51 protein-coding genes, 1 pseudogene and 2 riboswitches (2 of these 54 running past the window's edge) are annotated in these 56,973 nt (G+C 71.3%); of the genes and pseudogenes, 37 read left to right on the forward strand and 15 right to left on the reverse strand.

Features of this window, described 5'->3' with window-relative positions:
• The 4 genes and pseudogenes from GL325_RS06895 to GL325_RS06910 all read left to right on the forward strand — a co-directional run.
• Nucleotides 1-753, forward strand: a pseudogene (locus GL325_RS06895) (PTS ascorbate transporter subunit IIC) (its annotated part extends 541 nt beyond the left edge of the window); the annotation flags it as partial.
• Between the two features lie 338 nt (nt 754-1,091).
• Entirely contained in the window at nt 1,092-3,680 is a 2,589-nt protein-coding gene (clpB, locus tag GL325_RS06900) for an ATP-dependent chaperone ClpB (protein ID WP_187769075.1), read from the forward strand.
• Nucleotides 3,681-3,809: 129 nt separating this feature from the next.
• Nucleotides 3,810-4,820 carry a hypothetical protein gene (locus GL325_RS06905; RefSeq protein ID WP_187769076.1) on the forward strand — a complete coding sequence of 337 codons (1,011 nt, stop codon included), beginning with the start codon at nt 3,810-3,812 and terminating at the stop codon, nt 4,818-4,820.
• A gap of 63 nt (nt 4,821-4,883) precedes the next feature.
• Nucleotides 4,884-6,305 carry an NAD(P)/FAD-dependent oxidoreductase gene (locus tag GL325_RS06910; protein WP_154596454.1) on the forward strand — a complete coding sequence of 474 codons (1,422 nt, stop codon included), beginning with the start codon at nt 4,884-4,886 and terminating at the stop codon, nt 6,303-6,305.
• A 14-nt stretch (nt 6,306-6,319) separates the two neighbouring features.
• Here the strand turns inward: GL325_RS06910 and GL325_RS06915 are convergent, their stop codons facing one another.
• On the reverse strand, nt 6,320-7,069 hold the full coding sequence (locus GL325_RS06915; RefSeq protein WP_187769077.1) for a helical backbone metal receptor: 750 nt from the start codon (nt 7,067-7,069) through the stop codon (nt 6,320-6,322).
• Between the two features lie 25 nt (nt 7,070-7,094).
• Here GL325_RS06915 and menB point away from each other — a divergent pair, with 25 nt between their 5' ends.
• Nucleotides 7,095-7,916 carry a 1,4-dihydroxy-2-naphthoyl-CoA synthase gene (menB, locus tag GL325_RS06920; RefSeq protein ID WP_154596456.1) on the forward strand — a complete coding sequence of 274 codons (822 nt, stop codon included), beginning with the start codon at nt 7,095-7,097 and terminating at the stop codon, nt 7,914-7,916.
• A gap of 101 nt (nt 7,917-8,017) precedes the next feature.
• Nucleotides 8,018-11,242 (forward strand): M14 family metallopeptidase, encoded by a 3,225-nt coding sequence (locus GL325_RS06925; RefSeq protein ID WP_187769078.1) that lies wholly within the window; start codon nt 8,018-8,020, stop codon nt 11,240-11,242.
• Nucleotides 11,243-11,259: 17 nt separating this feature from the next.
• On the opposite strand, the gene GL325_RS06930 is transcribed toward GL325_RS06925, so the two are convergent.
• Genes GL325_RS06930 through GL325_RS06945 form a run of 4 tightly spaced genes read right to left on the reverse strand, consistent with a single transcriptional unit; the run spans nt 11,260 to nt 15,138 of the window.
• Entirely contained in the window at nt 11,260-12,057 is a 798-nt protein-coding gene (locus tag GL325_RS06930; protein ID WP_187411578.1) for an ABC transporter ATP-binding protein, read from the reverse strand.
• Nucleotides 12,054-13,094 (reverse strand): iron chelate uptake ABC transporter family permease subunit, encoded by a 1,041-nt coding sequence (locus tag GL325_RS06935; protein ID WP_187769079.1) that lies wholly within the window; start codon nt 13,092-13,094, stop codon nt 12,054-12,056. The genes GL325_RS06930 and GL325_RS06935 overlap by 4 nt, the downstream gene beginning before the upstream one ends.
• Nucleotides 13,091-14,122, reverse strand: a complete 1,032-nt coding sequence (locus tag GL325_RS06940; protein WP_187769080.1) for an iron ABC transporter permease — start codon at nt 14,120-14,122, stop codon at nt 13,091-13,093. The genes GL325_RS06935 and GL325_RS06940 overlap by 4 nt, the downstream gene beginning before the upstream one ends.
• On the reverse strand, nt 14,119-15,138 hold the full coding sequence (locus GL325_RS06945) for an iron-siderophore ABC transporter substrate-binding protein (protein WP_222865794.1): 1,020 nt from the start codon (nt 15,136-15,138) through the stop codon (nt 14,119-14,121). The genes GL325_RS06940 and GL325_RS06945 overlap by 4 nt, the downstream gene beginning before the upstream one ends.
• A 120-nt stretch (nt 15,139-15,258) precedes the next feature.
• Here GL325_RS06945 and GL325_RS06950 point away from each other — a divergent pair, with 120 nt between their 5' ends.
• On the forward strand, nt 15,259-15,747 hold the full coding sequence (locus GL325_RS06950; RefSeq protein ID WP_154596459.1) for a MarR family winged helix-turn-helix transcriptional regulator: 489 nt from the start codon (nt 15,259-15,261) through the stop codon (nt 15,745-15,747).
• A 65-nt stretch (nt 15,748-15,812) separates the two neighbouring features.
• On the opposite strand, the gene GL325_RS06955 is transcribed toward GL325_RS06950, so the two are convergent.
• Together GL325_RS06955 and GL325_RS06960 are read right to left on the reverse strand one after the other, a co-directional pair.
• Nucleotides 15,813-16,622, reverse strand: coding sequence for a hypothetical protein (locus GL325_RS06955; protein ID WP_187769081.1), 810 nt, complete (start codon nt 16,620-16,622; stop codon nt 15,813-15,815).
• 104 nt (nt 16,623-16,726) lie between these two features.
• On the reverse strand, nt 16,727-18,619 hold the full coding sequence (locus GL325_RS06960; protein WP_187769082.1) for an acyl-CoA dehydrogenase: 1,893 nt from the start codon (nt 18,617-18,619) through the stop codon (nt 16,727-16,729).
• Between the two features lie 59 nt (nt 18,620-18,678).
• On the opposite strand from GL325_RS06960, the gene GL325_RS06965 reads away from it, so the two are divergent.
• From GL325_RS06965 to GL325_RS07000, 8 genes are all read left to right on the forward strand, one after another.
• Nucleotides 18,679-19,452, forward strand: a complete 774-nt coding sequence (locus GL325_RS06965; protein ID WP_187769083.1) for an endo alpha-1,4 polygalactosaminidase — start codon at nt 18,679-18,681, stop codon at nt 19,450-19,452.
• Nucleotides 19,448-19,586, forward strand: a riboswitch (cobalamin riboswitch). (Overlaps the previous gene by 5 nt.)
• A gap of 69 nt (nt 19,587-19,655) precedes the next feature.
• The gene (locus GL325_RS06970; protein WP_187769084.1) at nt 19,656-21,212 is read left to right on the forward strand and encodes a hypothetical protein; all 1,557 of its coding nucleotides are present in this window, start codon (nt 19,656-19,658) and stop codon (nt 21,210-21,212) included.
• Complete coding sequence (locus tag GL325_RS06975) at nt 21,209-22,066, forward strand: hypothetical protein (protein WP_187769085.1); 858 nt, start codon at nt 21,209-21,211, stop codon at nt 22,064-22,066. The genes GL325_RS06970 and GL325_RS06975 overlap by 4 nt, the downstream gene beginning before the upstream one ends.
• Before the next feature lie 47 nt (nt 22,067-22,113).
• Nucleotides 22,114-22,195, forward strand: a riboswitch (cobalamin riboswitch).
• Between the two features lie 92 nt (nt 22,196-22,287).
• A complete protein-coding gene (locus tag GL325_RS06980; protein ID WP_187769086.1) occupies nt 22,288-23,433 on the forward strand; it encodes an energy-coupling factor transporter transmembrane component T in 1,146 nt (381 codons plus the stop codon).
• A complete protein-coding gene (locus GL325_RS06985; RefSeq protein ID WP_154596466.1) occupies nt 23,430-25,031 on the forward strand; it encodes an ABC transporter ATP-binding protein in 1,602 nt (533 codons plus the stop codon). The genes GL325_RS06980 and GL325_RS06985 overlap by 4 nt, the downstream gene beginning before the upstream one ends.
• A complete protein-coding gene (locus tag GL325_RS06990) occupies nt 25,028-25,843 on the forward strand; it encodes an ECF transporter S component (RefSeq protein ID WP_255467068.1) in 816 nt (271 codons plus the stop codon). The genes GL325_RS06985 and GL325_RS06990 overlap by 4 nt, the downstream gene beginning before the upstream one ends.
• Complete coding sequence (locus GL325_RS06995; protein WP_154596467.1) at nt 25,840-26,466, forward strand: hypothetical protein; 627 nt, start codon at nt 25,840-25,842, stop codon at nt 26,464-26,466. Before GL325_RS06990 ends, GL325_RS06995 begins: the two co-directional genes overlap by 4 nt.
• Before the next feature lie 52 nt (nt 26,467-26,518).
• Nucleotides 26,519-27,049 carry a bifunctional adenosylcobinamide kinase/adenosylcobinamide-phosphate guanylyltransferase gene (locus GL325_RS07000; RefSeq protein ID WP_154596468.1) on the forward strand — a complete coding sequence of 177 codons (531 nt, stop codon included), beginning with the start codon at nt 26,519-26,521 and terminating at the stop codon, nt 27,047-27,049.
• 7 nt (nt 27,050-27,056) lie between these two features.
• Here the strand turns inward: GL325_RS07000 and GL325_RS07005 are convergent, their stop codons facing one another.
• From GL325_RS07005 to GL325_RS07020, 4 genes are read right to left on the reverse strand one after another with little or no spacing between them, the layout of a single operon-like run.
• Nucleotides 27,057-27,659 carry a DNA-3-methyladenine glycosylase I gene (locus GL325_RS07005; protein WP_154596469.1) on the reverse strand — a complete coding sequence of 201 codons (603 nt, stop codon included), beginning with the start codon at nt 27,657-27,659 and terminating at the stop codon, nt 27,057-27,059.
• Nucleotides 27,656-28,435, reverse strand: coding sequence for an adenosylcobinamide-GDP ribazoletransferase (locus GL325_RS07010; RefSeq protein ID WP_187769087.1), 780 nt, complete (start codon nt 28,433-28,435; stop codon nt 27,656-27,658). The genes GL325_RS07005 and GL325_RS07010 overlap by 4 nt, the downstream gene beginning before the upstream one ends.
• Nucleotides 28,432-29,451, reverse strand: coding sequence for a nicotinate-nucleotide--dimethylbenzimidazole phosphoribosyltransferase (cobT, locus tag GL325_RS07015; RefSeq protein WP_187769088.1), 1,020 nt, complete (start codon nt 29,449-29,451; stop codon nt 28,432-28,434). Before cobT ends, GL325_RS07010 begins: the two co-directional genes overlap by 4 nt.
• Before the next feature lie 55 nt (nt 29,452-29,506).
• Nucleotides 29,507-30,334 carry a hypothetical protein gene (locus GL325_RS07020; RefSeq protein WP_187769089.1) on the reverse strand — a complete coding sequence of 276 codons (828 nt, stop codon included), beginning with the start codon at nt 30,332-30,334 and terminating at the stop codon, nt 29,507-29,509.
• Nucleotides 30,335-30,425: 91 nt separating this feature from the next.
• On the opposite strand from GL325_RS07020, the gene GL325_RS07025 reads away from it, so the two are divergent.
• Nucleotides 30,426-31,043, forward strand: a complete 618-nt coding sequence (locus tag GL325_RS07025; RefSeq protein ID WP_255467066.1) for a TetR/AcrR family transcriptional regulator — start codon at nt 30,426-30,428, stop codon at nt 31,041-31,043.
• 92 nt (nt 31,044-31,135) lie between these two features.
• Here GL325_RS07025 and GL325_RS07030 read toward each other — a convergent pair whose 3' ends face one another.
• The gene (locus tag GL325_RS07030) at nt 31,136-31,630 is read right to left on the reverse strand and encodes an inorganic diphosphatase (protein ID WP_187769090.1); all 495 of its coding nucleotides are present in this window, start codon (nt 31,628-31,630) and stop codon (nt 31,136-31,138) included.
• Nucleotides 31,631-31,725: 95 nt separating this feature from the next.
• Here GL325_RS07030 and dacB point away from each other — a divergent pair, with 95 nt between their 5' ends.
• The 13 genes from dacB (at nt 31,726) to GL325_RS07095 (ending at nt 43,833) form a co-directional block, all read left to right on the forward strand.
• On the forward strand, nt 31,726-33,060 hold the full coding sequence (dacB, locus tag GL325_RS07035; protein WP_187769091.1) for a D-alanyl-D-alanine carboxypeptidase/D-alanyl-D-alanine-endopeptidase: 1,335 nt from the start codon (nt 31,726-31,728) through the stop codon (nt 33,058-33,060).
• A gap of 121 nt (nt 33,061-33,181) precedes the next feature.
• Nucleotides 33,182-35,638: an RNA helicase gene (locus tag GL325_RS07040; RefSeq protein ID WP_187769531.1), complete on the forward strand. Its 2,457-nt coding sequence runs from the start codon at nt 33,182-33,184 to the stop codon at nt 35,636-35,638.
• A gap of 25 nt (nt 35,639-35,663) precedes the next feature.
• Complete coding sequence (locus GL325_RS07045) at nt 35,664-36,704, forward strand: zinc-dependent metalloprotease (protein WP_187769092.1); 1,041 nt, start codon at nt 35,664-35,666, stop codon at nt 36,702-36,704.
• Entirely contained in the window at nt 36,704-37,651 is a 948-nt protein-coding gene (gene tilS, locus GL325_RS07050) for a tRNA lysidine(34) synthetase TilS (protein WP_187769093.1), read from the forward strand. The genes GL325_RS07045 and tilS overlap by 1 nt, the downstream gene beginning before the upstream one ends.
• Before the next feature lie 130 nt (nt 37,652-37,781).
• Entirely contained in the window at nt 37,782-38,336 is a 555-nt protein-coding gene (hpt, locus tag GL325_RS07055) for a hypoxanthine phosphoribosyltransferase (RefSeq protein ID WP_187411575.1), read from the forward strand.
• Between the two features lie 51 nt (nt 38,337-38,387).
• Entirely contained in the window at nt 38,388-40,412 is a 2,025-nt protein-coding gene (gene ftsH / locus GL325_RS07060; RefSeq protein WP_154596478.1) for an ATP-dependent zinc metalloprotease FtsH, read from the forward strand.
• Between the two features lie 9 nt (nt 40,413-40,421).
• Nucleotides 40,422-40,985, forward strand: coding sequence for a GTP cyclohydrolase I FolE (folE, locus tag GL325_RS07065; protein WP_187411574.1), 564 nt, complete (start codon nt 40,422-40,424; stop codon nt 40,983-40,985).
• A gap of 19 nt (nt 40,986-41,004) precedes the next feature.
• Complete coding sequence (gene folP / locus GL325_RS07070; protein WP_308209235.1) at nt 41,005-41,853, forward strand: dihydropteroate synthase; 849 nt, start codon at nt 41,005-41,007, stop codon at nt 41,851-41,853.
• Entirely contained in the window at nt 41,846-42,253 is a 408-nt protein-coding gene (locus GL325_RS07075; protein WP_187411573.1) for a nuclear transport factor 2 family protein, read from the forward strand. The genes folP and GL325_RS07075 overlap by 8 nt, the downstream gene beginning before the upstream one ends.
• The gene (gene folB / locus GL325_RS07080) at nt 42,250-42,627 is read left to right on the forward strand and encodes a dihydroneopterin aldolase (protein ID WP_187769094.1); all 378 of its coding nucleotides are present in this window, start codon (nt 42,250-42,252) and stop codon (nt 42,625-42,627) included. The genes GL325_RS07075 and folB overlap by 4 nt, the downstream gene beginning before the upstream one ends.
• Nucleotides 42,624-43,187, forward strand: coding sequence for a 2-amino-4-hydroxy-6-hydroxymethyldihydropteridine diphosphokinase (gene folK / locus GL325_RS07085; protein ID WP_187411572.1), 564 nt, complete (start codon nt 42,624-42,626; stop codon nt 43,185-43,187). The genes folB and folK overlap by 4 nt, the downstream gene beginning before the upstream one ends.
• A 7-nt stretch (nt 43,188-43,194) precedes the next feature.
• Nucleotides 43,195-43,689, forward strand: a complete 495-nt coding sequence (locus tag GL325_RS07090) for a DUF3180 domain-containing protein (protein WP_154596480.1) — start codon at nt 43,195-43,197, stop codon at nt 43,687-43,689.
• 15 nt (nt 43,690-43,704) lie between these two features.
• Nucleotides 43,705-43,833, forward strand: coding sequence for a hypothetical protein (locus tag GL325_RS07095; protein WP_255499434.1), 129 nt, complete (start codon nt 43,705-43,707; stop codon nt 43,831-43,833).
• A gap of 3 nt (nt 43,834-43,836) precedes the next feature.
• Here GL325_RS07095 and GL325_RS15950 read toward each other — a convergent pair whose 3' ends face one another.
• Nucleotides 43,837-45,540, reverse strand: coding sequence for a glycosyltransferase (locus GL325_RS15950; protein ID WP_187769095.1), 1,704 nt, complete (start codon nt 45,538-45,540; stop codon nt 43,837-43,839).
• A gap of 56 nt (nt 45,541-45,596) precedes the next feature.
• Here GL325_RS15950 and GL325_RS07105 point away from each other — a divergent pair, with 56 nt between their 5' ends.
• The 4 genes from GL325_RS07105 (at nt 45,597) to GL325_RS07120 (ending at nt 52,063) form a co-directional block, all read left to right on the forward strand.
• Nucleotides 45,597-47,828 (forward strand): CDP-glycerol glycerophosphotransferase family protein, encoded by a 2,232-nt coding sequence (locus GL325_RS07105; protein WP_187769096.1) that lies wholly within the window; start codon nt 45,597-45,599, stop codon nt 47,826-47,828.
• A complete protein-coding gene (locus GL325_RS07110; RefSeq protein ID WP_187769097.1) occupies nt 47,825-49,606 on the forward strand; it encodes a glycosyltransferase family 2 protein in 1,782 nt (593 codons plus the stop codon). The genes GL325_RS07105 and GL325_RS07110 overlap by 4 nt, the downstream gene beginning before the upstream one ends.
• Nucleotides 49,606-49,893, forward strand: a complete 288-nt coding sequence (locus GL325_RS07115) for an HNH endonuclease signature motif containing protein (RefSeq protein ID WP_187769532.1) — start codon at nt 49,606-49,608, stop codon at nt 49,891-49,893. The genes GL325_RS07110 and GL325_RS07115 overlap by 1 nt, the downstream gene beginning before the upstream one ends.
• Nucleotides 49,894-49,969: 76 nt before the next feature.
• Nucleotides 49,970-52,063, forward strand: a complete 2,094-nt coding sequence (locus tag GL325_RS07120; RefSeq protein WP_187769098.1) for a CDP-glycerol glycerophosphotransferase family protein — start codon at nt 49,970-49,972, stop codon at nt 52,061-52,063.
• On the opposite strand, the gene rfbA is transcribed toward GL325_RS07120, so the two are convergent.
• Entirely contained in the window at nt 52,052-52,915 is an 864-nt protein-coding gene (gene rfbA / locus GL325_RS07125) for a glucose-1-phosphate thymidylyltransferase RfbA (protein ID WP_187769099.1), read from the reverse strand. The two genes, GL325_RS07120 and rfbA, sit on opposite strands and share 12 nt — an antisense overlap.
• A 61-nt stretch (nt 52,916-52,976) precedes the next feature.
• Between rfbA and rfbB the strand changes: the two genes are divergently transcribed.
• Genes rfbB through GL325_RS07145 form a run of 4 tightly spaced genes read left to right on the forward strand, consistent with a single transcriptional unit; the run spans nt 52,977 to nt 56,279 of the window.
• Nucleotides 52,977-53,972, forward strand: coding sequence for a dTDP-glucose 4,6-dehydratase (gene rfbB, locus GL325_RS07130; RefSeq protein ID WP_154596487.1), 996 nt, complete (start codon nt 52,977-52,979; stop codon nt 53,970-53,972).
• Between the two features lie 10 nt (nt 53,973-53,982).
• A complete protein-coding gene (locus GL325_RS07135; protein WP_187769100.1) occupies nt 53,983-55,284 on the forward strand; it encodes a bifunctional dTDP-4-dehydrorhamnose 3,5-epimerase family protein/NAD(P)-dependent oxidoreductase in 1,302 nt (433 codons plus the stop codon).
• Between the two features lie 10 nt (nt 55,285-55,294).
• Entirely contained in the window at nt 55,295-55,657 is a 363-nt protein-coding gene (locus GL325_RS07140) for a sterol carrier family protein (RefSeq protein ID WP_223111069.1), read from the forward strand.
• Nucleotides 55,658-55,667: 10 nt separating this feature from the next.
• On the forward strand, nt 55,668-56,279 hold the full coding sequence (locus GL325_RS07145; protein ID WP_187769101.1) for a peptidylprolyl isomerase: 612 nt from the start codon (nt 55,668-55,670) through the stop codon (nt 56,277-56,279).
• 10 nt (nt 56,280-56,289) lie between these two features.
• On the opposite strand, the gene GL325_RS07150 is transcribed toward GL325_RS07145, so the two are convergent.
• A protein-coding gene (locus GL325_RS07150) for a long-chain-fatty-acid--CoA ligase (protein ID WP_187769102.1) crosses the window boundary here: on the reverse strand, nt 56,290-56,973 show its final stretch. Its footprint extends 867 nt past the window's final position; only the last 684 of its 1,551 coding nucleotides appear in the window; its start codon lies beyond the right edge, outside the window — the gene reads right to left on this strand; the stop codon is at nt 56,290-56,292.

Genomic DNA, 56,973 nt, shown 5'->3' on the forward strand with positions numbered 1-56,973 from the left:
CCGGTGACGACTCGCTCGCGATCGGTCACTTCGGCACGTTGGGCTACATCGCCGCCGGTGCGGCCGGCCAGGCGGTCGGCAAGAAGAGCCGCTCCACCGAGGAGATCGACTTCCCGCAGGGCCTCAAGTTCCTGCGCGACTCGATGGTCGCCACCGCCCTGTCGATGGTCCTGATCTACGAGGTCTTCGTGGTCTGGGGCCTCATCGCCAGCCCGGACACCACCAAGGAGATCCTCGGCTCGCCCGATGCCGGTGCCGCCGTCATGGCCGGTCTGGCCCAGGCGCTGCAGTTCGGCGTGGGCGTCGCGATCATCCTCTACGGTGTCCGCACCGTGCTCGGTGAGCTCGTCCCCGCCTTCCAGGGCATCGCCGAGAAGGTCGTCCCCGGTGCCAAGCCGGCGCTGGACATCCCGATCGTGTTCCCGTTCGGCGCCAACGCCGTGCTGATCGGCTTCCTGTCCTCCTTCGCCGGTGGACTGGTCACGCTCGGCCTGCTGGCCCTGTGGCTGGAGCCGGCCTTCGGCCTCGCGCTGATCCTGCCCGGCATGGTGCCCCACTTCTTCACCGGTGGTGGCGCGGGCGTCTACGGCAACGCGACCGGCGGTCGCCGCGGCGCCGCCGTCGGCGGCTTCATCAACGGCGTGCTCATCACGCTGCTGCCGGCGCTGCTGCTCAAGGTCTTCGGGGAGTTCGGCTTCTCGAACTCGACCTTCGGCGACGCCGACTTCGGCTGGTTCGGCACGCTGCTGGGCACGAGCCTGTTGGCCGGCGCGGGCGTGGGCATCGTGCTCTGCGTCCTCATCGGCGTGGTGCTCGTGGTCGCGGCCTCGATCTTCCAGGTCAAGGTCGTCGACGCGGGCTGGAAGCCCGGCGCCCACCGCGACGAGCTCCTTGCGCAGGAGGACGCGGCTGCTGCTGCTGCTGCCGCCGCCGACAAGGAGCCTCCGGCCACGGAGTGATCCGCTGCTCCACGAAGGCCCGTCCCGTGAGGGGCGGGCCTTCGTGCTGTCCGGCGGCTCCGGTCCGCGAGCGGAGGAAAAAATCTCGGACTTGAGTGGAATGGACTCAACTTTGGACGCGTTGACATTGACATGGACCTGAACCACTTCACCACGCGCAGTCAGCAGGCTCTCGCTGCCGCCATGCAGCAGGCCGCTGCGGCCGGCAATCCCGCAGTGGAGCCGGCTCACCTCCTTTCCGCACTCATCACCCAGCAGGGCGGCACGGCCGCTCCGCTGCTGTCCGCCGCCGGCGCCGACCCCGCGGCCGTCGAGCAGGAGCTCGAGGCCGTCATCGGTCGACTGCCCAGCGCCAGCGGCTCCACGGTCGGCAATCCGCAGCTCGCCCGTGCCTCGCACGAGGTGCTGCAGCGCGCGATCGACCTTGCCTCCGAGCTCGGCGACGAGTTCGTCTCCAGCGAGCACCTGGTCGTGGGCATCGCCACCGTCACCGGCCCGGCGCAGCAGGTGCTGGCGTCCCACGGCGCCACCCCCGACACGCTGAAGGCCGCCTTCGAGGCCGTCCGCGGTGGCGCCCGCGCCACCAGCCAGGACGCCGAGGACCAGTACCAGTCCCTCGAGAAGTACGGCATCGACCTGACCGCGCTCGCCCGCGAGGGCAAGCTCGACCCGGTCATCGGCCGCGACTCCGAGATCCGGCGCGTCGTGCAGGTGCTGAGCCGCCGCACCAAGAACAACCCCGTCCTGATCGGCGAGCCCGGCGTCGGCAAGACCGCCGTCGTCGAGGGCCTGGCCCAGCGCATCATCGACGGGGACGTCCCCGAGTCCCTGCGCGGCCGTCGGCTGGTCAGTCTCGACCTCGGCGCGATGGTCGCGGGCGCGAAGTACCGCGGCGAGTTCGAGGAGCGACTCAAGGCGGTGCTCTCCGAGATCAAGGAGAGCAACGGCCAGATCGTCACGTTCATCGACGAGCTGCACACGGTCGTCGGCGCCGGCGCCACGGGCGACTCCGCCATGGACGCGGGCAACATGCTCAAGCCGATGCTGGCCCGTGGTGAGCTGCGCATGATCGGCGCGACGACGCTGGACGAGTACCGCGAGTCGATCGAGAAGGACGCCGCCCTGGAACGCCGCTTCCAGCAGGTGTTCGTGGGCGAGCCCAGCGTCGAGGACACGATCGCGATCCTGCGCGGCCTCAAGGAGAAGTACGAGGCGCACCACAAGGTCGAGATCGCCGACTCGGCCCTCGTCGCCGCCGCGACGCTGTCGCACCGCTACATCCCGGGTCGTCAGCTGCCCGACAAGGCCATCGACCTGATCGACGAGGCCTCCAGCCGGCTGCGCATGGAGATCGACTCCAGCCCGGTCGAGATCGACGAGCTCCGTCGCTCCGTGGACCGGCTCAAGATGGAGGAGCTGCACCTGCAGAACGAGAAGGACGAGGCCAGCCAGGAGCGGCTCGCCACCCTGCGCCAGGAGCTGGCTGACCAGCAGGAGAGTCTGCGTTCGCTGGAGCAGCGGTGGGAGGCCGAGAAGGAGAGCCTCAACGCCGTCGGCCGCATCAAGCAGGGCATCGACGAGGCCCGCATCGCCGCCGAGCGCGCCCAGCGCGAGGGTGACATGGACACGGCGAGCCGCCTGCTCTACGGCGAGATCCCCGCGATGGAGCGCCAGCTCGAGGACGCGCAGGCCGCCGAGGAGTCGGCATCCTCCGACCGCATGGTGCACGAGGAGGTCGGCCCCGACGACATCGCCGAGGTCGTGGCCTCCTGGACCGGCATCCCCACGGGCCGTCTGCTCGAGGGCGAGACCGAGAAGCTCCTGCACATGGAGGACGAGCTCGGCAAGCGCCTGATCGGCCAGAAGCCGGCCGTGCGCGCCGTCTCCGACGCCGTGCGGCGGGCCCGCGCCGGCGTGTCCGACCCGGACCGTCCGACCGGCTCGTTCCTGTTCCTCGGCCCCACGGGTGTCGGCAAGACCGAGCTGGCCAAGTCGCTGGCGGACTTCCTGTTCGACGACGAGCGCGCCATCGTGCGCATCGACATGAGCGAGTACTCCGAGAAGCACTCGGTCGCCCGCCTGGTCGGTGCCCCTCCGGGCTACGTCGGCTACGACGAGGGCGGTCAGCTCACCGAGGCCGTGCGCCGTCGCCCGTACTCGGTCGTGCTGCTCGACGAGGTCGAGAAGGCCCATCCCGAGGTCTTCGACATCCTCCTGCAGGTGCTCGACGACGGTCGTCTGACCGACGGCCAGGGCCGCACGGTGGACTTCCGCAACGTCATCTTGATCCTGACGTCGAACCTCGGCTCGCAGTTCCTGGTCGATCCGGCCCTGGACGACCAGGAGAAGCACGACAAGGTCATGGAGATCGTCCGGATGGCGTTCAAGCCGGAGTTCCTCAACCGGCTCGACGAGGTCGTCATGTTCGACGCGCTCGGCGTCGATGACCTGACCCGGATCGTCGACCTGCAGTTGGACGCCCTGGCCAAGCGGCTCGCTCCGCGCCGGATCACGCTCGACGTGACCTCGGCCGCGAAGGAGTGGCTGGCGCTGACCGGCTGGGATCCGGCATATGGCGCCCGTCCGCTGCGCCGGTTGGTGCAGCAGGCGATCGGCGACCGGTTGGCGCGTGAGCTGTTGGCGGGCGAGGTCCGCGACGGCGACACCGTGCTGGTCGACCGCGAGCCCGACGCCGACGAGCTGGTCGTGCGCCGCGCCTGACCGTTTACCACGGTCCCGTGGTAATTCCGCGCCTCCCCGGGGAAACTTCCCTGGGGAGGCGTCGGTTTACCACGGTCCCGTGGTAAACCGCGTCCGGCGGTTCAGGAGTGATCTGGTTGGATCGGAGTCATGTCCACGCCCAGGCCCCGGTCCGTCACCCTCGCCTGCGTGTACGGCGGTCTGGGCGGCATCCTGGCCGCCTTCTCGCTGTACGGAACGCTCCAGAACTGGGGCTCCATCGAGATCCAGGAGTCGCTGCGCTCGAGCCTCGAGCCGATCGGCGCCGACGCCGATGAGATCCTGCCGATCCTGCGCTGGATCTGCATGGGACTGCTCGTGGCCGCCATCGCGGCCACCGTCTTCTCCTTCTACGCCTCCCGCGGACACCAGACCTCCCGGATCGGGCTGACCGTCCTGGCCGGGTTCGCCGCGGTCGGCTTCCTGCTGACCGGCGTGGGCGGTGTGCTGCCCGCGATCCTGGGCATCCTGGTGGTCTATCTGCTGTGGACGGCCCAGGCGCGCGAGTGGTTCGCGGTCGTCAACGGCCGCACCCCGTTGTCCCTGGGCACCACGCCCTCGGTCCCCACGGCGGGAGCCGCTCAAGGGTCGGCGCCGGCGCCGACCTCCGCGCCCGGCGGCCCCCAGCCGCCCCCGTACGACCCCACCCAGCATCCTCAGCACATCCAGCAGATCACCGTTCCCGTGGCGGGAGCCCGGCCGCGTTCGGTCACCGTGGCGCTGCTCGTCTCGGGCATCGGCTCGCTGATCGGTGCCGCGGCCTCCGGGCTGGTGCTGCTGGCCCTGGTCGCGATGCGCGACGAGGTCGTCAAGCAGTACGAGCAGAACGACCTGCTGCGCGACCAGCTCAAGTCCGCCGGGGTCACCGCCACCGAGATGGTCACCCTCGGCAGCTGGTTGTTCGGCGGGTGGCTCGTGGTGTCCCTGTTGGGCCTGGTCGCGACGGCGTGGGCGGCCAGCGGGCATCGGCTCGGCTGGTGGGCGCTGGTGGTCGCCAGCGTCGTCACGGCGGGCTCCGCCGCGCTCGGACTGCCGGTCGGAATCGTCTGGATGCTGGGTGCGATCGTCGTGATCTTCCAGCTCTCCAAGCCCGAGGCGAAGGCCTGGTTCCACCGCGCGTGACGGGGGTCATACCCCTGATCCCCTCCCGTGAAAGCACGGAAATCGCTCAGTAGACTTGAGCGTATGGCTCAGGTCCGCGCTTCCTATCGTCCGCACGTCGTCGTCGTCGGAGGCGGATTCGGCGGGCTCGCCCTGGTGCGCAAGCTGGCGCGCACGGACGTCGACATCACCCTGATCGACCGTCACACGTACAACACCTTCCAGCCGCTGCTCTACCAGGTCGCGACGGCCAGCCTGAACCCCGGCGACATCACCTGGTTCCTGCGCGCCGTGCGCGCCAAGCAGGACAACGTGCGCTTCCTCAAGGGCACCGTCTCCCAGGTCGACCACGACGCCAAGTCGGTCATGCTCGAGGGCAACATCACGGTCAAGTACGACTACCTCGTCCTGGCCAACGGCGTGACGGCCAACTACTTCGGCATCCCCGGTGCCGAGGAGTTCGCGATGCCGCTGTACCGCCGCTCGCAGGCCCTCGCGCTGCGTGACCTGCTCTTCGCCAACCTCGAGAACGCCGCGGTCAACGGTCAGGACCGCGACCTGCGCGTCGTCGTCGTCGGTGGCGGCGCGACCGGCGTCGAGACGGCCGGCGCCCTGGCCGAGATGCGCAACCTCGACATGCCCACGACGTACCCCGAGCTCGACCAGCGGCGGGTCCACATCTCCTTGGTCGAGATGGGCGAGCACGTGCTGGCCCCGTTCCACCCGAAGCTGCGTGAGTACGCCAAGAAGGAGCTCATCAAGCGCGGCATCGACCTGCGCCTCAAGACGGCCGTGAAGGAGGTCCGCCGCGACGGCGTCCTCATCGAGAACGACGGCAACCAGGAGTTCCTCCCGGCCGGCATCGTGGTCTGGGCCTCCGGTGTCGCGGCGCACGGGGTCGTCAAGGACTGGGGCGTGCCGCAGGGCCGTGGCGGTCGCATCGAGGTCGACGAGCACCAGCGGGTGCGCGGCGTGGAGGGCGTCTTCGCCATCGGCGACATCTCGGTCAACCCCGACTCGCCTCTGCCCCAGTTGGGCCAGCCCGCGATCCAGGCCGGCAAGCACGTCGCCAAGGTGATCACGGCGCAGGTCTCGGACGGTCGCATGCCCAAGCCGTTCAAGTACTTCGACAAGGGCACGATGGCCACGATCGGTCGCGCCTCCGCGATCGCGCAGGTGCGCTACCTGCCGCGCCTCAAGGGCTTCCCGGCGTGGTTCATCTGGGTCACCGTCCACGTCGCCCTGCTGTTGGGCAACCGCAACCGCTTCGCGACGATGACGAACCTCTCGCTGAAGTACCTGCTGTGGCGCAGCCACAACGCGATCGTCGGCGAGACCCCGTACGTGATCGCCAACGAGCCCAAGGTCGTCTCGGGCGCCGACATCGAGCCGGTCCCGGCCAAGAAGGTCGCGCGCGCGAACCGCAAGGCGATCTCCAAGAAGGCGCAAGTCCGCAAGGCCGCGGCCCAGCAGACCATCGACGAGATCGACGAGCCCCGGCCCTGATCAGCCGGTCCTGATCAGGCCAGCGCGGCCGCGAGGTCCTGCCGCGCGGTCAGCAACGAGGGTCCGTACCAGGTGAGCGCCCGGCCGCTGCACAGCGCCGTCGGCACCGTGGTGAACGCCTCGGGGCCGTCGTCCGCGGTGAACACATAGGGTTCGTCGGGCAGCAGCACGAGGTCGAGGTCGCCCGCGTCCAGCGCGGCGACGTCCACGTGGGGGTACCGCTCCGGCGCCTCGGCGAACGCGTTCGCCAGCCCGAGCCGGCGCAGTAGGTCACCGGTGAAGGTGTCGCGCCCGACGACCATCCACGGGTCCCGCCAGATCGCGACGGCGACACGGCGCCCGCTCGCCTCGGCCGGCTCGGCCCAGCGGCGCTCGGCCTCGACCAGCCACGCCGGCACGCCCCAACCGAGTGCCTCGTCGAACAGTCGTCGCATCGACGCGAACGCCTCGTCCAAGGTTTCGATGTCGGTGACCCACACCGGGACGCCTGCCTCGCGGAGCCGGCGCACGTCCAGCTCGCGGTTCTCCTCCTTGTTGGCGATCACGACGTCGGGGGAGAGGGCGCGGATCGCCGCGAGGTCGGGGTTCTTGGTGCCGCGCACGCGGGGAACCGCCAGGTCGGCAGGGTGGGTGCACCACTGGGTCGCCCCGACGAGGGCGTCCGGCCGGGTCGCGGCGATCGCCTCGGTCAACGAGGGGACCAGGCTGACGACGCGCCGCGCGGGCTCGTGGAGGGCGACGTGGAAGCCGAGGTCATCGTGCATCGGCGCCCAGCCTAGGGTGGAAACCATGACTGAGTGGACTGCCTCCGGCGACTGGACCGACATCCGTTACGAGACGACGCAGGACGGGATCGCGAAGATCACGATCTGTCGTCCCGAGGTCCACAACGCCTTCCGCCCGCAGACGATCCAGGAGATCTCGCGTGCCCTGTCGATCGCGCGTGACGACGAGTCGGTGGGCGCCATCATCCTGACCGGCGAGGGCGAGAAGGCCTTCTGCTCCGGCGGCGACCAGCGCGTGCGCGGTGACTCGGGCTACAAGTCCGACGAGGGCGCGACGGGCCGCTTCGACGTCACCGACCTGCACGTGCAGATCCGCCGCACGCCCAAGCCGATCGTCGCGATGGTGGCCGGTTGGGCCATCGGCGGCGGCCATGTCCTGCACCTGGTCTGCGACCTGACGATCGCCGCCGACAACGCCCGCTTCGGCCAGGTCGGCCCGCGCGTCGGCTCGTTCGACGGCGGCTACGGCGCCAGCATCCTGTCCGACCTCGTGGGCCCGAAGAAGGCCAAGGAGATCTGGTTCCTGTGCCGTCAGTACGACGCGCAGGAGGCCCTGGACATGGGTCTGGTCAACACCGTCGTGCCGTTGGCCGAGTTGGAGGCCGAGACGGTGAAGTGGTGCCGCGAGATGCTCGCCCTCTCGCCGTGGGCGCTGCGGCTGTCGAAGATGAGCTTCCACGCCCACGAGGACGGGTACGCCGGGATCCAGCAGCTGGCCCACGACGCGAACCTGCTGTTCTACGGCCAGGCGGAGGCCCAGGAAGGGCGCGACGCCTACAAGGAGAAGCGCACCCCCGACTTCACGCAGTTCCCGCGCCGTTCCTGAGGTCGGCTCTTCCCACGAGCGGTTGACCGGGGTCACAATCGAGGAACCGCCCCGGCCCGGGGCGCAGGTCGGCCCCGGACCCGCTCGAAGGGAACCCGATCGTGCGCACTCCTCGTCTGTTTGCTGCCGTCGCCGGTGCCTCGCTCCTCGTGACGGCCCTGGGAGCCGTCCCGGCCACCGCCGAGGACCCGGCCCCTCCGGGCCCCGGCGTCAAATCGGCGCCGGAGGCCAGGACGCCCGGTTCCCTCACCGCCCGGGCGGCTCGGGCCGCGGCGGCGGAGGAGGAGCCCGATGGCGCGCTGGCGATGCCCCGGTCGTATCCGGTGCAGCCGAAGCTGTACGTCTACCCGCAGCCCGACCATGACGCGGCGGACCTGGCCGACCTCACCGGGTACGACGACATCGCCCCGCGCCTGCAGGCGGCGATGCGCACGTCCGACCGGGTCTCGACCCAGATCGTGGGCGAGTCCACGGAGGGCCGTCAGCTGTACCTCGTGACGGTCACCGCGCCGGAGGAGCAGGACGAAACCTCCCAGCAGACCGCGTGGCGCAAGAAGATCCGGACGGCACCCGAGGCGGCTGCGGCCGATGCGGCGCTGAAGAAGGGCTACAAGACCCCCGTCTGGGTCACGGCCAACATCCACGGCAACGAGTGGGAGGGCACGGACGCGGCCCTGGACTACATCGAGCAGCTCGCGTCGGCCCCGTGGAACGACGTGAAGGGTCTGTTGCGCGGGCACCGGCTCTACTTCACGGTCGTGCTCAACCCCGACGGCCGGACGCTCGGTCAGCGCCCCACGGCACTGAATCTCGACGAGAACCGCGACATGATCACGAACACGACACCGGAGTCGACGTCCTTCGTCCGGACGGCCCACGCCGTGCAGGCGCTCTATGCGGCCGACTTCCACGGCTACACCGGCGTGCTGCAGGTCGAGCCCTGCGGCCCGCCGCACGGTGACGACTACGAGTACGACCTGTTCATCCCGCACGGGTACGCCGCGGCGCTGCAGATCGAGAAGGACGTCGTCGACGCGCGGATTCCGGGCAACACGTACTACAACGTCGTCACCGGCGACGTCGTGGACGAGAACACCGGGCCCGACACCGCGCACATCGCGATCCCCTACCGCGACACACCGACCGGCTGGGACGACTACCCGCCGATCTTCACGGCGCAGTACGCGGCGTTCACGGGTGCGGTCACCTCGACGGTCGAGCTGCCGATCTCCCGCCCGAACTCCTCCAGCCAGTCGCCGGCGAACGCGGTCGTGAACCGAGCGGTGGCCCTGAGGACGATGCAGAGCCTCGTCGACTACGTCGCCGACCACGACGCGGCGATGCTGGCCGACCAGGTGGAGTTCTTCCGCCGGGCCAATGCCGGGCAGGAGCGCGTGGCGCTCACCGAGGCGAACATCGCCGCGGTGCCCGGACCCGATCAGTGGAAGCCGCTGTGGGACGCCTCGGACGACCAGGTTCCGGTGCAGTACCCGCGCGCCTTCGTGATCCCGATGGGTGCGGACCAGCGCTCGGTCTCGGATGCGCGCTTCCTCGTCTCACGGTTGCTCCTGCACGACATCGCGGTGCGTCGCCTGAACGCCGCGGCGACGTGGGACGGCACGAGGTATCCGGCCGGCTCGTACGTCGTCGACATGCACCAGCCCAAGCGGAACCTGGCGCACTCCCTGCTGGCGACGGGCTCGGACATCTCGAACCATCCGGGGATCCTCGCGATGTACGACGTGTCCGCCTGGAGCTGGGGACGGTTGTGGGGCGCCGACGTCGCTGCCGTCGGCACGACGGGCGTCGGGTCGCTGCCCGCGAGCACCAACGTCGTCTCCGCGGAGAAGGACGGATCGGTCCCGCGAGACGCCTCGCACCTCACCTTCGAGCTGGCCGGCGTCGACGACTTCCGTGCCCTGAACCTGCTCATCGGGGAGTACGGGGTGAGCGCCTCGCTGTTGGCGGACGGTTCGGCGATCCTCGCTGCGGGAGAGAAGACCCGCCTCGCGGTGGAAGCTGCCGCGGCCGAGTTCGATGTGGACTTCACCCGCGCCACGGCGGCGGAGCTGGCCGAGCTCTCCGACGCAGCGACCAAGGGTCTCAAGGAGCCGCGCATCGCCTACGCGGGCAACCAGGACGACCTGCTGTCGCTGACCCATTTGGGCTTCTACGACCTCCGCCGGGTGGACGCCGCGGCCCTCACGTCCGACCCGGATGCCCTCGACGGGGTCGACGTGCTCTGGCTGGGCGCCGGGCTGAACTTCACGGGGGCACAGGCTGCCGGCCGCGCCGCCGTCCAGGAGTTCGTGGACGGCGGTGGCGACATCGTGGGCCGGTCCGCGAACGCCTTCAACACCGCGAAGGCGTTCGGCGCCATCGATGGCACGGCGGTCACGGGCAACGGAGCCGGCAACGGCATCGTCGCGGTGGACACCGCTGCCGATGGTGTGTTGGCGCCGTATGCCCAGTCGCACGCGTTCGTGTATCCGGCGGCGTGGTTCACGGACCTGCCCGCGTCGGTCAAGGCGGAGCAGACCTACGCGACAGGCAACCCGCTGGTGGCCGGCCACTGGCGCGACACGACCGGGACCGACGGTCCCGCGAGTGCCGCCGGCCGGGCCGCCGCGGTGTCCGCCTCGACGCCGGAGGGCACCAACGCCTTCATCTTCGGCACGGCGCCGTTCTTCCGGACGCACACGAAGGGCGGTCAGAGTCAGGCGGCGCGGGCCATCTTCTGGGCCGCTCCCGAAGGGCGACGTGTCCCGGCTCCGATCTCGACCACGACGACCCTGAAGGTCCCCGGCTCGGTGACCTACCCGCGCTCGATCAACGCTCGGGTGACCGTGCGCGCCGCACGGGGCACGCCGGAGGGGAGAATCGAGATCCGCGAGGGATCGAGGGTCCTCGCGACCCGCGACCTCGGACCGTCCGGGTCGGTCACGGTGCGGGTGGCGCGGCTCAGGCCGGGATCCCACGCCCTGCGCGCCGTCTTCGTTCCGACGGAGGGCACGGCTTTCCTCAACTCGACCTCCGCCGCGAGCACGGTCAAGGTCGCCAAGGCGGCGTCCCGGACGACGGTCAAGGCCAAGGCGCTCGGCCAGGGCAAGGTCCGGGTCGCGGTCACGGTGAAGTCCGGTGCGGGCACGCCCACCGGCACCGTCCGGGTCAAGGTCGGGTCGAAGACCCGTCTGGTCAAGCTGAGGAACGGCAGGGCCACGGTCACGATCAAGGTCGCCAAGGGCAAGCGTTCGGTGACGGCTCGGTACGCCGGCTCGAGCCTGCTCAAGCCCAGCGCGAAGGGCGTGACCGTCCGGGTGCGCTGAGCCGTGGAACCGTCGTCTCAGGCGCTGACGTGGTGCCGGCCCAGCGGCAGCACCAGGGGGCGACCGCTGATGGGGTCCTCGACGACGCGCGCGTCGAGGCCGAAGACGATCTTGACCGTCTCCTCGGTGAGGACCTCCTCGGCCGAGCCCTGGGCGTGCACGGCGCCGTCGCGCACGGCGACCAGGTGATCGGCGTAGCGGGCGGCGAGGTTCAGGTCGTGCAGGACCATGGCGATGGTGGTGCCGCGCGAGCGGTTGAGGTCGGTCAGCAGGTCCAGCACCTCGATCTGGTGGCAGACGTCCAGGAACGTCGTCGGCTCGTCGAGCAGCAGCACCTCGGTCTGCTGGGCCAGCGAGAGCGCGATCCAGACGCGCTGACGCTGCCCGCCGGAGAGCTCGTCGACGACCCGGTCGGCCAGGTCCAGCACGCCCGTCGTCTCCAGGGCCTCGGCGACGATCTCGTCCTCGGCAGCGGTCCAGCGCGCGAAGGTGCGCCGGTGCGGGTGGCGGCCCTGGGCCACGAGCTCCGCGACGGTGATGCCCTCGGGGGCGATCGGCGACTGGGGGAGCAGGCCCAGGTGGCGGGCGACCTCCTTGGTCGCCATCGTGTGGATGTCCTGCCCGTCGAGCAGGACGCGTCCGCGCTCGGGCGTGAGCAGGCGCGCCATCCCACGCAGCAGGGTCGACTTGCCGCACGCGTTGGCGCCGACGATGGTCGTGATGCGTCCGGCCGGCAGGGACAGGCTCAGGTCGGAGACGATCGTGCGGTCGCCGTACGCCAGGGTCAGGGCCTCGGTCGTCAAGGTGGTGGTCACAGGGAGCCTCCCGTGCGCTGGGTGCGAATGAGCAGGTAGATCAGGAACGGCGCTCCGAGCGCACCGGTGATGACGCCGACGGGATACCGGGCGTCGAAGGCGTACTGGCCGATGAGGTCGGCAGCCAGGACCAGGGCCGCCCCGACCAGGGCGGACGGCACCATGAGCGAGCCACGGTGGCCGACCAGTCGCGTCGCGATCGGACCGGCCATGAACGCGACGAACAGGATCGGGCCGGTCGCCGCGGTCGCGAACGCGGCGAGGGCCACGGCCACCAGGACCAGCAGCCGCCGCGTCGTCTCGACCGGAACGCCCAGTCCGGCCGCGAGGTCCTCGCCCAGGCGCAGCAGCATCAGCCGCCGGCCGAGCAGCAGCAGGACCGGCGTCAACACGACGAAGGGGAGGGCGACCAGAGCGACGCCGTCCCAGTCGGCCAGGTTGAGGCTGCCGTTGAGCCACCGCATGGCGCGGCTCAGGTCCCACTCGTTCGCGTAGACCAGCAGGTAGGCGGTGACACTGTTGAGCATCGCCGCGATGCCGATGCCCACGAGGATCAGGCGCGTGCCGACGGCGGCGCCGCTGGACGCCAGGGCGTAGATGACGGCGGCGGTCGCGACGCCCGCGGCGACGGCGCCGAGTGAGACAGCCAGGCCGCTCAGGCCCAGGACGACGATCGCGAAGAGGGCGGCGGCGTTGGCGCCGTTGGTGATGCCGATGATGTCGGGGCTGGCCAGCGGGTTGCGCAGCATCGTCTGGAAGGTGACGCCGGCCAGGCCGAAGCAGGCGCCGGCGACCGCGGCCAGCGTGGCCCGGGGCAGGCGCAGCTCGCCGACGATGAAGGACGCACCCGGGACGAACTGACCGGTCAGCACCTTCCACACGTCGCCGGGCGAGTAGATCGGCGTGCCCACGGACAGCGAGACGAGGAACAGGACGGCGACCAGGACGGCCAGGCCGGCGATCGCGAAGCGCGCACGGCGGGCGCCGTGCATGCGGACGGCGCGGACGGTGGCGGTGGTCGTGCGGTTCGCGGTCATGCCCGGGCTCCCCGGCCACGCAGGACGACCCACAAGAAGACGGGTCCACCGATGAGGGCCGTGACCACGCCGACGTCGATCTCGCCGGGGCGCCCCAGCACGCGCCCGGTGACGTCGGCGAGGGTGAGCAGGGCGGCCCCGGTGACGGCGCAGATCGGCAGCAGCCAGCGGTGGTCGGCCCCGACGAGCTGACGGACCAGGTGCGGCACGATCAGGCCGATGAAGCCGATCGGCCCGGCCAGCGCGGTCGCGCTGCCGCACAGGATGATCGCGCCGGCCGCGCCGCCGAGGCGGGTCCGGGTGACGTGGACGCCGAGCCCGGCGGCGGCATCGTCGCCCAGCGCGAGGATGTTGAGCGATCGGGCGGCGAGCAGGCACACGGCCGCGCCCACGAGCAGGATCGGCAGGACCATCAGCGTGTCGTGGTTGTCTGCGCGTCCCACGCTGCCGACCTGCCAGAAGCGGAAGACCCGCATGACGTCGATGCGCGGCAGCAGGATCGCGCTCGACAGCGACGTGAACGCCGCGGTGGTGATGGCGCCGGCGAGCGCGAGCTTGAGCGGCGTCGGTCCGCCGATGCCCAGCGAGCCCACCGCGTAGACGAAGACGGCGGCCAGGGCAGCGCCGGCCAGCGCGAAGACGATGTAGAGCGGCATGGTGGCCGCACCGAAGAAGGCGATGGCGATCACGACGAGCAACGAGGCGCCGGAGTTGATGCCCAGGATGAAGGGGTCGGCGAGGGGGTTGCGGGTGACGGCCTGCAGCACGGCGCCGGCCATGGCCAGGGCCGCTCCGACCACGATGGCCAAGATGGTGCGAGGGACGCGTGAGCGGACGGCGGCCGAGGTGACGTCCTCGGAGTCGGTCGTCAGGGCCGTCCAGACCTCACCGAGGCTGACCACCCGTGCACCGAACGCGACCGAGAGGAACACGGCCACGGCCAGCGCGATCAGGCTGACCAGCAACCACCACGGGGGACGCCGCGTCCTGGCGGCGTCCCCCACGGTCGGTTCGAGCGTTGCGGTCACTTCACCTTCGAAGAGGCATCCGCGAGCAGCGCGACGTAGTCGTCGAGCATCCACGGGATCGAGAGGGCCGACGGCGACACGGCCGCGGCCAGCGGGGTGTTGTCCTTCAACAGGGCGACGGATCCGCGCTCGATCGCGGGGATCTTGCCGACCAGCGGGTGGGCCTGGGCCTTCGTGAGGGCCGCGGCGTCGCCGTAGCCCACGAAGACGTCTGCACCGGCGAGCTCGTCGGCCTTCTCGGAGCTGACCTCGAGGAAGAACTGGTCGGACGACTCCGAGGCCTTCGTGACGAAGTCCGGCGTCGAGAAGCCGAGGTCGTTGAGGAACGCCGCGCGGGTGTCGAAGGCGGTGTAGTAGCCGACCTTGCTCAGGTCGGTCGGGTCGATCCAGCTCATGACGGCCGTCTTGCCCTTGATCTGCGGGTGCTTCGCGACGGCGTCGGCCATCTGCTGCTCGAGGTCGGCGATCAGCTGCGTCGCCTGGTCGGTCTTGCCCAGCGCCTGGCCGGTCAGCTTGATGGCGTCGCGCCACGTGGTGCCCCACGCCTCGTCGGGGAACGCGACGGTCGGCGCGATCTTGGAGAGCGTCTCGTACTCCTCCTTCGTCAGGCCGGAGTTGGGCGCGAGGATCAGGTCGGGGCTGGTCTGGGCGACCGCGGCGGCGTCGATGCCTTCGGTCTCGTCGAACAGGACGGGAGTCTCGCCCTCGAGCTCGTCGATCTTGTCCTTGACCCACGGGTGCAGCCCGTCGGTGTCGTCGTCGCCGTACGTGGCCTTGGGCATGCCGACCGGCACGACGCCCAGCGCGAGGGCGGTGTCCTGGTTCGACCAGGCGACGGTGGCGACGCGCTTCGGCTCGCTCGTGATCTCGGTCTTGCCCAGGGCGTGCTCGATCGTGACGGGGAAGTTCTCACCCGAAGCCCCCGAGGCTTCGTTGGAGTCGTCGGAGGAGGAGGAGCCGCAGGCGGCCAGGCTGAACGCGAGGGTCGCGGCGGCCAGCAGGGGTGCGAGGCGCACGGTAGTGCCTTTCGATGAAGAGCGTGACTAGGTAAGGCTACGCTAATCTCATCTGCGGGGTGAACGTGCGGTGCGCCACACGTCGGCGGGCGCATCCGGGCCGATCGCTACGGTGGGGCCATGGCCGGACTGGACTTCGATCCCATCGAGCGCGCGGCGCAGCTGTGGGCCGAGCGGATCGGGGACGCGACGTCGATGCGACTGGCCACGTCGATCATGCGGGTCCACCAGCTCCTGGCCTCGCGGCTCGACGCGGCGCTGCGGCCGTTCGGCATCACGTTCGCCCGGTACGAGGTGCTGCGGCTGCTCTCGTTCAGCTCGTCCGGCTCGTTGCCGTTGTCGAAGATCGGCGAGCGGCTGATGGTGCACCCGACCTCGGTCACCAACGTGATCGACCGGCTCGTCGCCGACGGGCTCGTCGATCGTCGCATCGACCCGAGCGACCGGCGCCGCGCACTGGCCTCGCTCACCGACGCCGGTCGGCAGGTGCTGGACGACGCGACGCAGGCCTTGGTCGCGATGGACTTCGGCCTCGACGAGATCAGTCCGGGCGACCAGACCACGATCCACGAGTTGCTCACGCCCCTGCGCCGCGGCGACTGGACCTGACGCCGGCCGCAAACGCGAAGCGCCGGCCCACCCGAAGGTGGACCGGCGCAGGGGCGGTGACTGGGTCAGACCTTGGCCGTCGCGTACGTGCGCGCGCCCTCGATCGTCGTCGTCGTCTTGTAGTTCAGGCGGTACTTGTACTTCTTCTTGGACTTGAAGGTGATCTTGCCGTTGCCGGACTTGTTCACCTTGATGTTCTTGAAGTTGCGCCACTTGCCGCCCTTGAGGCGCTGCAGCTTCACCTTGCGGACGGTGGCCAGCTTGCCGTTGGGCTGGTAGACGCGCCACTTGGTCGCGCGGACCGTCATCTTGGAGCCGCGCTTGCTGTACTTCATCTTCAGGCGGCGGTCGAACTGGCGGAGGATGCGGAACTGGTTGCTGTTGGTGGCCCCGCTGACGTTCATGAGGCCGCCGCCGCCCGACGTGTAGACGTTGGCGCGCAGGTTGCGCAGCTGGGCGACGCCGTAGCCGAAGCGCTTGTGCCAGCGCACCGAGCTCGCGTAGGGCGAGAAGGTGACCGGGCCGATCAGGCGGCCGTTGATGTACAGGTCGGCCGTGAAGTCGCGGACCGAGTAACCCGGAGCGACGCTGCCGCTGACGGCGATGCCGGTGGAGACCTCCGCCTCCTTGGCGATGCGCTGTTCCCACGAGTAGCGACGGGCCAGCGTGAAGCTGGTGATCTGGACTGGCGCGGCCTGGGCGGCCGAGACGCCGGACGAGCGCAGCGTGGACTGCGCGGTCGCGGCCGGTGCGGGCTGCGGGACGGCGGTGGCCGCGGAGCCGGACTCCTGGGCCTGGGCCGTGACCGGCGAAGCCAGCGAGATGGTCATGGCGGCTGCCGCGAGCAGCGCGCCCTTGGTGAAGCGTCGGTTCATGGTTCTCCCCGAGATGAGATGGATGGTGCGAGCGACATTCTGGCACGGCGCCGACCGTCGCGCAGGCGGACTGGAGAGTCTCCTCCGGTCGTGTCGCGACGTTCTCAGTCGAGCATCTCGGCGCCGAGACTCGACTCGGGAACACCGAGCCCGTCGATGAGTGCCAGCGTGTGCGGACGCAGCCGTTCCAGCAGGGCGTTGACCTCGGTCGTGACGGCCTTGGCGCGCGTGTCGCTGATCCGGTTGTGCTCCATGAACCACGCCTTGTCCCGCTCGATCACGGTGAGCGCGTAGAGCGAGCAGACGTCGCGCAGCAGGTCGGCGGCCTCCTCGTCCTCACAGCGTGCGATGCCGGCGGTGAAGGCCTCCAGCACGATGCGGTCGATGTGCACCTGGCCGATCTTCACGACGTGGTCCTGTGCGGCGTTGAACGTCGAGAACGCCTCGCCCTGGTCCTTGCCGGCCCGGCGCAGCCGGCGCGCGGCCGTCTCGATGACGTGCTGCTCGCGGTCCTCGAAGAGGTTGAGCTGGGTACCGCGATCGAGCAGGTTGTGCTCGTCGTCGTTGGAGCGCGCGTCGATCAGGCGCTGGATCAGCTGCGTCGCGGCCGTGCGCTCCTTGACGGTGTCGGCCACCGTGCTGGCCGCGAAGCGCACCATGCCGACGGGGTCCAGGCCGGTGACCTCCTTGGCGTAGGACGTCAGCAGCTCCTTGGCCACGAGCTGCAGCAGCACGACGTTGTCACCCTCGAACGTGGTGAAGACGTCGCTGTCGGCGCGCAGGGTCGTGAGGCGGTTCTCGGCCAGGTAACCGGCGCCGCCGCACGCCTCACGGCACTCCTGGATGGCCCTGCTCGCGAACGAGGTCTGCGCGGCCTTGAGGCCGGCGGCGCGTCCCTCGAGCTCACGCTGGGCGTGCGCGTCGGGGTCGGCCTCGGTCTGCAACCGGTCCATGCGCGCGACGAGCTGGTTGTGCGCGAACCGGAGGGCGTACGCCTCCGCGATCAGCGGCAGCAGGCGGCGCTGGTGCATCCGGTAATCCATCAGCACCGTCTCCTCGCCGGGAACGCCCTCGAACTGGCGACGCTGCAGGGCGTAGCGACCGGCGATGCTGAGCGCGACCTCGGCGGCGGCTCGCGCCGACCCGCCGACGCTGACGCGGCCGCGGATGAGCGTGCCGATCATGGTGAAGAAGCGCGCGTTGCGGCTCTCGATGGGCGAGGAGTAGACGCCACCCTCGTCGACGCTGCCGTAGCGGTTCAGCAGGTTGTCGCGCGGGATCCGTACCTGGTCGAACATGATGCGGCCGTTGTCGACGCCGCCGAGGCCGCCCTTGTACCCGCAGTCGCTCGTCGTGACGCCGGGCAGGTCGTCGCCGGCCTCGTCGCGGATCGGCACCACGAAGCAGTGCACGCCGTGGTCCTCGCCCAGGGTGATCAGCCGCGCGAACACCGCGGCGACCCGGGCGTGCTTGGCCGCGCCGCCGATGTAGTCCTTGCGCGCCGACGGCGTGGGGGAGTCGATCACGAACTCCTGCGTCGTCGGGTCGTAGGTGGCCGTCGTCTCGAGACTCTGGACGTCGCTGCCGTGGCCGGTCTCGGTCATCGCGAAGCAGCCCAACAGGTCCAGGTTGATGAGGGCCGGGATGTACGCCTCGTGGTGACGCTCGGTGCCCAGGTTCTCGATGGCGCCGCCGAACAGGCCCCACTGGACGCCCGCCTTGACCATGAGCGACAGGTCGAACTGCGCGAGCATCTCGATGCCCGTGACGGCCATGCCGGGGTCGCCGGTGCCGCCGTTCTCGGTGCGGAACCCGGCCGCCGGGATGCCGGTGGGCACGAGCTGCTTCATCTGGTCCAGCACCCGCTCGCGGGCCTCGTCCAGGCTCAGCGAGTGGTCGTACGCCAGGTCCAGCGCCGCCAGCTCCACCCGGCTCTGCTCGCGCACGTGGCGCCACTTGCCGTCGATCGACCGTCGAAGTTCCTCACCGAGACTCATGGCCACAGGCTAGTGGCGAGCGCCCACCGCGACACGGCGAAGAGTGGTACAGGTGAGGCATGACGTTCGTGGTCTCGCTGGCGCTGGCCGTGCTCACCGCGGTCACTCCGATCGCGCTGCCGCCGGCGGGCGGAACGGCCGACTACCAGCTCGGCGGCGCCTACCGGCCCGCGTCCGGCGTCGAGATCGTGGTCCGTGATCGCACCGCGAAACCGGCCTCCGGCGTGTACTCGGTCTGTTACGTGAACGCGTTCCAGACGCAGCCGGGCCGCCTCTCGTGGTGGCGGAAGAAGCACCCCGGGCTGTTGTTGCGCGATGGCAAGGGCCGCCTCGTGCGCGACCGCGACTGGCCCGGCGAGGTCCTGCTGGACCTGCGCACGGCGAGGAAGCGCGCCGCCGCGGCGAGGATCGCCCGGAGGTGGTTCGCCGGCTGTGCCGACCGCGGTTTCCGGGCCGTCGAGCCGGACAACCTCGACTCGTGGACCCGCTCGAAGAAGCTGCTGAAGCGCTCGCATGCCCGCGCTCACGCGAGACTCCTGGTGCGTGCCGCGCACGCCGAGCGCCTCGCGATCGCGCAGAAGAACACGGCCGGCCTGAACGGTCGGAGGCTGGGCTTCGACTTCGCCGTGGCCGAGGAGTGCGAGGTGTACCGCGAGTGCGGCCGATACGCGCGGATGTACGGCCGCCGGGTGATCGAGGTGGAGTACACCGACAACGGCCGCGAGGCCTTCGCCCGGGCCTGCCGGGCGCGGGGCTCGCGGATCTCGGTCGTGCTGCGTGATCGTGATCTCATCGCCCGTGGGCGGCCCGGGCACGTCTTCCGCACCTGCTAGCGTGCTCGCCACAACCACACATCTTCCGCAGTGTCAGGGGAAGCCGGTGAGAATCCGGCGCTGACCCGCAACCGTGAGATCGGCCCTTCCCGGGCCGGCGAGCCGGAGCACCTGCCTGTCGGAACCGACCAATTCGCTGTCGAGGAATACAGCGGGTGGTGCCCTTCGCGGGCTCCTCCCGTTCTGCAGCGGGAAGGAACCCCATGAAGTCACCCGTGCGCCAGCGCGCCCTGATCGCCGTCGCCTCCGGCGCGATCGCCCTCTCGACGGCCGTCGCCGTCACTCCCGCCGCTTCCGCGGCCCCCAACAGCTATGCGTACTCCGCCGCGCGCTGGCTGGACGACCAGCTCACCGGCGGCCTCGTGCACAACCCGAACTGGGGCGGCTTCGACGACTACGGACTGTCGCTCGACGTGTTCTTCGCGTTGAACGAGCTCGGGACGCGGACGGCGACGCAGACCCGCATCGTCGATGCCGTCAGCGCGAAGGTCGCGGACTACACCACCTACGACGACGGGTCGAAGGTCACGTTCTACCCCGGCTCGGGTGGCAAGCTCGCGGTCGCGGTCGAAGCGGTGGGCGGCGATGCCTCCGACGTGAACGGCACCGACCTGGTCGCGCAGATCGAGCGCCTCACCGACGACACCACCGGAGCCATCGATCCCGGCTTGACCTACGGCGGCGTCGGCCAGACCTGGGCCACGCGCGCCCTGGTCGCGGCGGGCAGCGACGAGGCCGACGAGTCCGTGGCGTTCCTGCTGTCGAAGCAGTGCCCGAACGGCTCGTTCCTGCAGAACTACGCCGCCGCCTGCGAGTCCACGATCGAGGTCGACTCGACGGCCTTCGCGACGATCGCCCTCGCCGAAGCGGTGAAGGCCGGCCACACCGGCGTCGCCGACGAGCTCGCGGCCGCGGCGAAGGCGCTGGCGTCGGCACAGGCCGCGGACGGATCGTTCGTCGGGAACGGCACCCCGAACACGAACTCGACCGGTCTGGCGGCGACGGCGCTGCGGCTGGCGGGTCAGGCGGGAGCCGCCGGGTCCGCGGCCGCCTGGCTCGTGAAGCACCAGGTGACGGACGCCAAGGCCGAGGACACGGCCCTGGCCAACGAGATCGGCGCGGTCGCGTACGACGCCGCCGCGATGGCGACCGGCACGGACGAGGGGATCACGGACGAGAGTCGCGACCAGTGGATCCGTGCCACCGCCCAGGCGGCCGCCGGGGTCCAGGCGCAGCTGTCGGCCACGAAGGTCGAGGTGACCCGGTCCGGGACGTTCGTCAGCGCCCGGCGCGCGGCGTCCGTGCGGGCCACGGGACTGCGACCGGGTGAGAAGTACACGGCCACGATCGCCGGGGGCGGCACGGCCCGCGGCACCGTGCCGGCGAACGGCGTCGTGACGGCGTCCGTCGCGACTCCGGCCGGCACCGCCACGCGCACGGTCACCGTCACGGGCTCGCGCGGCAACCGAGCCGGCTCCACGTCGGTCACGGTCCTGGGCGCCCGCAAGCTCGCCGTCGCGAAGGCCAGGAAGAAGGTCAAGCGCGCCAAGGTCCAGAAGGTCGTCGTGCGCGGACTCGCTGCCCGCGAGCCGGTCCGGATCCAGTACCGGGGCAAGGTCGTCAGGCGCGGTGTCGCCTCGGCGCAGGGCACGTACACGTACCGGTTCAAGGTCGGCCGCAAGACCGGCACGGCCAAGGTCGTCGTGCGCGGCGCGTTCACCGATCGCCAGGGTGCGACCTCCTTCCGGGTCGTGAAGTGACGACACGTCTCGTGCGCGCGCTGGCGGCGGCCCTGCTCGGGGTCGCCGCCGGCGTGGCGGGAGGGACCGCGCCCGCCCATGCCGCGGCCTGTGCGCCCGGAACCGGCGTCACGGTCGTCGTCAACGGATCGGTCGGCTGCGATCGTGACGGCGGCGGTCGCGCGTCCGACAACTTCTCCGACGCGGGCCACACCCTGAAGTACGCCTCGCGAGCCCCGGGCTTCGTGTGCCGGGTCGACGGTGCGCCGGCCTCCGACCCCTGCGTCGAGGCATCGCCCAACGACGCCTACTGGGGGTTGTTCTGGTCCGACGGGAAGTCCGGCTCGTGGGTGTACTCCAGCTTGGGTGTCACCTCCCTCAAGGTGCCCACCGGCGGCTCGGTGGCGTTCGTCTTCCAGCGCTCGCAGCGGCGGACCCTGCCGTCGGTCCCTGCGCCGGTCGCGACGGCGAAGGCCCCCGAGCGCCCCGCTCCGTCGGATGCCGGTGCCACGAAGAAGCCGCCGCGTTCGTCGGACGGGGGCACCACGGCGAAGGACGCTCCGGTGGCGAAGTCGCGGCCAGGAGCGACCGCTGCGCCGGGATCGGTCACCACCGTGCCCAGTGCCGCGCCGACGGGAACCCCGACGACTCCCGGCCCGACGGCTTCGTCGTCCGCGACGGCGCCCACCACCGCCACGTCCGCGCCCGGCGACGCGATCGGCGCGGCAGGCGGCGCCGACAGGTCCGTCCGGCCGGCGGCCGCCGAGACCGATGCGGCGGGTACCGGGGCCCCCGTGATCGCCGCCGCGATCGCCGTCGGGGTCGTGCTGGCCGCCGCGGCCGGCATCGTCTGGCGCCGTCGGCGGGGAGTCTGAGCCGGGATGGGGGATAGACTCGACCGCGTTGAACCCAGGTCCGGCCCAGGGGAAACCGGTGCGAATCCGGTGCTGTGCCGCAACCGTGAGTTCCGTCGCGCCGAGGCGCGCGGGGCGAGTCGGGAACCCGTGTCGGACCGCCACCACATGTTGTCGCGCAACAACCGGTGGGCGCCGACTCCTCGTGGTCCCCGCCCCCGTGCCGCGGGGAAGGGGACGAGATGACCACGCTCGCCGACCCTGCCGCACCCATCACAGGTCGGTCTCCGGGCCGGCCGCGTCGCGAACTGCACCCCGGAGCCTGGTGGCTGTGGGCGCTCGGCCTCGCCGCCGGAGCGTCCTTCACGCTCAATCCCTTCCTGCTCCTGGCGATGGTCGCGATCGCGGGACTCGTGGTGGCGGCATGCCGCGGCGACGCGCCATGGGCCCTGTCGTTCCGGTACTACCTCTACTTCGGACTGCTCATCGTGGTGATGCGGGTGGTCTTCCGCATCGTGCTCGGAGGCGGATCGGCCCCGGACGACCCGGTGCTGTTCCACCTTCCCGAGATCCCGTTGCCCGAGGCGGCGCGCGGGATCCAGCTCCTCGGCGACGTCACCGTCAACGAGGTGCTGGTCGGCATGTACGACGGGATGCGGCTGGCCGCCCTGATCATCTGCGTCGGCGCCGCGAACTCGCTGGCCAACCCCAAGCGGCTGCTCGCCTCGGCCCCGCCGGCGCTCTACGAGGTCGGCGCCGCCCTGGTCGTGGCCGTCTCGGTGTTCCCGCAGCTGGCTGAGAGCGTCCGCCGGGTCAACCGCGCCCGCAAGCTGCGCGGCGACGCCAGCCGGGGCACGGGCGCGATGCATCGTGTCGTGATCCCGGTGCTGGAGGACGCGCTCGACCGCTCGATGACCCTCGCCGCGGGGATGGACGCACGCGGGTATGGCCGCAGCGGCGCGGCGGCTCCGCGCGAGCGGTTCGTCACCGGGGTGCTGATGCTGCTCGGCCTGTTCGGGCTGATCGTCGGCACCTACGGCTACCTCGACGGCGCGGCGCCGCGGGTGCTGTCCTATCCGATGCTGGTCGTCGGGCTCGTCTTCGCCGTGCTGGCCCTGCGGTCCGCGGGCCGGCGGGTCCACCGCACCCGGTACCGGCCCCTGCGGTGGTACGCCGCGGAGTACCTCACGGCGGCGTCCGGGATCGCCGTCGCCGTGGGACTCAAGGTGCTCTCGACCCACCAGGTGGCCGTGCTCTACCCCGATGTCCCGGGGTGGCCGCCGCTGAGCGTGACGTCGCTGCTGGTCGTGGCCATCGCGATCGCGCCGGTCTTCGTGGCCCCGCAGGCCCCCGTCGCCCACGACCAGATCGGCGGTGAGCCCGCATGATCTCCTTCGACGACGTCACCTTCTGGTACGACGGGGCCGACGTGCCCACGCTGGCCGGGGTCGACCTCGAGATCGACGAGGGCGAGCTGGTGCTGGTGTCCGGCCGCACCGGGTCGGGCAAGTCGACCCTGCTGGGGATGCTGAACGGGCTCGTGCCGCACTTCACCGGCGGCACGCTCGCCGGCGACATCCGCATCGACGGCGCGTCGATCGTCGGCCGTCCGCCACGCGAGCTGGCACACCTCGTCGGCTACGTGGCCCAGGACCCGCTCTCGGGATTCGTCGCCGACGTCGTCGAGGAGGAGCTGGCCTACGGCATGGAGCACCTCGGTCTCGATCCGCGGACGATGCGCCGCCGGGTCGAGGAGACGCTCGACCTGCTGGGGATCGCGGACCTGCGCCGGCGGTCGGTGCGGTCCCTGTCCGGTGGTCAGCAGCAGCGGGTCGCCATCGGATCGGTCCTGACGATGCACCCCCGCGTGCTGGTGCTGGACGAGCCCACGTCGGCGCTCGACCCCACCGCGGCCGAGGACGTCCTGGCGACCATCGCCCGCCTCGTCGACGATCTGGCCCTCACCGTGGTCGTCGCCGAGCACCGGATGGAGCGGGTCGTTCCCTTCGCCGACCGGCTGGCGGTGGTCGAGGACGGCCGGGTCCGCATCGGCGAGCCGGCCGAGCTGTTGGTCGACGCCCCGGTGGCGCCACCGTTGGTGCACCTGGGACGGCTGGCCGGATGGCGTCCGCTGCCGCTGTCGGTGCGCGAGGCCCGGCGCCGGGTCAAGCCACTGGCCGAGCGGCTCGGGTCGCCGCCACGGCCGCACACCCCCGAGCGTCCGCCGGCGCTGGAGGCACGGGGCATCACGGTCCGCTACGGCCACTTCGCCGCCGTCGACGACGTCGACCTGAGGGTCGGGCACGGCGAGGTCGTGGCGCTCATGGGGCGCAACGGCTCGGGCAAGAGCTCGCTGCTGTGGGCCGTGCAGGGCACCGGCGACCGGACCTCCGGAGTCGTCGACGTCGACGGGGTCGACCCCGGCGACGTCCGTCCGGTCGAGGCCCGGATGCTCGTCGGGCTCGTGCCCCAGACCGCCGCGGACCTGCTCTACCTCGAAACGGTCGACCGCGAGTGCGCCGCCGCCGACGACCAGGCGGGCGTCGCCCCGGGAACGTGCCGAGGTCTGCTGGACCGCCTGGCGCCGGGCATCGTGGGACACCGTCACCCGCGCGACCTGTCGGAGGGTCAGAAGCTGGCTCTCGTGCTGGCCGTCGTGCTGACCGCCCAGCCCGCGGTCGTGGCGCTCGACGAGCCCACGCGCGGTCTGGACTACCCGGGCAAGGCGGCGCTGGCCCGCATCCTGCACGACCTCGCCGCCGACGGGCACGGCATCGTCGTGTCCAGTCATGACGTCGAGTTCGTCGCGACGGTGGCCGACACGGTCGTCGTCCTGGCGGACGGCGAGGTCGTGTCGTCGGGCCCGGTGCGCGAGGTGCTGGCCGAGTCGCCGGCGTTCGCGCCGCAGGTCTCCAAGGTGCTCGGTCACGACTGGCTCACGGTCGACGAGGTCGCGGCCCGGCTGCCGTCGGAGGTGGTCCGGTGAGCGCGCCCCGGACCCGTGTCGCCGTCCCGGTGACCCTGCGCTCGGCGTTGGTCCTGACGGCCGCGAGCATCGCCGGTCTGGTCATGCTGCTGTGGCCGCTGATCATCTCGCCGGCTGCCGGTGAGACGCGCGTCGACCAGCCGTTCCTGTTCATGGCTCTCATGCCCGTCGTGGTCCTGGTCGTGATCGCCGAGCTCTCCGAGGGCGGTCTGGACTCCAAGGCGCTGGCGATGCTGGGGGTGCTGAGCGCGATCAACGCGGCCGTGCGACCGCTGGGCGCGGGCGTGGCGGGCGTCGAGCTGGTCTTCTTCCTGCTGATCCTCGGCGGACGCGTCTTCGGCGCCGGCTTCGGTTTCGTCCTGGGCTGCACGAGCCTGTTCGCCTCGGCGCTGTTGACCTCCGGCGTGGGGCCCTGGCTGCCGTTCCAGATGCTGTGTGCCGCGTGGGTGGGGATGGGTGCCGGCCTGCTGCCGCGCCGTGTCACCGGCCGCGCCGAGATCGCGATGCTCGCCGGGTACGCGATCATCGCGGCCTACGGGTTCGGACTGCTGATGAACCTCTCGTCGTGGCCCTTCACGCTCGGCATCGCGATCCCCGGTGCCGAGGACTCGCTGTCGATGGTCCCGGGCGACCCGGTCCTCGACAACCTGCACCGCTTCCTCGTCTTCACCCTGCTGACGTCGTTCTGGGGCTGGGACCTGGGCCGCGCGATCACGAACGTGCTGTTGATCGTGACGCTGGGCCCGGCCGTCCTGGCCACCTTGAGGCGTGCCGCCCGGCGCGCCCGCTACCTCCCGAAGGAGCCTTCGTGAAGTCCTGGTTCGCCCGCCTCGCCGCCCTCCTGCTCCTCGCCGCAGCCGTCGCGGTCGTGCCGACAGCTGCGACCGCGCACGAGTCCTGCGAGTCCGACGAGGACGTGCCGATCGTCCTGGAGTTCGGTGCGCTCGACGGCAAGGACCGGATCCTGTGCGCGCAGCACGCCGCGGGGCAGACCGGCCTGAAGGCGCTGACCGACGCCGGCGTCGAGGTCCAGGACACCGCGGGCTCGCCGCCGATGGTGTGCCGGATCGACGGTCAGCCCACGCCCGCCCAGGAGAAGTGCGGCAACGCGCTCAACGGCCCGGGCTACTGGGCGTTCATGGTGGCGAAGGAGGGCCAGGACTGGGACTACGCCTCGGTCGGCCTGCAGGAGTACGAGCTGGCCGCGGGTGACTTCGTCGCCCTGAAGTACCAGCAGATGTCCGACGGCGAGAAGGTCGAGGTGAACGCCGCCGCCGATGCGCAGACGCGGGAGGCGGCGGTCGTGGCGGACCACGGCGAGAAGGCCTCCGACGAGTCGCCCACGGCCGTGACGACCGTGCTGCCGATCGCGATCGGCGCGGTCTTCCTGGTGGCCGTCGCCGCCTTCGTCGTCGCCCGTCGCCGGCGTCCGTGACCCCGGCCGACGGATCGGGACGAGTGGTCTCCGGCGGGGCTAGGCTGCGGTGATGAGGACCCTGATCACCGGTGGTGTGCGCTCCGGCAAGTCGTTCCAGGCCGAGTCGTTGGTCGTCGGCGCGCCCGACGTCACGTACGTCGCCCCCGGCCCGCCGCCGGACCCCGAGTTCGACCCCGACTGGGCGGCGCGGGTCCAAGCACATCGTGAGCGTCGTCCCGAGCACTGGAAGACGGTCGAGACCGCCGATCTCGAGCAGGCGATCGCGATGGCCGACACCCCGGTGATCATCGACTGCCTCGGCACCTGGGTCACCGCGTTGATCGACGAGCTCGACGGCTGGGACAAGACGCTCGACGAGTGGGAGCCGCTGCTGTGGAAGCGGGTCGAGGACGCGATCCTGGCGATGACCGCCCATGCCGAGGACGTCGTCGTGGTGACCAACGAGGTCGGGTGGGGCGTCGTTCCCGAGACCCGCTCGGGCCGGTTGTTCCGTGATCTGCTCGGCACGGTCAACCAGCGGTTCGCCGACGACTGCGACGAGGTGCTGCTCGTGGTCTCGGGTCGCGTCCTGCGGCTCTGACCTCGGGTCAGGACGGGCGCACGAAGGCGTCGCGGGCGGCGTCGACCCGCGCCCGGACGACGCAGTCGTGGGTGTGGTCGTTGATCAGCCCCATGGCCTCCATGAACGAGAAGACCGTCGTGGGGCCGACGAACTTCCAGCCGCGCTTCTTGAGGTCCTTCGACATCGCGATGGCCGTCGGCGAGGTGGTCAGCGACTGGGGCACGGGCACCTCGGCGGGGTCCGGCTCGTGCCGCCAGACGTACGCCGCCAGCGAGCCCTCGGTCTCGATCAGCTCCAGGGCGCGGGCGGCGTTGTTGATCGTGGCCTCGATCTTGCCCCGGTGGCGGACGATGCCCGCGTCCTGCAGCAGACCGGCGACGTCGGACTCGTCGTAGCCGGCGACCGTCTCGAGGTCGAACCCGGCGAACGCGGCGCGGAAGTTCTCGCGCTTGTCCAAGATGGTGCGCCACGACAGCCCGGACTGGAAGCCCTCGAGGCAGAACTTCTCGAACAGCCGCACGTCGTCGTCGACCGGGAAGCCCCACTCGGTGTCGTGGTACTCGACGAATCCGGGCGCGCCGCCGGCCCAGTCGCAGCGCGGTGCGCCGTCCGGTCCGATGAAGGTCATCCGACGACCGCCGAGAACCCGACCAGCAGGACCACGAGGGCGATCTCGACGCTCGCGCCCACGGCGTCGCCGATGATGCCGCCGAGGCGGCGGACGACGTGGGTCACGACGGCGAAGACGGCCACCAGCGTCACCGCGGCGGTGACCAGCCCTTGTGCCATGGGGGCAGCCGTGAGGCCGGTGGTCGCCACGGCGATCGCGGCGACGAGCAGCCAGACGACGACGAGGACCAGCGGGTGCACGCTGCCGGCGAAGGTGGCGCCCATGCCGTCCTGACGGGCCGCAGGGACGCCCCGGCGCAGGCCCACCGTGGCGCCGGCGCGCGCGAGGCACCACAGGACGCCGACCGCCGCAGGTCCCCACGGCCAGCACGCGGCGACGAAGCCAGCCGAGGCGGCCTGGACGAGCAGGACGAGGACGAGGGTGGCCGCGCCGGCCGGTCCGACGTCGCCGGTGCGGGCGACCGTCAGGGCTCGATCACGGTCGTAGGAGGACGCCAGCGCGTCCGCCGTGTCCGCCAGTCCGTCCAGGTGGAACCCGCGCGTGGCCCAGGCGCCCGCGCCGATGGCGAGTGCTCCGACGACGACCGGCTCCAGTCCCAGCTCGCGCGCGCCCCACGCCACGAGAGCGACGAACACGCCCACCGGCAGCACCGCGAGGGGAGCGATCGCGACGGCGATGCCGGCCGTCTCGCGGTCGACGCGACGCGGCGCCGGGACCGGGACGGCGCTGAACGTGCCCGCGGAGAGGCGGACGGCGTCGGAGAACCGGCTCACATCAACTCGTCCAGGAGAGCCATCTGGGACAGCAGGAGCGCGGCCGAGCGCAGGAGGGGAACAGCGGCCACGGCGCCCGAGCCCTCGCCCAGGCGCATGTCGACGTCGACCAGCGGCGAGTGGCCGAGGGCCTCGAGGGCGCGCCACTGCGCCTTTTCGGTCGACCGGTGGCCCGCGGCCATCCAGGCCGCGGCACCAGGGCTGAGCCGCTCGGCCACCGTTGCGGCGGCCACGGAGATCACGCCGTCCAACAGCACCGGCACGCCTGCCTCGGCGGCGGCCGCGATGAAGGCCGCGTGCGCGGCGAGGTCGGGGCTGCCGAGCGCGGTCAGCAACTCGACGGGATCGGACACCCGGTCGCCGGCTCGCTTCAGCGCCGTCGCGACGACGTCCGTCTTCAGCGCGAGTCCGGCGTCGTCGATGCCGGTGCCGCGTCCGACGACCTCGTCGGCCGGGAGGCCCAGGGCCGCGGCGATCAGCGCGACGGCGGGGGTCGTGTTGCCGATACCCATGTCGCCGCCGATCAGCAGGTCGGCGCCGGCCGCGATCTCCTGCTCGGCGATCCGACGGCCGGCGTCGATGGCCCGGCGGGTCTCGTCCGCGGTCATCGCGTCGGCGAGGTGGATCGGCTCGGTCCCGCGACGCACCTTGAACTCGCCGAGGGCGGGATCGAGGTCGGGGAAGTCGCCGTCGACGCCCAGGTCCAGCACGCGCAGCGTCACGTCGTGCTGGCGGGCCAGCACCGAGACCCCGGCGACGCCGCTCACGAATGCGCGCACCATCGCGCCGGTGATGGCCGCCGGGTAGGCCGAGACCCCGTGGGAGGCGACACCGTGGTCGCCCGCGAACACGACGGCTCGCACGTGCGACGGGGGAGCGGGCGTCGTCTCGCCGCGCACCGAGGACCACCACACGGCGACCTCCCCGAGTCGGCCCAGGGCGCCGGCCGGGATGGCGAGGCCGGCGAGGCGGTCACGAGCAGCGTCCCGAGCGGTCGGGGAGGGTGGCGTGATCATGCGCCCAGTGTCCCGCGCCGCTCGTGGATCCCGGGGTGTGGGGCCCACGCCTGGCTCAGCGCGCGTGAGCGGTGCGGCTGGGCGCGAGGGCGGGGTGCGCCGCGGCCCAGTCGTCCGCCAGGGCGACCAGCTCTGCCTCGAGGGTCACCAGTCGCGACGTCGCCTCGCGGTCGAGGCCGGCCGCCACGACGCGGTCGGTGGCGTCCTCCAACTGGGCGCGCGCGGCGATGCCGGTCTCGGTGCCGGTGCCGTCGGCGTTCAGCCAGCCCCGCGTGACCAGGCCGGCTATGGCCTGCGCCCACTCCTGCTCGGTCCAGCCGCGCATCGTGCGCTGGTCGGCGAACCACGCCCACCCGGTGCCCGAGGCCAGGGCGTTGGCCGCGGCACCGTCGAGCCCGGCTGCCGTGAGGACCGCGAGATGGCAGTCGCCGCGGTACTCGCGCAGGGCGGTCACCGCCTGCCAGAAGTCGACGACCGGATCGTCCGAGACGGGCAGGTCGGCGTGGGCGGCCGCGAGCGGCTTGCCGGCCCAGTCGACGCCGTTCAGCACGGCCCGGACCCGGGGCGCGAGGGCGGCGGCACCGTGGCTGATGGGGTCGAGCAGGCCGCGGGCCAGGGCGTACCGGGCCTCGAGCACCTGATCGCGGTCGGCCAGGCGCCACGCGTCGGGCACGGCTCGCTCGACCAGTCGCGGAGCGAAGCCGTGGAACGTGGCGACCACCAGGGCCGGCCCGGGCGTGCCGAGTGCGGCCGAACGGCTGGCGAAGTAGCCCATCCAGTAGCCCTTGAGCCCGGCCGCCTCGTACCGGGCCTTGGAGTCCGGCGCGAAGTAGACGCCCGCGTGCAGGGTCTCGATCGCATTCCACATCGCCCGTGAAGTCATGGCCCGACCCTAGCCGCGCGCGAAATCGCCGAAGGGTGGAGACTGTCCCCCGAACTCAGATACCATCGGTATGCGAGAAGAGGAGCCGATCGTGTCGGAAACGAAGGTGAGCCGGGCCGAGCGTCAGCGACAGACGCGCGAACGCCTGATCGAGGTCGCGGCGCAGATGTTCCTCGCCGTCGGCTATGCCGGAACCTCATTGGACAAGGTCGCCGTCGAGGCGGGCTTCTCCAAGGGAGCCGTCTACTCCAACTTCGCCGGCAAGGAAGAGCTCTGCATGGCGGTGCTCGACACCATCCATGCCGAGAAGATCCGCCTCGTGCAGGCGGTGTTCTCCGAGGACACGTCCCTCGACTCGCGGCTGAAGAGCTTCGTCGAGTGGTCGCGGACGGGCTTGGGCGAGCCGCAGTGGACGGCCCTGGAGGTCGAGTTCGCGGCGGTCGCGCGGCACAACCCGTGGGTCGCCTCCGAGCTGGTCAAGCGTCACCGCGAGATCCGCCGGCTGATCGGCCAGCTGATCTCGGCCACGATCGAGGAGGCCGACCTCGAGACGACGATCCCCGTCGAGCACGTCGCCACGGCGCTGCTGGCGCTGGGCGCCGGCCTCGGCGGTCTGCGCGCGCTCGACCCGAAGGTCGACCCGGACGTCTTCGGGGTCGTGCTGGCCGGACTGGTCCGCCCCCGGCGCGAGGCGCGCGACGGCGAATAGCCGCCTGCCCCGAGAATTGCTCCGGGTTCTACCTTTCAAGACTCCCGAAAGGTAGAACCCGGAGCAGATCTCGCGCGGGAACGGGGCGTGGCTCAGTAGCCGCCGTTGTCCTCGAAGCGCTTGAAGCTGGCGTGGATCTCGGCCTCGGCCTCTTCGCGGCCGACCCACTCGGAGCCTTCCTCGACGGACTTGCCGGGCTCGAGGTCCTTGTAGGTCTCGAAGAAGTGCTGGATCTCACCGAGATCGAAGTCGGACACGTCGCCGACGTCCTGCAGGTGCTCGTGGCGCGGATCGCCCGCGGGGACGCACAGGATCTTGTCGTCGCCGCCGGCCTCGTCGGTCATCTTGAACATGCCGATCGCACGGCACTCGATGACGCAGCCGGGGAACGTCGGGAAGGGCAGGATGACGAGCGCGTCGAGCGGGTCGCCGTCGTTGCCGAGGGTGTTGTCGATGAAGCCGTAGTCGGCCGGGTACTGCATCGACGTGAACAGCGTGCGGTCCAGCCGGATGCGGTGCGTCTTGTGGTCGAGCTCGTACTTGTTGCGCTCGCCCTTGGGGATCTCCACGGTGACGTCGAAAAACACGGTTCCTCCGGCTTGGCTGGGAATGGCTGTCACATAGTCTGACGCACGTGACAGCCCGTGGCGCCCGCAGGGGGCGAAGAACGCCTGCCGCATGGGTGCTGCCGTTGCTCGTGCTGGTCACCCTCGCGTCGATCGCGGCGCTCTACGTACGCGGTGACCTGAACCCCATCTTGTGCGACGGGCCGTGCGCCCCGCAATACGTGACACCGCCGGAAGGTCTGGCCACGCAGTCGCCCGACCCCGACGAGGCGGCGACCGTCGGCTCGGGCCCGATCGACGCGGGTGCCCTGGCCGCGGCCGTCGCCGGACCGCTGCAGTCCGAGGCGCTGGGCGGTCGGACGAGCCTCGTGGCCGTCGACGTCCGCGACGGCGCCGTGCTGATCGACGACGCCGAGGGTGCGCAGATCCCCGCCTCCACCACGAAGCTGCTGACCGCGGTGGCGGTACTGCAGGAGTGGGGGCCGGACGCCCGGTTCGAGACCACGGTCGTGCGCGACGGGCAGCGCCTCGTCCTCGTGGGTGGCGGCGACCCGTACCTGACGGACACGAAGTCGAAGGGCTCCTCGGTCGAGCGGGCCGACCTCGCGACCCTCGCCGCCGCCACCGCCAAGCAGGTGGGTCGCGGGCCGGTCACGCTCGGCTACGACGTCTCCCTCTTCGTGGGCCCGGCGGTCAGCCCCGCGTGGGAGGAGGGCTACGTCGGCGGCGTCGTCGCGCCGGTCAGCCCGCTGTGGGTCGATCGCGGGCGTGTGGGTGCCGGGCGCTCGACCGATCCGGCCGCCGACGCCGCCCGCCGGTTCGCCGAGCTGCTGCAGGCGCGAGGCGTCGAGGTCACGGGCACGCCGACGCAGACCGAGGCCTCGGGCACGACGATCGCCACCGTGCGCAGCGCGCCGCTGTCGCGGATCGTCGAGCAGTTCCTCGCCGACTCCGACAACGAGGTCGCCGAGGTGCTCCTGCGCCAGGCGGCGATCAAGGCGGGCGAGCCCGGCTCCTTCGCCGGGGGCGCCGCGGTCGTCGCGCAGGTCCTCGCCGATGCCGGCGTGGACACGGCCGGCCTCGTGATCAACGACGGCAGCGGACTGTCGCGCAAGAACCGCATCTCCGCGCGGACGCTGGCCGAGACGATGGCCGAGGTCTCCGAGACGCCTCGGCTCGGGTCGATCCTCAGCGGACTGCCGGTCGGCGGGTTCAGCGGCACGCTCGAGGATCGCTACGTGCAGTCGGGACAGGCGCGAGGTCTGGTCCGGGCCAAGACCGGGACCCTCACGGGTGTTCATGCGCTGGCGGGGGTGGTGACGCTGTCGGGCGGCCGGCCGGTCGCGTTCGCGCTGATGTCCGACGACACCGAGGGCGTGAACCCGTTCGTCACCCAGGCGGCCCTCGACCGGGTCGTGGCCGCGATGGCCGACTGTGCCTGTGGGGCCTAGGAAGCCCGTCGCCGCAGGCCGTCGAGGGCGCGGCGCCTAGGCTGCACGGGTGGCATCACGACTGGTCGACCTGCTTCCCCCGGAGCCGACTGACGACGTCGACGTCATCCACGAGGCGATCATGGGCTGGGTCGAGGACCGCGGCCTGACGCTGTATCCCGCCCAGGACGAGGCGATCCTCGAGTGCGTCTCCGGCTCCAACGTGGTCCTCGCGACCCCGACGGGCTCGGGCAAGAGCCTGGTCGCGACCGCGGCGATGGGCGCCACGCTGGCGCGCGGCGGCTGCAGTGTCTACACCGCGCCGATCAAGGCCCTCGTCAGCGAGAAGTTCTTCGACCTGTGCGAGATCTTCGGCGCCGAGAACGTCGGCATGGTCACGGGCGACGCAGCGGTCAACGCCGACGCCCCGATCATCGCCGCGACGGCCGAGATCCTGGCGAACATGGCGTTGCGCGAGGGCGCGGCCGCCGACATCGCGACGGTCGTCATGGACGAGTTCCACTACTACGCCGACCCCGACCGAGGCTGGGCCTGGCAGGTGCCGCTGATCGAGCTGCCCCGTGCCCAGTTCCTGCTGATGTCTGCCACCCTCGGCGACACGACGAAGCTGGAGGCGGACCTCGCCCGCCGGACGGGTCGCGAGACCGTCGCGGTGACCTCGGTCGAGCGGCCGGTGCCGCTGGTCAGCGAGTACGTCACGACGCCCATCCACGAGACCCTCGAGCAGCTCGTCGAGACCCATCAGACCCCGGTCTACGTCGTGCACTTCTCGCAGGCCGCCGCGTTGGAGCGCGCCCAGGCGCTGACCAGCGCCAAGGTCGCCACGCGGGCCGAGCGCGACGCGATCGCCGAGGCGCTGGGCGACTTCCGCTTCACCTCGGCGTTCGGCAAGACGCTCTCGCGGCTGATCCGCATGGGCATCGGCGTGCACCACGCCGGCATGCTGCCGCGGTACCGCCGCCTCGTCGAGACGCTGACGCAACGGGGCCTGCTCAAGGTCGTGTGTGGCACCGACACCCTCGGGGTCGGCATCAACGTGCCGATCCGCACGGTGCTGTTCAGCGGTCTGTCCAAGTACGACGGCACCCGCCAGCGGCACCTGCAGGTGCGCGAGTTCCAGCAGATCGCCGGCCGCGCAGGCCGGGCCGGCTACGACACGGTGGGCCACGTCGTGGTCGAGGCGCCCGACCACGAGGTCGAGAACGCCCGGCTCGTGCGCAAGGCCGGCGACGACCCGAAGAAGCTCAAGCGGATCCAGCGCAAGAAGCCGCCGGAGGGCTTCGTGTCGTGGGGCCACGGCACGTTCGAGCGGCTCGTGAACGGCACGCCCGAGCCGCTCGTCTCGCGGATGAAGGTCAGCCACGCGATGGTGCTCGACGTCATCACCCGCCCCGGCGACGCCCGCGCGGCTCTCGAGCACCTCATTCGCGAGAGCGGCGAGACGCCCGAGTCCCAGGACCGGCTGCTCGAGCAGGTCGACAACATCATCGAGGCGCTCGTCGCCGGTGAGGTCGTCGAGCAGCTCGACCCGCCCGACGAGCAGGGCCGCACCCTGCGCCTGACGGTCGACCTGCAGGCGAACTTCGCGCTGAACCAGCCGTTGTCGCCCTTCGCGGTGGCGGCCTTCGACCTGCTCGACCGCGAGTCGCCCACGTACGCGCTCGACGTCGTCTCGGTCGTCGAGGCGACGCTCGACGATCCCCGCCCGATCATCAACGCCCAGCGCTTCCGGGCGCGCGGCGAGGCCGTGGCCGAGATGAAGATGGACGGCATCGAGTACGACGAGCGCATGGAGCTGCTCGAGGACGTCGAGCACCCCAAGCCGCTCGAGGAGCTGCTGAACGCGGCCTACGAGATGTACCGCAACGGCCACCCGTGGGTCGCCGACCACGAGCTGCGTCCCAAGTCGGTCGTGCGCGAGATGTGGGAGCGGGCGATGACGTTCTCCGAGCTCGTCTCGGACTACCAGCTGGCGCGCACCGAGGGCCTCGTCCTGCGCTACCTCTCGGACGTCTACAAGACCCTCGTCCGCACGGTGCCCCAGGCGGTGCGCAACGACGAGCTGACCGACCTGACCGAGTGGCTCGGCGAGCTGGTGCGACAGGTCGACTCCAGCCTGCTCGACGAGTGGGAGGAGCTCATCGCTCCCGGGCAGGACCCTGCCGAGGTCCGCGCCCAGGCGACCGGTGCCGACACCCCGCGACCGCTCACGGCCAACGCCCGCGCGTTCCGGGTGCTGGTCCGCAACGCGATGTTCCGACGGGTCGAGCTGGCCGCGTTCGGCCGCTGGACCGCGCTGGGCGAGCTCGACGCCGAGTCGGGCTGGGACGCGCAGGCCTGGCGCGAGGCGATCGCCGAGTACCGCGAGGAGTACGACGAGCTCGGCACCGGGCCCGCGGCCCGCGGACCCGAGCTGTTCATGGTCGAGGACGAGACCTCGCGCGTGTGGAAGGTCCGTCAGGTCTTCGACGACCCCGAGAAGGACCGCGACTGGGGCATCTCGGCCGAGGTCGACCTCGATGCCTCGGACGAGGCCGGCGAGCCGGTCGTCCGGGTGCTGTCCGTCAGCCCGCGCTGAGGTCCCAGGTCGTAGGTTGGGCGCCATGATCGACTGGAACGTCGCGCTGTCCACCTCCCGGCGTCTGATGCGTCCGGGACCTGAGCTCAGCCAGGCGGAGGTCGGTGAGGTCGTCGCCGAGCTGCGCGAGGCCTCGCTCGTCGCCGAGGGACCCGTGCGCGAGTTCACCGGGCTCGTGCCCAGGTACCCCACGCCCGTGCTCGTGGTCGACCGGCCGCGCTGGGCCGAGGCCAACCTGGCGACGTTCCGGCTGCTGATGTCGCCGCTCGACCAGAAGCTCGCGGAGGCCGGCAAGCTGCCCACCGGACTGCCGCGCGCCGTCGGAGGCCGCGTCGCCGGCGTCGAGCTGGGCGCGATCGTGGCGTTCCTGGGCGGCAAGGTGCTCGGTCAGTTCGATCCGTTCGCCGAGGGGGAGCACGGGCCCGGCCGCCTGCTGCTGGTGGCGCCGAACATCGTCCACGTCGAGCGCGAGCTGGACGTCGACCCGTCGGACTTCCGCCGGTGGGTGTGCCTGCACGAGGAGACCCATCGGGCGCAGTTCACCGCGGTGCCGTGGATGCGCGACCACATGATGAGCAAGGTCGAGCAGCTGATGGACGCCACCGATGTGAGTGGTGGCGCCGTCACCGACGTGGTCTCCGAGGCGCTGCCCGAGCTGGTGCGCATCGTCCGTGGCGAGTCCGACAAGTCCCTGTCCGACCTGTTCCAGAACGAGCAGCAGCGCGAGGTCGTCGACGGCCTCACCGGGCTGATGTCGTTGCTCGAGGGTCATGCCGACGTCGTCATGGACGACATCGGCCCCGAGGTCGTCCCGAGCGTCGCCGAGATCCGCCGCAAGTTCACCAAGCGCCGGGGCTCCGGTTCGGCCCTGCAGAAGGTCGTGCGCCGGCTCCTGGGCTACGAGGCGAAGATGCGTCAGTACAGCGACGGTGCCTCCTTCGTGCGCCGCGTCATGGACCAGGTCGGCAAGGACGGCTTCGACGCCGTCTGGGCCGACCCGGCGCACCTGCCCACCCGCGCCGAGATCATCGACCCGAAGTCGTGGGTCGCCCGCGTCCACGGCTGATGAGCCGGCTCGACCCGCTGGTCGCGCGGGCCCGGAACCTGGTCGAGCCGTACCTGGCGCCCGGCGCGATCGTCGCGGTCTCGGGCGGGGCCGACTCGCTCGCGCTGGCCGCGGCCGTGTCGTTCTTCGTGCGGCGCCGTGGGTTCGAGGCGCGCGCCGTCGTGGTCGACCACGGCCTGCAGGCCGGCTCGGCTGAGGTGGCCGCCCGCGCGGTGGAGCAGTGCGAGCGTCTCGGCCTGCCCGCCTCGGTCCGCGCGATCGAGGTGCGCGACCTGGGCACCGGCCCGGAGGACGCGGCGCGGTCCGCTCGTTACCGCGCCCTGCTCGACGAGGCGGGCGACGACACGCCGATCCTGCTCGCTCACACCCTCGACGACCAGGCCGAGACGGTCCTGCTCGGTCTCGGTCGCGGCTCCGGACCGCGAGCCATCCAGGGCATGCGACCGACCAACGGACAGCTGTGCCGGCCCTTCCTGTCGCTGCGCCGGGCCGAGACGGAGCGGATCTGCGTCCTGCACGACCTCGACTGGTGGGACGACCCGCACAACGAGGACCCGGCCTTCCGCCGCGTGCGGGTGCGACGTGAGCTGCTGCCGCTCATGGAGGACGTGCTCGGCGGGGGAGTGGCCGAGGCCCTCGCGCGCACGGCCGACCTGGTCCGTATGGACGCCGACGCGGTCGATGGCCTCGCGATCCGGGCGATGCCGGAGTCGGGCGAGGTCGAGGACCTCTGGACGTTCGCCGACCTCGACACCCCGGTCCGACTGCGCATCTGGCGCCGTCTCGCCATCGACGCGGGCGCCTCGCCCGGCGAGCTCTCCCACGCCCACACCGTGGCTCTCGACGCGCTGATGCAGTCGGCAGGAGGCAAGCGCATCGAACTGCCCGGGGGAGTCACGGCGGTCAGGAACGGCGACCGCGTGCACTTCGTGCCCCGAGATCTGTAGCGCTACGCACCTCAAAGTGGCCTCGGCGCCCCGAATCGGGTGGGTACCGCTCCACATCCGCAGCGGCGGAGCCGCCAGCGATTCGCGACCGGCTGCCGTGCGAAATGGTGCGCTGTGGCACGCTGGCACCGTGGACACCGAGCGCGTCGAAGCCGACCTCGACCTGACCCAGCCGCTCTTCTCGGAAGAGCAGATCCAGACCCGACTGGCCGAGATGGCTCGCCAGATCGAGGCCGACTACGAGGGGCGCGACCTGCTGCTCGTGGGCGTGCTGAAGGGTGCGGTCATGGTCATGGCCGACCTCTCCCGTGAGCTGGACCGCCATGTCGAGATCGACTGGATGGCCGTCTCCTCCTACGCGGGCACCAAGTCCTCGGGCGTCGTGCGGATCCTCAAGGACCTCGACACCGACCTGGACGGTCGCCACGTGCTGATCGTCGAGGACATCATCGACACCGGCCTGACCCTCTCGTGGCTCGTGGCCAACCTGAAGTCGCGCGGCCCGGCGTCGGTCGAGATCGCCACGCTGCTGCGCAAGCCGGAGGCGCTGGAGATGCCCGTCGACGTCAAGTACGTCGGCTTCGACATCCCGAACGCGTTCGTCGTCGGATACGGCTTGGACTACGACGAGAAGTACCGCAATTTGCGCAGTATCGGCACACTGGCTGAGCACGTGTATTCCTGACCCCAGGAACAGAACCGGACGGAATCCGAACTGCATGAACGACGAGGCGGCATGAACTTCAAGAGCCTGTTCAAGGGCCCGTGGCTGTGGATCATCCTCATCGCGGCCGTGGTCATCGGTGTGCTGTCCTTCTCCGGTTCGGCCGACGGGTACCGCGAGGTCAAGACCGCCACGATGGTCGGCTACTTCGACGACGCCAAGGTCAAGGACGTCACCTTCGTCGACGGCGACCAGGAGGTCCGCGCGACCCTCAAGGGCGACGGGGACAAGAAGGTCAAGGCCACCTGGCTCGGTCAGGAGCAGGGCGCGCAGCTCGTCGCGAAGGCCCAGAAGCTCGTCGACGACGACAAGATGAACGCCTACAACGTCAAGATGCCGCCGAAGAACACGCTGCTCTCGGTGCTGCTGAGCTTCCTGCCGTTCGTCATCTTCATCCTGATCTTCCTGTGGCTGATGAACTCGATGCAGGGCGGGGGCGGCCGGGTCATGCAGTTCGCCAAGTCCAAGGCGAAGCTCATGACCAAGGACACCCCGCAGACCACGTTCGCCGACGTCGCCGGCTGTGACGAGGCGATCGAGGAGCTCGGCGAGATCAAGGAGTTCCTCCAGGAGCCGGCCAAGTTCCAGGCCGTCGGCGCCAAGATCCCCAAGGGCGTCCTGCTCTACGGTCCTCCCGGCACCGGCAAGACCCTGCTCGCGCGCGCCGTCGCCGGCGAGGCGGGCGTCCCGTTCTACTCGATCTCGGGCTCGGACTTCGTCGAGATGTTCGTCGGCGTCGGCGCCAGCCGCGTCCGTGACCTGTTCGAGCAGGCCAAGGAGAACGCCCCCGCGATCGTCTTCATCGACGAGATCGACGCCGTCGGCCGTCACCGCGGCACCGGCATGGGCGGCGGACACGACGAGCGCGAGCAGACCCTGAACCAGCTGCTCGTCGAGATGGACGGCTTCGACGTCCGCGGCGGCGTCATCTTGATCGCCGCGACGAACCGTCCCGACGTCCTCGACCCGGCGCTGCTGCGCCCGGGCCGCTTCGACCGCCAGATCGCCGTCGAGGCGCCCGACCTGGCCGGCCGCACCCAGATCCTCAAGGTCCACGCCCGCGGCAAGCCGATCGATCCGGACGTCGACCTCGAGGCCGTCGCCCGCCGCACCCCCGGATTCAGCGGCGCCGACCTGGCCAACGTGTTGAACGAGGCAGCGCTGCTGACCGCGCGCAACTCCGCCACGACGATCGACGACGCCGCCCTCGACGAGGCGATCGACCGCGTCATCTCCGGACCGCAGAAGCGCTCGCGCCTCATGAATGAGCACGAGCGACTGGTCACGGCCTACCACGAGGGTGGCCACGCGCTCGTCGCCGCGGCGCTGCCGCAGAGCGACCCCGTGCACAAGATCACGATCCTGCCGCGCGGCCGGGCGCTGGGCTACACGATGGTCCTGCCCGACGAGGACAAGTACAGCCAGACCCGGGCCGAGCTGCTCGACAAGCTGGCGTACATGCTCGGTGGCCGCGCCGCCGAGGAGCTGGTCTTCCACGACCCGACCACGGGCGCGGGCAACGACATCGAGAAGGCCACCAACCTGGCCCGCGCGATGGTCACCCAGTACGGCATGAGCGAGCGCATCGGCGCCGTCCGGTTCGGCGAGGACAACGGCCAGCCGTTCCTCGGCCGCGACATCGGCCACTCGCGCAACTACTCCGAGGACGTCGCAGCCGCGATCGACGACGAGATCTCCGGGCTCATCAAGCACGCCCACCAGGAGGCCTTCGACATCCTCGTCGAGAACCGCCACGTGCTCGACCAGCTGGTGCTGGAGCTGATGGAGAAGGAGACCCTCGACAAGGCCGAGGTCGCTCGGATCTTCGAGGCCCTGAACCGCCGCGACGTCCGCCCGGCCTGGACCGGCTCGGAGACGCGTCGCCCGTCGTCGCAGCCTCCGATCACCGTGCCGCACCGCAACGGCGCCGCCTCCGACTCCACCGGCTCCGAGGAGGGCATCGTGGTGGGTCCGGACTCCGGCTCGGACGCGCCGTCACCGGACCAGCCCCTGTCGGGCGAGTCCCCGACCGCCTGAGGAGGGCACGTGTCCGTCGATCATCCCCGTGCCGAGGCGGCCGTTCGCGAGCTGCTCGCGGCCATCGGTGAGGACCCCGACCGCGACGGTCTGCAGGACACGCCGGCGCGGGTCGCGCGGTCCTACGCCGAGCTGCTCGGCGGCTACGACCAGGACGCCCGCGAGGTGCTCTCCGCGGTCTTCGAGGTCGGCCACCGCGAGCTCGTGCTGGTCCGCGACATCGAGGTGTGGAGCATGTGCGAACACCACATGGTCCCGTTCTTCGGCGTCGCCCACGTCGGCTACATCCCCGGCGAGACGGGGCACGTCACCGGCCTGTCGAAGCTGGCCCGCCTCGTCGACGTGTACGCGCGCCGGCTGCAGGTGCAGGAGCGCCTGACGACGCAGATCGCCGAGGCGATGGTCGAGGTGCTCCAGCCGCAGGGCGTCATCGTGGTCATCGAGGCCGAGCACCTGTGCATGACGATGCGCGGGGTGTCCAAGGCCGGCGCCCGCACGATCACCAGTGCCGTCCGTGGCCAGCTGCTCGACCCGGCGACCCGGGCCGAGGCGATGCAGCTCATCTCCAAGTGAGCACCCGGGGCCTCTCGTGGTGACGCTGCCGCTGCCCGGCCTGGCGCAGGACCGGTGCGTCGTCATGGGCGTCGTCAACGTCACGCCCGACTCCTTCTCCGACGGCGGTCGCTGGTTCGACCCCGGCGCCGCCGCCGAGCGCGGCTTCGAGCTGGTCCGTCACGGTGCCGACCTGGTCGACGTGGGGGGCGAGTCCACGCGTCCCGGGGCCCTGCCGGTCGACCGCGAGGAGGAGCTGCGTCGTGTCGTCCCGGTGGTGCGCCGCCTGGCCGACGCGGGCGTCCTGGTCTCGGTCGACACCATGTGGGCCGAGACGGCCGAGCAGGCCATCGAGGCCGGCGCCGTCCTGGTCAACGACGTCTCCGGCGGCCGCGCCGACCCGGCGATGGTCCCGCTCGTCGCGCGCGCCGAGGTCCCGTTCGTCGTGATGCACTGGCGGGCCCATTCCCAGCAGATGCAGCAGCACACCGAGTACCGCGACGTGGTCGAGGACGTGCTGACGGAGTTGTGGGAGCAGTTCGACGCGGTGTGCGACGCGGGCGTCGACCCCGAGCGGATCGTGCTCGACCCGGGCCTGGGCTTCAGCAAGACGGGCGACCAGAACTGGACCCTGCTGGCGCACCTCGACCGGTTCACGAGCCTGGACCGGCCGCTGTTGGTCGCCGCGAGCCGCAAGGGGTTCCTGGGGGCGCTGCTGGCCGACGAGGTGGGACCGCGCCCGGTGGACGAGCGCGAGGACGCCACGACGGCGATCAGCACCCTCTCGGCCCTGGCGGGGGCGTGGGGCGTGCGGGTGCACGACCCCCGGCGCAGCGCGGACGCCGTGCGCGTCGTCGCGCGGCTGCGCCAGGAGCGCTCCGGTGAGTGACGTCCTGGCCGCCCACCGGGCCTTCTACGACGCGGTCGAGACCGGTGACGTCGACCTCATGGCCGCGCTGTGGGTGGACGATGCGGGCACGACCTGCGTGCACCCCGGCGCCCCGCCGCTGAAGGGCACCGCGCCCATCCTGCGCTCCTGGACCGTGTTGATGGCCGGGGTCGGGTACATCCAGTTCTTCCTGACCGATGTCGAGGTCTCGCTGCTGCCGGCGAACGACCCGACCACGGCGATCGTCGTGTGCACCGAGAACATCCTGTCCGACGGCGGGTCGGTCGAGTCCTTCAACGGCGGTCGCGCCGTGGCGACGAGCATCCTCGTGCGCGATGGGGCACGATGGCGGTTCTGGGCGCGGCACGCCTCGCCGTTGATCGATCCGGAGGACGTATGAGCGACCAGCACCCCGGCGACCGCATCGAGCTGCGGGGCCTGTCGGCCGTGGGGTACCACGGCGTTTTCGACCACGAGCGCAGGGACGGCCAGACCTTCGTCGTCGACATCGTGCTGTCGGTCGACCTGGAGCCCGCGGCGACGACCGGGGACCTGTCCCGGACCGTGCACTACGGCGAGTTGGCCGAGCAGGTGCACGCGATCATCACGGGGGACCCCGTCGACCTGATCGAGACATTGGCCCTCCGTATAGTGAGCGTATGTCTGGGCCATGAGCCCGTCCGCTGGGCCAGCGTGACGGTGCACAAGCCCGAGGCGCCGATCGAGGTGGCATTCACCGATGTCACCGTGACGATGGAGCGGAGCAAGCTGTGACCGAAGCACCCACCCCGTACGAACTCGACGCGGACACGATGACCGGAGGCATGCGCCCCATTCGTCAGGCCGTGCTGTCGATCGGTTCGAACCTCGGCGACCGTGCCGGCCGCCTGCAGGGTGCGGTCTCCGCACTGGAGGACACTCCGGAGGTCACCGTCGTGGCGATCTCCTCGGTCTACGAGACCGAGCCCGTCGAGGCTCCTGAGGGCTCGCGCCCGTTCCTCAACGCCGTCGTGCTCATCGACACCACGCTGACCGTGCACACGCTGCTCGACCGCGCCATGGCGATCGAGGACGCGTTCGAGCGTGAGCGCAGCGAGCCGGGTGCCCCGCGCACCCTCGACGTCGACATCATCGTCGTCGGCGACCGCGTGGCCCAGGACGACTCCCTGACGCTGCCGCACCCGCGCGCCCACGAGCGCGCCTTCGTCCTCGTTCCGTGGCTCGAGATCGACCCCGAGGGCGAGATCCCCGGACACGGATTCGTCGCGGACCTGATCTCCGGCGTCGACGCCTCCGGGGTGACCAAGCGCGAGGACGTCGAGATCATCTTGTGACCCGGCGATGAGACAGGTTCGGCGCAGTTCACCGCTCTACGTCGTCGCGTTGATCGCGGCGGGTCTGATCGTCGGTCGACTGCTGCCGCCCCTCATCGTCCGGTTCGACGGCGCGTCGCCGCCGGTCCCCGGCTGGGCGGCCGCGATCGTGATGCTCTGCGGGGCCATCGCGATCGGTGCGCTGGCCTGGGGGACCTGGCAGAACCTGCACCGCCGGCAGCGCTGGTTCGCCGCCGAGCACGGCATCCGGTTGTTGGCGCTGGCCAAGGCCGCCGTGATGGTCGGCGGCGTGTTCACCGGCGGCTACGCCGGGTACGCGCTGGCCTACCTGGGCTCGTCCACCGAGATGGGCGAGATGAGGCTCTGGCGCTCGGCCGCCGCGGCCGGCGCCGCCCTGCTGCTGCTCATCGCTGCCCTCGTCCTCGAGTGGACCTGTCAGCTTCCGTCGGACGACGACGAGGAGAAGGCCAGCTCCTCCGACGCCGATCCCTCGCCTGCCTGAACGCGGTATCCATCCGTGACGCTCACTGCGGTGGGTGTCAGCGAGGTCTGGCATCGTCGTCCACCCGTCGTCATGATGGGGCTCGATCACCTCGACCGTGACGTGCAGGCTCTGACTCGCCAGGTCTTCGACCGGCCCGAGTAGGTCTCAGCGGCGCTGCCACCAGCGGCGCTGGGGCACGTCCTGCTGCCACGAGGCGTTCTGCCACGTCAGCAGCAGCCGCTCGCGAGCGCCGCGGGGCGCCCGGTCGGCGCGCACCGTGAACGTCGTGCCGTCGCGGTCCAGCGAGGTGGTCAGATCGGTCGGGCCGGCGTCGCCGGGCTGCCACGCCTGCCAGCGCAGTCGGACATCGGCGAGGTCTCCGGTGCCCGCGACGTGGACGCGGGCCTCACGCCCACGGAGGTCGACGCGGACGTCGTCCAGACGTACGCGCGTCGGCTTGCGGTCGAGTGCCTCGCGCGCGACCTGTGCCCAGTCCGCCAGGAAGGACTCGTGGCCGTGGGCGATCGCCCCGGCGCGAGCGCGGCCGCGCATCGACTCGAGACGTTCGCGGTCGGCCAGCAGATCGAGCGTCGCGTGCGCCAGGCGTGCAGCGTCTCCCGCCGGCACCAGCACCCCGTCGACGCCCGACTCGATCTGCTCGGCAGGGCCGTAGGGCACGTCGAACGCCAGGACCGGACACTCGCGCATGCGCGCCTCGAGGATGAACAGGCCGTAGCCCTCGAAGCGGCTGGTCAGCCAGGCGAGGTCGGCCTCCCACAGCCGGTCCGCCGCGTCCGGGACATGTCCGTGGAAGACCACGCGGTCGGCGACGCCACGCTCGGCGGCGCGGTCGCGCAGCCTCTGCTCCTCGTCGCCGTCGCCGTAGATCTCCAGCGTCGCGGTGGGGTGACGTGGCGCGACGAGGGCGAAGGCGTCGATGGCGCGGTCCAGCTGCTTCTGGGGGTGCAGCCGGGCGATCACGACGATCCGTCCGGGCACCCGCGCCGGTGGGGGCGTGGGCGGCTCGACGGCCTCCACGGGATTGGCCACGACGTGGAACTGGGGCAGGTCGCCGAAGCGCAGCCGCAGGTCGTGCCGCTGGCGTTCGGTCAGGGTGTTCAGGGCGTCGAACCGGTCCACGTGAGCCAGGGAGGACGCGTACGACGGCTCGAGCGGCGAGTCCCAACGGCGTTCGCCGCGCAGGTGGGGGTTGTGCATCTGGTGCATCAGGACGATTCGAGGATCGTCGAGCAGCCCCAGCTCCTCGGCGACGAACCGGCTGTCGCTGACCAGGAACACCGGCCCGTCCGTGGGGACGACCTGGCGGGTCCACCAGCGCCACAGGTCGCCGAGCCCGTCGCCGGCCAGCACGACGCGCCCGTCGCGGTCGAGCACGCGGGTGTCGCCGGCCATGTCGTCCGCCGGGGTGAAGGCGTACGTCGTCCCGTCGGGTCGCAGGTACTCCCAGGTGGTCTCGGTGCCGTCGTCGCGGAGGTGACGGCGCCGCCACGGGTAACCGTCCTCGACGTCGTCCTGCGTCCGGTCGGGCACGGGGACGGGCGGGGCCTCGACGGAGGGGAGCGCGGTCAGGTCCCGCTCGCGCAGGTCCTCGTGGAGGTTGACCAATCTGCTCTGCGGCAACAGCAGCCCTTCGGCCAGCAGGCCGGCCCGGATCGGATCGTAGGACGGGACCGGGTTGTAGGTCAGGATCGGGAAGTCGAGCCCCGCGGCGACGAACAGCCGGTGGCGGAGCAGGACCATGCGGGTCTGGCCGCCCGCACCGAGCCGGACGTTCCCGACGACGGAGAACCAGGCGCCGGCGGGGAAGGGTGTGGCCGGCTCGCCCGGTGCTGCAGCAGATGGCGACACGCGGCGAGCGTATAGCATCGACGCCGTCCGGGATGATCGGCGAAGGCGTAGGTGACATGGGCAAGCTGCGGTCGCTCACGCGGCGGGTGCGGGACCTGGCGACGGGTCCGGCGAAGCCCCTCGACGTCCTCGCCCGCGAGTTCCCTGCGCTGGTCCGCAAGCTCCCCAAGGACCTCGACGGCAGCGTCGAGGCGCAGCTGCGCGAGCGACTGCCCGAATGGCTGGACGGCGTCGACCGTGCCGCGCTGGTGCGTCGGGTCCCGTCCTGGGCGAAGGTCGCCCTGCACCATCTCGAGAACGACGACCTGGATGCCCTCCACGCCGCGCTCGACCACGGCCTGCTCGACGTGCGCCAGTTCGCCGCCGGACTCCACGAGGGCGAGCCGGTCGTGCACCTGCCGGGCTGGGACGATCCGTCGATCCCGCGCGAGACCTTCGTGCTGGCCACCTCCGAGACGCGCTTCGCCGGCGAGGTCGTCCGGGCGCGCGTGGTCGACGACCGCTTCGAGGCGGTCGTCCGTGCCGGTTTCGCGCACATCGACGCCGACGGTGCCGTGCCCGAGCTGGTCGTCGTCACGCCCGGGGTGCGGGCGGAGTGGATCGGCGAGACCTCGGGGCACCGCGGCGGCGCCGCGATGTGGCGCGAGACGTACGACCGCAGCACCTGGGCGATCGAGCTGCCGCTCTCGAGGATGGGCCCCGAGCAGGCGCTCGACCTCGAGGTCGAGGTGCGCCTCGCGGGACGCACCGCCGGCGGCCGCCTCGACCTCGTCGTGCCCGCCGACCCGATCGGCCCGGCCATCGACGGCATCGACCTCGAGCGCGGCACGATCGTGGTGCGCGGACGGGGTCTCACCACCGCGCCGACGCTGGAGTCGGCGTCCGTCACGGTGACGGCCGACGAGTTCAGCCGGCTGGGCTCCAGCTTCCGCGCCGTCTTCCCGGGCACCGCCGACCGCTGGGGCCGGGGCCTGCTTCCGCTCCCGGTGGGGGACTATGCCGTGATCGCGGACGGGCAGCCGGTGCCGCTGGCCGCGGAGCTGGTCGACTGGCCCGCCGACCTCGCCGACGGTCCGCTCGTGGGACACACCACGCACGACGGGCTGCGGCTGATCAAGCCGCGGCTGCCCGACGAGAACACGATGTACGGCCAGCGCTACCTGCGCGAGGCGTACGAGGCCCTCGAGGCCCCCGTCGACGCGCGTGCGGCGATGTTCCAGTGCTACTGGGCCGAGGTCGCCACCGACAGCCAGGCCGCGATCCACCGCGAGCTGCGCCGTCGCGACCCGCGGCTGCGGCTCTACTGGGGCACCGTCGACCACTCCGTCGCCCTGCCCGAGGGCGCCAAGCGCGTCATCGCCGGAACGCGCGAGTGGTACTCGGCGCTGGCGACCTCGAAGTTCCTCGTCAAGAACACCGAGGTGGGCGCGTACACGCGGCTGCGTCCGGGCCAGGTGTACCTGCAGACGTTCCACGGTCAGCCGTTCAAGCGCATGGGCCGGCCCGACTTCGTGCGGCGGATGGCGCCGTGGCGCGCCGAGTACGAGGCCACCACACGTCGCTCGGCCTACTGGGACGTCATCTGCCTGCCGTATCCCGAGGCTGCCGAGTTCTACCGTGAGGCCTACGACTGGGACGGTCCGGCGTTCGATCACGGACTGCCTCGCACCGACTCGCTGCTGGCCGACGACGCCGCCGAGGTGCGCCGCAGGACGCGGCGCCTGTTGGGCATCCGTGACGACCAGACGGCCGTCCTGCACGCCACCACGTGGCGTGAGGACCTGTCGCGCGGCGACAACACCTCGGCGGACCCCGGCCTCCTCGACGTCAAGGCCCTGGCCGAGCAGCTCGGTGACGACGTGGTCGTGCTGCAGCGCAGTCACCACTCCGTCGCCCGGTCCGACCAGCGCCACGGCAGCGGAGGAGGCGTCGTCGACGTCACCGACCATCCTGAGATCAACGACCTCGTGCTGGCTGCCGACCTCGCCATCTTCGACTACACGTCGCTGCGGTTCGACTTCGCGATCACCGGCAAGCCGATGATCTTCTTCGTCCCTGACCTCGAGAAGTACGAGAACGAGCTACGCGGCTTCCTGTTCCCGTTCGAGGAGTCGGCGCCCGGTCCGGTCGTGCGTGACTCCGGTGAGTTGGCGGGGCTCGTCCGTGACACCTCGTGGGCGGCCGAGCACGCCGACGCCTACGCCGCCTTCAACGAGCGGTTCAACCGGTTCCACGACGGGCACGCCGCCGAGCGGGTCGTCGACGGCCTGCTCGGGTGGGACGCGTGAGGCTGTTCAAGCGGGCGGCTCCCCAGCCGCTGCTCAGCGTCATCGTGCCGGTCCACAACGTCGAGGAGTACTTGGCGGAGTGCCTGGACTCGATCCTCGAGCAGTCGCAGGCGCCCTTCGAGGTGATCGTGGTCGACGACGGCTCGCCTGACGCCAGTGCGAAGATCGCCCGGAAGTACGCCCGCCGCGATGCTCGGGTGACGGTCGTGACCCGCCCGAACGGCGGCTTGAGCGCCGCGCGGATGACCGGCATCGAGCACGCCACGGCGCCCTACCTGACGTTCGTCGACTCCGACGACGTGGTGTCCGCCGAAGGGCTCTCCACTGCGGTCGAGATGCTCGAGCGCAGCGGCTCGGACTACGCGCTCCTGCCGTACGCGCAGTTCCGTGACGTGGACGCCCCTAGCCCCGCGCCGCCCTGGGTCGCCGACCTCTACGAGCCGCAGGCGCGGACGGTCACGGCCCACGAGAACCCCGAGGTGTTGGCCCAGGCGACGGCTTGGTCGAAGGTCTACCGCCGCTCCTTCTGGGATCGCGCCGCGCTCGAGTTCCGTCCCGGCGTCCTCTACGAGGACCAGGAGGTCACGGCGCGAGCCTTCGCGGCGGCGGACCGGATCGACCTCGTGCCGTTCCCGACCTACCTGTGGCGCATCCGCCCCGGCTCGATCACCCGCGAGGCCACCGAGCGGTCGATCGGCGCCTTCTTCGACGCGATCGCGCTGAGCCTCGACGCGCTAGCGGCCGTCCCCGGCGCCCGGGCGGTGCGGGCGTCGCAGGTGCTGTCGAACGACGTGCCGCGGTACCTGCGCACCCTCGCGAAGGTCACGGACGACGGCTATCGCGAGCGACTGTTCCGCGGCGCGCTCGACCTGCTCGCGGAGCCCGACCTCGACCTGTCGCAGTCGCCGGCCGAGGCCCGGGTCGTCTACGCGCTGCTGCGAGCCGGGAGGTCCTCCGACGTCGCGACGTTCGTCGAGAGGGGCGGCTTCGACCTGCCGTCCCTGCGATCGGACGACGTCGGCGGGCAGCCGGCGCTGGTGTTCCCGTTCGCCGGCGATCCCGACGTCCCCGATGAGGCTCGGGTCCTGTCCGAACGACAGACTCCCCTCGATGCGACGGTCCTGCGGGCGTACCTCGACGAGTCCGGCCTGCGCCTGACCGTCGCGGCCTGGCTGCGTCACGTCGACGGCGACCGGCCGACGTGCCGCGCGTGGCTGCGCGACATCACCGGCTGGGAGCGCGAGTTCACGGTGACCCCGGCCGACGAGTTCATCGGGCACCGGGTGCGCACCACGCGTCGCAGCAACGAGGACAGCGTCTGGGACCTCTCGCTCGCGTTGCCGGACCCCGACGACGTCGACGTGTCCGAGCTCGTCGTGGAGGTCACGCACCACGGCCGCACCCAGCGCGCGGTGGCGACGCGGATCGACCCGTTGGGCTCGGCTGCGATCCGGCAGGACGCCGGCGGTCCGACGCTCTCGGGTGAGGAGCCGTGGCTGCTCGACCGGCGCGACGTCGTGCTGTGGAAGGGCGAGCTGACGGACCCGGCGGACGTCGAGATCCCCGCCGAGCTCGGTGAGCACGAGGTGCCCGGCCTGGTCGACCAGGCGCTGGCTCTGCGGCTGCCGTGGGACTTCGAGCTGGAGGACCGCCAGGGCTACCTGGCGCTCGCCGGCCCGCGCCGACTCAAGGTCGTCGTCCAGCCGAAGGTCCCGCGCGAGCAACTGACCGTCTGGTGGCAGCGCGACCACGCGGCCGAGGGATCTCCTTCGACGTGATGCTTGTCCTGTTGGGCCGCGACCGACCGCCCGGCTGGTGTGAGAGTCACCACGTCACGCCGTGGTCCCGGGGCGGCCCGACCACCGTCGACGACGGTGTCCTGCTCTGCTCCCGACACCACCGTGAGGTGCACGATCAGGGCTGGCAACTCCGGCTCGATCGGGTCGAGAACGTGGTCGGGTTCAGACGGCGCGAGGGTCACGCGTGGCAACGTCACCACCGCTACCGAGCGCTCCCTCGCGAGCGACGCCGGAACAGCGAGAGGGTCGTCGCGCCGGTAGGTTGACGCCGTGGACCTCGTGCGCAGAGCGCTTCAACGGTTGCGCCGGCACAGTGCCGGCGATGCGCCGTCTCCTGCGGCGATGGCCAAGCGCGTCCGCACCGCCTTCCGCCTCGACGAGCCGGGCTGGCGTGCCCTCGTCGCCGAGGTCGCCGCGGCGGCTCCCGTTTGGTCCCGTGAGGACTGGCTGAACCTGCCGGTGCGCGATCGCGTGGCCCTGTACAGCGCATCGATCGACCACCGCGACGTCGTCGACATGCTGGCCGAGTCGCGCACCGTCCACGGCCCGTCCTTCCTCGTCGAGCGCGGCACCCACCGGATCCGGCTGGGCGAGCCGGTCGACGCGCCCGACTGGATGTTCGTGGCCCAGGAGCACGATCTCGTGGCCCGCGTCGCGGTCGAGGTGGCCGGCTCGTCGCCCGCCTACGTGGCGGGCACGTCGTTCATCTCCGGCATCACCTTCGACCCGACGGCTGACACGGTCGCCGTCGAGGCCACCACGAGCCGCGGCACGGTCGTGCCCGAGGTGACGATGCGGCCCGACGCGGTCGCCGACGCCGAGAGTGGCGAGCGGTGGGCCGACCAGACCGAGGCGTCCTGGTGGGTCCGGCTCGACCTCGACCGCAGCGAGCCGATCACCCTCGCCGTCACCGTGACCGTCGACGGCGTGGTCCGTCGCACCGAGATCACGATCCCGGCGCTCGATGAGCGGGTCCGCTCCGTCGATGTGCTCGCCACGGACGCCGGAGTGCGACTCACGGCCGACGGCGTGGACCTGCGGGTGGCCGCCCTGACGCAGGAGTGGGGAAGCGGTACGTCGCCGCTGAGCCTGGACGCGGTCGCCCAGCGATTCGGCACCGTCGCGACGATCCCGTCCGGCCGCTACGCGGTCACGGGGGACGTGCCCCTGGACCTCGACGACCCCGAGGCGCTGTGCCGGTCGCTGGCCGACCGGGCGATCGACTTCGTCGACCTGTTCGTCACCGCGCGCGGATGGTCGCCGGGCGAGGCGGACGTCTCGCTCGTCGTGCGCAACCCGATCCCCGTCGCGGACCGCGGCCGCCGCCGCCAGCGGCTGCTGCTCGACGAGATCCGCGAGCACGCGGGGCCGTTGCGCGAGCGCGCCGTCGTCATGTGCTTCAGCGGCACCGGCGCCGGTGACAGCGTCGCCCCGATCGCCCGCGGCCTGGTCGAGCGCGGCATCCCGGTCGACTGGATCGTCACCGACCACTCCGTGGCCGTGCCCGAGGGCGTGCGCCCGGTGCTGCTGCACTCGCGCGAGTGGCACGAGGCCTTCACGCACGCCCGGTACTTGGTCAACAACGCCGAGTTCCCGCACTACGTCCGGTTCCGCGAGGGCCAGCGCTACCTGCAGACCTGGCACGGCACGCCGCTCAAGCGGATCGGCCACGACATCGAGAACTCGCGGTTGACGGCCGGCTACACGGCTGCCATGGAGCGCGAGGCCAAGGCCTGGGAGGCGCTGCTGGCGCAGAACGCCTACGCCGCCGGGGTGCTGCCCCGGGCGTTGGCGTCCGGGGCGCGCACGATCGTCGAGGGCTACCCCCGCAACGACGCGCTCGCGCTGGACGGTGACGACGGGCCCGTGCGACGCCGGACCCGCGAGGCGTTCGGCCTCGGGGACGAGCTCGTCGTCCTCTACGCGCCCACGTGGCGTGACTCCGCCCGGGACGCCCGCGGCCGGCGGGCCTTCGTGTCGCACCTGGACGCGGCCCGGGTCCACGAGCGCACCGGTGCCACCGTGCTGGTCCGCAGCCACAGCAACGCGGCCGCGGGGCGCGGCCTGCTCGCCTCGCCGGGGGTCGTGGACGTGACGGCCCACCCCGACATCACGGCGCTGCTGGCGGCGGCGGACGTGCTGGTGACCGACTACTCCTCGGTGATGTTCGACTTCGCCGTCACCGAGCGGCCGCAGATCCTGCTGGTGCCCGACGCCGCCGAGTACCGCGACGAACGCGGCTTCTACCTCGACCTGCACGAGATGCCGCCCGGCCCCGTCGTCACCTCGACGGACGAGGCGATCGACGTCCTGATGAACGGTGACACGTCCGGCGCGGACCGCACCGCGTTCCGGCAGCGGTTCGCACCGTTGGACGACGGCGGGGCCACCGACCGGGTGCTCGACGCGTGGCTGGGGCCCGTCTCAGGCCTCTAGCAGGCCCAGGAGATAGTCGCCGTAGCCGCTCTTGACCAGCGGACGGGCGAGCGTCGCCAGCTCGTCGTCGGTCAGCCAGCCCTGGCGCCAGGCGATCTCCTCGGGGCACGAGACCTTGAGTCCCTGTCGCTTCTCGATCGTGCGCACGAAGGCGCCCGCGTCGGCGAGGTCGTCGAACGTGCCGGTGTCGAGCCACGCGGTGCCGCGGGGGAGGACCTCGACCTGCAGCGTCCCCTCGTCCAGGTAGGTGCGGTTGAGGTCGGTGATCTCGAGCTCGCCGCGGGCCGACGGCTCCAGCACGCGGGCGCGCTCGAGGACGGAGTTGTCGTAGAAGTACAGGCCGGGCACCGCGTAGTTGCTGCGTGGCTTCTCGGGCTTCTCCTCCAGGGAGATGGCCCGTCCCGTCTCGTCGAACTCGACGACGCCGTAGGCCGTGGGGTCGGCCACGTGGTAGCCGAACACGGCCGCGCCCACGGTGTGGTCGAACCGGTGCAGGCTGGTGCCGACGCCCGCCCCGTAGAAGATGTTGTCGCCCAGGACGAGCGCCGCGCCCTCGGCGCCGACGTGGTCCGCGCCGATGATGAACGCCTGCGCCAGGCCGTCCGGCGAAGGCTGCTGGGCGTATGTCAGGTTCACGCCGAAGCGGGAGCCGTCGCCCAGGAGACGCTCGAACGCCTCGGCGTCGTGGGGCGTCGTGATGATCAGGATGTCCCGGATGCCCGTCGCCATGAGGGTCGACAGCGGGTAGTAGATCATCGGCTTGTCGTAGACGGGGACGAGCTGCTTGCTGACGCCGAGGGTGATCGGGTGCAGTCGCGAGCCGGTTCCCCCGGCCAGAATGATGCCACGCATGGGTTGCACCCTATGCGATCGGCGGGACCGAGGCCGCGGGGCGGACGGTACGCTCGTGCGCATGCGATTGCTGGTCACCGGCGGTGCCGGGTTCATCGGGTCCAACTTCGTCCGTCAGGTGGTGGACCGCACGGACGACCGCGTCACCGTGCTGGACAAGCTGACCTACGCCGGAAGCCGTGAGTCCCTCGCAGGTCTGCCCGAGGACCGGGTCTCGCTCGTCGTCGGGGACGTCGCCGACTCCGAGCTGGTCGACTCGCTCGTCGCCGAGCACGACGCGGTCGTGCACTTCGCGGCCGAGTCGCACAACGACAACTCCCTCGTCGGGCCGCGGCCGTTCCTGGACACCAACATCATCGGCACGTTCGCGCTGCTCGAGGCCGTGCGCAAGCACGACGTGCGCTACCACCACATCTCCACCGACGAGGTCTACGGCGACCTCGAGCTGGACGATCCGCAGCGGTTCACCGAGTCGACGCCGTACAACCCGTCGAGCCCGTACTCGTCGACGAAGGCCGGCTCCGACCTGCTCGTCCGGGCCTGGGTGCGCTCGTTCGGCGTCCGCGCGACGATCTCGAACTGCTCCAACAACTACGGACCGTTCCAGCACGTCGAGAAGTTCATCCCGCGCCAGATCACGGGCCTGATCGACGGCATCCGCCCGCGGCTGTACGGCGAGGGCCTCAACGTCCGCGACTGGATCCACGTCGACGACCACAACTCGGCCGTCCTGACGATCCTCGAGTCCGGACGCATCGGCGAGACCTACCTCATCGGCGCCGACGGCGAGAAGTCCAACCGCGAGGTCGTCGAGGCGCTGCTGCAGCTCTTCGGCCGCGAGCCCGACGACTTCGAGCACGTGACCGACCGCCCCGGGCACGACCTGCGCTACGCGATCGACTCCACGAAGCTGCGCACCGAGCTGGGCTGGACCCCGCAGTTCTCGGACTTCTCGGCCGGACTCGAGGACACGGTGCGCTGGTACCGCGAGAACGAGGACTGGTGGCGGCCCGCGAAGGCGGCCACCGAGGCCAAGTACGCCGCAGCGGGACAGTGAGGGAGCGCCGATGAAGATCGAGACCACTCCCGTCCCGGGCCTGCTCGTCGTCCACCTGGACGTCCACGGCGACAACCGCGGCTGGTTCAAGGAGAACTGGCAGCGCGAGAAGATGGTCGACGCCGGGCTGCCCGACTTCGGGCCCGTCCAGCAGAACATCTCGTTCAACGGCACCGCCGGCACGATCCGCGGCATCCACGCCGAGCCGTGGGACAAGTACGTCTCGGTCGCAGCCGGCCGTGCGTTCGGCGCCTGGGTCGACCTGCGCGAGGGCGAGTCCTTCGGCGCCACCTTCTGGGTCGAGCTGAACCCGCAGACCGCGGTGTTCGTGCCGCGTGGCGTCGCCAATTCGTTCCAGGTCCTTGAGGACGGCACGGCGTACACGTACCTGGTCAACGACCACTGGAGCGCCGACGCCGTCTACGCGAACGTGAACCTGCTCGACCCCGAGCTGGCGATCCCGTGGCCGCTGCCCATCGCCGAGATGTCCGACAAGGACAAGGCGCACCCGATGCTGGCCGACGTCCAGCCCATGGCGCCGCGTCGCACGGTCGTGATCGGCGCCGGGGGACAGCTCGGCAAGGCGCTGCAGAAGCTTCTCCCGGACGCCGAGTTCCACGACTTCCCCGAGGTCGATCTCTCCAGGCCCGAGACCCTCGACACGATCGACTGGAACGGCGTCGGCACGCTGATCAACGCCGCGGCGTACACGAACGTCGACGGGGCCGAGACGCCCGAGGGCCGCACCCTGTGCTGGGCCATCAACGTCACGGGCGTCGCGGCGATGGCGCGAATCGCGATCGCGCACGGGCTCACCTTCGTCAACGTCTCGAGCGACTACGTCTTCGACGGCACCGTCGAGGAGCACGAGGTCGACGAGGCGGTCTCGCCGCTGAGCGTCTACGGCCAGACCAAGGCGGCCACCGAGGCCGTGACGTCGGTCGTGCCGAAGAACTACCTCGTCCGCACCAGCTGGGTCGTCGGCGAGGGCGCCAACTTCGTCGACACGATGCGCCGCCTCGCCCGCAACGGCGTCTCGCCGTCGGTGGTCGACGACCAGTTCGGTCGCCTCACGCCGGCCTCGGTGCTGGCCGAGGGCATCGTCGACCTGGTCCGTTCGGGCGCTCCGTACGGCATCCACCACGTCACCGGCCGTGGTCCGGTCGAGACGTGGGCCGACATCGCGCGTCGCGTCTTCGCCGAGGAGGGCCGCGATCCCGCGGACGTCACCGGCGTCACGACCGAGGAGTACCTGGCGGGCAAGGCCGCCGCGCCCCGCCCGCGTCACTCCGCCCTGCGGCTGCCGGACTGACGGTCTCGCGATGGCCCGCATGCTGACCCCGCTCCCTGCGGCCGAGTTCGCCCGGATCTGCGAGCGGATCGACGACGGCACGGTCGAGCGCGCCGATCTGAAGGCCGCCACCAAGCACCTGCTGGCCCTGCTGCAGCGCAAGGCGCCCGGGCACAGCGTCGAGGTGCGGATCCCGCCGTTCGCGGCGATCCAGTGCATCGAGGGAGCCAGTCACACGCGGGGGACCCCTCCGGCGGTGGTCGAGACCGATCCCGAGACCTGGATCGCCCTGGGTCGCGGCACGCTCGCGTGGACGGACGCCTCGGTGCGCGCCAGCGGCGAGCGGTCCGACCTCACGCCACTGCTCCCGCTCGACCGGGGGACGGGTCGGTAGAATCCGGCGCATGCGTCTACGACTCCTGGCCCTGCTGATCCTCGCCGTGCCCGTGCTCGCCGCCTGCGGTGGCGACGACGAGGGTGACTCCAGCGCCGGGAAGTGCACGTACGTCGAGGAGGGCTCGGCCGCGAAGGAGGCCAAGCTGCCGCCGTCCGAGCCGAAGTCCGCGGACACGCTCACCGTCGCCACGAACCGCGGGGACATGAAGCTGACGCTGACGCCCGACGCCGCGCCCTGCACGGTCAACTCCTTCGTCTCCCTCGCCGAGCAGGGCTACTTCGACGGCACGAAGTGCCACCGCCTGGTGCCGGGCTTCGTGCTGCAGTGCGGCGACCCGTCCGCGACGGGCGCCGGGGGACCGGGCTACAGCTTCGACGACGAGCTGAGCGGTGACGAGACCTACCCGGCGGGCACGCTGGCGATGGCCAACGCCGGCCCCGACACGAACGGCTCGCAGTTCTTCATCGTGCTCGCCGACGCCCAGCTGCCGCCGAGCTACACCGTCTTCGGCAAGGTCGACGACTCCGGCCTGGCCGTCGCGCGCGCCATCGAGAAGGACGGCAACGGCCCGGACGGCGTGGCCCCCGCCAAGGACGTCGTCATCGAGTCGGTCTCCTGACCGCGACGGCTCAGACCTGCCGGCCGCCGGCCCAGTAGGGCTTGCGCAGGTCGCGCTTGAGGATCTTGCCCGAGGGGTTGCGCGGCAGCATCTCGACGACGTCGATCGTGCGGGGCACCTTGTAGTGCGCCAGGTGCTCGCGCGCCCAGGCGATGATCTCGGCCTCGGTCGCGTGGGCGCCCGGTCGCAGGGCGACCACGGCCTTGACCGACTCGCCCCACGTCTCGTCGGGGACGCCGATGATGGCGACCTCGAGCAGGTCGGGGTGCTCGGACAGCACGCGCTCGACCTCCGGCGAGTACACGTTCTCGCCACCGGTGATGATCATGTCCTTGATCCGGTCCTCGACGTAGACGTAGCCGTCCGCGTCGATGTGGCCGATGTCGCCGGTGCGGACCCAGCCGTCCCCGGCGTAGAGCTCGGCCGTGGCGTCGGGCCGACCGTGGTAGCCGGGCGTGGCCTGCGCGGTGCGGAACCACAGTTCGCCGGCCTCGCCGGGGGTCACGTCCTGCAGGGTGGCCGGGTCGACGACGCGCGCCTCGACGCCCGGGATGGGCTTGCCGGCGGAGAGCAGTCGCTCGGGGTGCTCGAGGTCGCGGTGCTCGTCGTCGTGCAGCATCGTCACGACGCCGCAGAACTCGGTCAGGCCGTACACCTGGTAGAACGCCGTGTCCGGCCAGTGCTGCTGGGCACC

This window comes from Aeromicrobium sp. 636 (genome assembly GCF_024433585.1).
GTDB lineage: Bacteria > Actinomycetota > Actinomycetes > Propionibacteriales > Nocardioidaceae > Aeromicrobium > Aeromicrobium senzhongii.

What these genes read in the sequence shown, in the direction of transcription:
- rfbB (WP_154596487.1), top strand. Translation starts at nt 52,977, where the DNA reads ATGCGATTGCTGGTCACCGGCGGTGCCGGGTTCATCGGGTCCAACTTC.
- ftsH (WP_154596478.1), top strand. Translation starts at nt 38,388, where the DNA reads ATGAACTTCAAGAGCCTGTTCAAGGGCCCGTGGCTGTGGATCATCCTC.
- GL325_RS06985 (WP_154596466.1), top strand. Translation starts at nt 23,430, where the DNA reads ATGATCTCCTTCGACGACGTCACCTTCTGGTACGACGGGGCCGACGTG.
- GL325_RS06965 (WP_187769083.1), top strand. Translation starts at nt 18,679, where the DNA reads ATGACGTTCGTGGTCTCGCTGGCGCTGGCCGTGCTCACCGCGGTCACT.
- GL325_RS07115 (WP_187769532.1), top strand. Translation starts at nt 49,606, where the DNA reads ATGCTTGTCCTGTTGGGCCGCGACCGACCGCCCGGCTGGTGTGAGAGT.
- GL325_RS06960 (WP_187769082.1), bottom strand. Translation starts at nt 18,619, where the DNA reads ATGAGTCTCGGTGAGGAACTTCGACGGTCGATCGACGGCAAGTGGCGC.
- folB (WP_187769094.1), top strand. Translation starts at nt 42,250, where the DNA reads ATGAGCGACCAGCACCCCGGCGACCGCATCGAGCTGCGGGGCCTGTCG.
- GL325_RS07045 (WP_187769092.1), top strand. Translation starts at nt 35,664, where the DNA reads ATGATCGACTGGAACGTCGCGCTGTCCACCTCCCGGCGTCTGATGCGT.
- GL325_RS06950 (WP_154596459.1), top strand. Translation starts at nt 15,259, where the DNA reads ATGGCCGGACTGGACTTCGATCCCATCGAGCGCGCGGCGCAGCTGTGG.
- GL325_RS06955 (WP_187769081.1), bottom strand. Translation starts at nt 16,622, where the DNA reads ATGAACCGACGCTTCACCAAGGGCGCGCTGCTCGCGGCAGCCGCCATG.
- menB (WP_154596456.1), top strand. Translation starts at nt 7,095, where the DNA reads ATGACTGAGTGGACTGCCTCCGGCGACTGGACCGACATCCGTTACGAG.
- GL325_RS07005 (WP_154596469.1), bottom strand. Translation starts at nt 27,659, where the DNA reads ATGACCTTCATCGGACCGGACGGCGCACCGCGCTGCGACTGGGCCGGC.
- GL325_RS06980 (WP_187769086.1), top strand. Translation starts at nt 22,288, where the DNA reads ATGACCACGCTCGCCGACCCTGCCGCACCCATCACAGGTCGGTCTCCG.
- GL325_RS07105 (WP_187769096.1), top strand. Translation starts at nt 45,597, where the DNA reads ATGGGCAAGCTGCGGTCGCTCACGCGGCGGGTGCGGGACCTGGCGACG.
- GL325_RS07145 (WP_187769101.1), top strand. Translation starts at nt 55,668, where the DNA reads ATGCGTCTACGACTCCTGGCCCTGCTGATCCTCGCCGTGCCCGTGCTC.
- GL325_RS07000 (WP_154596468.1), top strand. Translation starts at nt 26,519, where the DNA reads ATGAGGACCCTGATCACCGGTGGTGTGCGCTCCGGCAAGTCGTTCCAG.
- GL325_RS06970 (WP_187769084.1), top strand. Translation starts at nt 19,656, where the DNA reads ATGAAGTCACCCGTGCGCCAGCGCGCCCTGATCGCCGTCGCCTCCGGC.
- GL325_RS07140 (WP_223111069.1), top strand. Translation starts at nt 55,295, where the DNA reads ATGGCCCGCATGCTGACCCCGCTCCCTGCGGCCGAGTTCGCCCGGATC.
- GL325_RS07135 (WP_187769100.1), top strand. Translation starts at nt 53,983, where the DNA reads ATGAAGATCGAGACCACTCCCGTCCCGGGCCTGCTCGTCGTCCACCTG.
- tilS (WP_187769093.1), top strand. Translation starts at nt 36,704, where the DNA reads ATGAGCCGGCTCGACCCGCTGGTCGCGCGGGCCCGGAACCTGGTCGAG.
- GL325_RS07090 (WP_154596480.1), top strand. Translation starts at nt 43,195, where the DNA reads ATGAGACAGGTTCGGCGCAGTTCACCGCTCTACGTCGTCGCGTTGATC.
- GL325_RS06910 (WP_154596454.1), top strand. Translation starts at nt 4,884, where the DNA reads ATGGCTCAGGTCCGCGCTTCCTATCGTCCGCACGTCGTCGTCGTCGGA.
- GL325_RS07120 (WP_187769098.1), top strand. Translation starts at nt 49,970, where the DNA reads ATGGCCAAGCGCGTCCGCACCGCCTTCCGCCTCGACGAGCCGGGCTGG.
- GL325_RS06935 (WP_187769079.1), bottom strand. Translation starts at nt 13,094, where the DNA reads ATGACCGCGAACCGCACGACCACCGCCACCGTCCGCGCCGTCCGCATG.
- clpB (WP_187769075.1), top strand. Translation starts at nt 1,092, where the DNA reads ATGGACCTGAACCACTTCACCACGCGCAGTCAGCAGGCTCTCGCTGCC.
- GL325_RS07020 (WP_187769089.1), bottom strand. Translation starts at nt 30,334, where the DNA reads ATGACTTCACGGGCGATGTGGAATGCGATCGAGACCCTGCACGCGGGC.
- cobT (WP_187769088.1), bottom strand. Translation starts at nt 29,451, where the DNA reads ATGATCACGCCACCCTCCCCGACCGCTCGGGACGCTGCTCGTGACCGC.
- GL325_RS06915 (WP_187769077.1), bottom strand. Translation starts at nt 7,069, where the DNA reads ATGCACGATGACCTCGGCTTCCACGTCGCCCTCCACGAGCCCGCGCGG.
- GL325_RS06905 (WP_187769076.1), top strand. Translation starts at nt 3,810, where the DNA reads ATGTCCACGCCCAGGCCCCGGTCCGTCACCCTCGCCTGCGTGTACGGC.
- rfbA (WP_187769099.1), bottom strand. Translation starts at nt 52,915, where the DNA reads ATGCGTGGCATCATTCTGGCCGGGGGAACCGGCTCGCGACTGCACCCG.
- GL325_RS07040 (WP_187769531.1), top strand. Translation starts at nt 33,182, where the DNA reads ATGGGCTGGGTCGAGGACCGCGGCCTGACGCTGTATCCCGCCCAGGAC.